Source organism: Bifidobacterium sp. M0399 (genome assembly GCF_016100595.1).
GTDB classification, from domain to species: domain Bacteria; phylum Actinomycetota; class Actinomycetes; order Actinomycetales; family Bifidobacteriaceae; genus Bombiscardovia; species Bombiscardovia polysaccharolytica.
Genome location: NZ_JACFSD010000003.1, coordinates 115343 through 173013 on the forward strand (window position 1 = coordinate 115343; position 57671 = coordinate 173013).

Genomic DNA, 57671 nt, shown 5'->3' on the forward strand with positions numbered 1-57671 from the left:
GCTTATCGGAGCTCTGGCTGCCTACGGGATGATTTTGCGCAAGTCGATATTCACTTCGGTCATCGGAGTGATCCTCATGATCGCCTTCGTCATTCCCACCCAGTCCACACTGATTCCCCTCTATCGGATGGAGTCCAGCGTGGGGCTGGTCAACACGCTCTTGGGCCTGATTGTCATGTACCTGGGCGGGGCGGTCTTCTGCTACTTCCTGATCGTGGGCTACATGCAGTCCCTGCCCTTTGATGTCATTGAGGCCGCCAGGATCGACGGGGCCGGACCCTTGAGGATCTTCTGGAGCATCGTCCTGCCGCTGATCAGACCCATACTGACTACGGTGGTGGTCTTCCAGACCATGTCGACCTGGAATGACTTCATGACGGCCAACGTCTTCATCAGCAGTTCCAACCTGCGCACCATCGTTCTGCAGGTTTACAACGCAGTCGGCCAGTTCACGACTGATTGGCCCAGCTTCATGACCATTACGGTCCTGGCCCTGATCCCGGTCTTCATCTTCTTCATCTTCTGTCAGAAGTGGATCGTCTCCGGACTGGTTGCCGGAGCGGTCAAGGGGTAAGGCGACCAGTCAGGAGGTCGTGGTCAATGGCGGCGGTCGGAGGTTCCGGCCGCCGCACTCATGAAGGATCGGAGTCACAGTTCATGGAGGAATTCGCAAGCGCACATCAAGGGTCGAAGGGGACAGGATTGGCAAGCAACCCCCTGCATCGCTACTGCGCGGACCCGGATCTGGTCATGATCGGGGACCGCTGGTACCTCTATTGCACCGAGGACGGGCTGCCTGATTGGTCCTCGCACGCTTTCTACGTCTATGAATCCAGGGACCTGTGCCACTGGACCCGCAGAAAAATCCTGGATCTGGAACAGATCCCCTGGTGGCATGGGGGACAGGGTGCCTGGGCGCCCTGCCTGCTGGTGCGCCGGGGACGCTGCATCCTGTATTTTGTGGCCGATGGACAGATCGGCCAAGCTGTCGCTCCCGGCCCGACCGGTCCCTTCCGAGCGGCCAGGGAGCCATTCATCGCCCGGGGGGACTACGACTGCCTGCCCATCGATCCCTCGATCTTCGTGGATGACGGCGATGTGCCCTATCTGCTGTGGGGCAATGGCCGTGCCTACATGGCGCGGCTGAGCCCTGATGGCCTGCGTCTGGAGAATGACTCAGTACGCTCCGCTGTGCCTGACAACTTCCGCGAAGCCATCACTGTCTGTCGGCGGGGAGACATCTACTATGCCTCCTGGTCGGAAAATGACACCAGGGATCCGAACTATCAGATCCGCTGGTCCAGCGCGCCATCGCTGGACGGCCCTTGGACCGCGCCCCAGGTCCTGATCAAGGCTGACCATGCCAAGGGGATTCTGGCCACGGGGCATCACTGCATTACCTGTGTGCCGGGCCGGGACGACTGGATCGTCGCCTATCACAGGTTCGCCAGGGACGGCCAGGGCGACGGCTGTCATCGCGAAATCGTCTTTGCCCCCTTGGATTTCGCTGATGACGGCGCCATGGTCCAGGTCCGCCCGCAGGTGGGATCCTACTGGTACCCGGCCCAGGACCTGGTTACTCCCTGACGATGGGGTGGCCACCGAAGGCGCTGCGCAGTGCGGAGACCACCTTCATGGTCATGGGGTCCTCGATCTTGGAGGACTGGCGGGCGTAGAGTGCCGAGGTGATGGCCGGTGTGGGCACCCCCAACTCCAGGGCGTCCGCAATCATCCATTTGGTTTCGCCAGTCTCGTCAGCCTTGCCGGCGATTTTGCTCAGGTGCGGGTCCTCTTTTAGCGCCTGGGCCAGCAAATCCAGCAGCCAGGACTGGATGACCGAGCCCTTTCGCCAGGACTCCACCACTTCGCCTGGCTCCTTGATCAGGTCGGAGGCCTCCAGGACTGCGTACCCTTCGGCCAGAGCCTGCATCATCCCGTATTCGATACCGTTGTGGACCATCTTGGCATAGTGGCCAGCGCCGGTTCCTCCCGCGTGGACCAGACCGTAGTCGCCCTCAGGTTTCAAGGTGTCCAGGATGGGCTGGATCCGGGCCACGTCTTGATCCGATCCTCCGACCATTAAGGCGTAGCCCTTCTCCTTGCCCCAGATGCCGTTGGAGGTGCCCACATCCACCAGGCCTATGCCCTTGGCGGCCAGGGCTTGGGCGTGCTCCTGGTCCTGGGTGAAGCGGGTGTTGCCCCCATCCACGACCAGGTCGCCGCGCTCCATCAGCTCGCCAAGCTGATCGAGAGTGGACTCAATGGGCTTGCCGGCCGGGACCATGACCCAAATCACTCGTGGGGCATCCAGCGCTTGAACCAGGGCTTGCAGGCTGTCCACATCCCTGCCCGAGTCCGGCGCGATGTCGTAGCCGACCACCTGGTGGCCACCGGTACGCAGACGGTCCGCCATGTTCTTGCCCATGCGTCCCAGGCCAATCATGCCGATCTTCATAGTGTCAGTTCCTCTCCCTTGACTGCAACAGTGTGAAGTTGACCGCGATGGTTGGTGGTCGGCCGCGGTCGGGCCGCTTTGCCGGTGCTACTGGCGGGCTGCCTGCCGGGCGCGCTCGGCCTGAACCTGGGCGGTGTGCGCTTTGACATCACACTGCAGACCCAGGGTGTCGATGACCTCTTCGGCCTCGATCTCGGGAGACATGCGCAGACCCACGTCGATGGTCAGGTGAACCTCGTCCGGTCCCAGGGGTTCCAAGTCATCGAATTGGGAGCGGAGCATCTGCGGCTTCATGAAATGCCCCTTCCGCTTGGAGAGCCGTTCCATGATGGAGTCGTAGTCCCCGCTCAGGTGGATGAAGACGACCCCAGGCATTCGCAACCGGTCACGATAGATCCGCTTCAGGGCGGAGCAGGTGACGGTTCCGGGCACTCCTCGCCGCATGTGGTCCTCGATCCAATCATGGATGCTGTCCAGCCAGGGCCAACGGTCCTGGTCGTTCAGGGGGATGCCGCGGGCCATCTTGTCGATGTTGGCCTGGGGGTGGAAGTCGTCGGCCTCGGCCATGTCCCAGCCCAGTTTGCTGCCCAGGTGCTCGTTCATGGTGGTCTTGCCGCAGCCGGCGACCCCCATGATGACCAGAACGGGTGTGCGGCCTTGGAAGTAGTCCGGAGGAACCGTGTTGTCCACTGCCGAAGGGACTTGGGGCTCCGGGTGATCTTCTGCGCTCAGCGCGTCGGAATTCTTCAACGATGTGTCGACCATGTGCAACCTTTCTGAAAAGTAATCTGACAATGACACTCAGGCGGTGATGGGCACAAAGATGCTGGCGATCATGACCAGGACCAGAACCACTACCGACAGCAGGCATTCCAGAACCGACCAGGTCTTCAGGGTCTCGCCAACGCTCAGGCCGAAGTACTCCTTGATCAGCCAGAAGCCTGCGTCGTTGAGGTGGGAGAGGAAGATGGAGCCGGCGCCGATGGCGATGACCAGAAGTGTAGTGGCCGTGGAGCCCGCATGCATCATGGTCATGGCGTTGCTGAGAATGCCGGCCGTGGTCAGGATGGAGACGGTGGCCGAGCCTGTGGCGATGCGTACGAAGACGGCGATGACCCAGCCCAGCAGGAAGATGGAGATGTTGGAGTTCTCCACAAAGGTGCCGATGATCTTGCCGATGCCGGTGGAGACCAGGACGCCCTTGAAGCCACCGCCTGCGCCCACAATCAGCAGGATGCCCGCTACAGCGGGAAGCGAGGCTCCCAGGGAGTCATTGACGGTCTTCCAGGAAATGCCCGAGGCGGCCTTGAGGACCAGCATGGAAACAATCAGTGCTATGGCCAGGGCCATGACCGGGTTGCCGATGAAGTTGATGGTCTGTGCCAGGCCGTCCGTGCGATCCTTGAACCCGGGAATGGCTATCTCGAAGATGGAGGTCAGCAGCATGAGGACTGCCGGCAGCAGGATGCAGCAGACCGAGAGGGCGAAGGATGGAAGCCGGGTCTCCTCCTTGCCGGCCTGCTCGCTCTTGGCCACAAAATCGGCCGGGGCTTCGATGGGGACCCAGCGGGAGGCCAGACGGGAAAAGGCCGGGCCCACGACGACCAGGGTAATCAGGGCGAAGGGGATGCCGAACATCATGGTCAGGCCTACGTTTCCGGTCTGCTTGAACTGGCTCAGGGCTGCCAGGGGGCCGGGGTGAGGAGGCACACAGGCGTGCATGATGGACAGGCCTGCCAGGGTGGGGATGGCCACCCGCATCAGGGGGAGCTTGGTGCGGCGGGCCACCAGAATGATGACCGGGACCAGAATGACCAGGCCGACTTCGAAGAACATGGGCAGGCCGATCAGGGCGCCGATCAGGGCCATGATCCAGGGGATGGTGGCGGGCTTGGACTTGGCGACCAGGGTGTTGACCACCTGGTCAGTGGCTCCGGTGTCCATGAGGACCTTGCCGATCATGGCTCCCAGACCGATCAAAATGCCCACGGAGCCCATGGTGGAGCCGAACTCGCCGGTAAAGCTGGTCAGGGTGGCCACGGGGCCGTAGCCAGAACCGATGCCGACCACCAGGGCGGCACCCAGCAGTGAGACAAAGGGATGAAGTTTGACGACAGTGACTAGGAAGATGAGCACCGCCAGGCTGAGCACCAGGCTGATGCCCAATTGGGTGGTGTTCAGGGAAACGGCCTGACTCGCCGCCAGGGTTAGGTACCCGTCGGCTGTCGGCTGCGACGCTAAAAGCATGGCTGCCTCTTCTCTGAGGATGCGAGCCGTTCAGCCTGAACAGCTTCCCGGCTCTTATTTTTGCATTACATAATATCGACAGTGTGATATTACGTATGCCTTAACAGACAGTATTTTACACGAATCTGTGACGGATTGGAAGACGGCATGCTAAGAGGCAGGATTGAGTCTCAAATTATTTACATATCACTCTGGTCCCATTGGGAATGAGCCAGGTTGCTAGAGTGGAATTCGTGAAAAACGCGAGGAAACCTGATGACGAAACGGCTGCAGAAGGCACCCTGCATGATCGGCTGCTGGATCAGTGGGGGGCGGCCATCGTAGATGGCACCATCGCTCCGGGAGACCGGCTGCCCGCCCCCGACCTGGATAGCCAGAGGCCTTCGCGCACGGTCACCCGCGAGGTCACCAGGGTTCTTGAGGCCATGGGTCTGGTCACTGTCAAACGCAAGGTCGGTGCCACAGTCAATCCTCGTCAACTCTGGAATATTTATGATCCACAGGTGATCGAGTGGAGACTGCGCGGACCTGACCGGGGACGGACCTTGCATGAGCTGTCTGAGCTCAGGGCATGCGTGGAGCCCATGGCTGCCCAGCTGGCGGCCGGCAACGCTGATCAGGATCAATGGGCGAAGCTGACGCGGGCCGCCATTGATATGGTGGCCAACGCTGACCGGGCCGACGGGCCGGACTATCTTCGGGCTGACGAAACGTTTCATCGAACCCTGCTTGAGGCATCGGGCAACGCTATGTTCGCGGCCTTGGGCGATGTGATTGCATCAGTGCTGTCTGGGCGGACCCGGCATGAGCTTATGCCCAGGAAGGCCGATGAGAAAGCGTTGCGGTTGCATGGCGACGTGGCTGCGCTGATACGTCGGGGCGATGCAGGGGGGGCCCGCCACGCCATGGATTGGATCGTTGACGAATCCGATCGGGCTGTCGAACAAATGACAAGAAAGGACTCCGAAGACTCCGCTCCTGCTGCGGATAAGGGATCTTCGGAGTCCTGAGATCTGTAGAGGCTCTTGGTGCAGAAGGCTCAGTTCAGTTTCGAGGCGGCATCAGCGTCCAGGAGCCAGAGGGTCTCTCGGGTGCCCCTGGCATAAGAGGAGGGGACATGGGGATTGTCTGTGGTTCCCAGGGCAGCAGCCACGGCCGAGGCCTTTTCGGCAGTTGAGGTGAAGAGCCATACCTTGGGGGTTCTGCGGATGAATGGCGTGGTCATGGTGACCCTGAGCGGGGGCAGCTTGGGGGAGTTGCTGATGCCCGTCACCAGCAGATCGTCGCCCTGCAGCCTGACCTCGGGGCGGTCGGGGAAGAGGGAGGCATAGTGGCCGTCGGGGCCTACACCGAAGACGGCCAGATCCATCCGGCCCTCAGGGCCCAGTTGGTCGATAATCTCCTGCTGATACGTGGCTGCCGCCTGGGTCAGAGCCCGTTCGTTCTCCTCTTGGTCGGCGGCCTCAACCTGAGCTGGGCTGCGAGTATCCACGGGCATGGAATGTACGTTGGCCTGCGGCAGCAGCCCCTGGTCGATCAGCGAGCCATACCAGGCCCGCAGTGCCTGTTCGTCGTTGCGGTCCGGGTCTTCCAGGCCCACGAACCGCTCATCGCTCCACCAGAGGTGGACCCGGCTCCAGTCCACGCTCTGGCTCAGGGGATCAGCACCCATCAGGGCATAGACATCCGCCGCATCTCGCCCGCCGGTCAGCGCCAGGTCGGCCCGGTCCTGACGGGCCAGAAGGTCTCCCAGCTCCAGCAGGATGCGGGCTGCTGTAGCTTGGTTGAGCAGCTCGGTTGTGGCATAGGTAACGATACGACGCTCGGTCATCTGATCCTCCTCGCATGCAGGTGATGCTTGCCTCAGCCTACACCCCTGTGTTTGCATATGAATTCAGTCGCTGCCGGGGCCTACTGGTGGTCGACCATTCCCCAGCCGGCGTGGATGACCTCCTGATAGACCTCGTCAGGATCCAAACGACCCAGTTCCTCGCTCATGCAGTCCACAGCGGTGCGCAGGGGCATGGAAATGGTCTGTGAAGCTTGTCCAGGTTGGTTGATTCGGGCCTGGTCGTCATTGTGGCGCTCCATGCTCATGATTCCGTCCGGGCGTTCGAAGTAGACGCCGGTGACGGCCTGGGCCTTCGGATCGCGCTCGACGGTGACCGGCACCTTAAGTTTCAGTGCCAACCAGGAGGCCAAGAGCTCCAATGGCAGGTAGTGGGCCTGGCCGGTCACCCTGACCGAACGGATGGGCAGGTGGGGCGGCTGCTGCACCATTGAGGTCAGCTGTGCCCGCCAGATGGTGATCCTGGTCCAGGACAGGTCCACGTCCTGAGCGCGCGAATGGGCCAGCAGCCCAGCGAAGGCAGCCTGACGATCGTCGGCCTCCATGGCATCAGTGATTCTACTTGCGGCCATGGTTCCGATGGAATCCTGCGAGGGATCCAGTGGCGGATTGGTAGGCCACCAAACCACCAGAGGGGCATCAGGCACCAGGAGGGGGATGACCAGAGCATCTGAATGGTTCAGCAGAGCCCCCACTGGTCGCAGGACCACTACCTCGCCGGCACCGGCATCCGAGCCGAAGCGGATCTCGGCATCCAGTGTGCGGTCGCCGTCATGGTCGGTGTTCTTGTAGGAGACGCAGTCTTCAGAGGACTGTGCTGCAGCGAACCTCTGATCCGCTTCCTGCTCGGCCTGATGGTCTTCGGCGTCGGTCACCATGGCGATAACCCGGCAGGGGTGTTCGCGGCTTGCGGCGTTTACGGTTTCCAGGGCCGTCTCCAGATGGGCCTGCTCGGTGACGATGACCAGGGTCAGCACCCGTCCCTGGGCCGCCTCTCCCCGCTCCACGTGGAGCTCGTCAATCTCCCGGGCGATGGCGGAGGTGGTGGTGTTGTTCAGTCTGACGATCATGGCATCCTCCAGTGGTATCCGTCGCGGGCCAGCATCAGATCTGCCTCCCGCGGACCCCAGGTGCCGGCGCGGTAGGGCTGGGGTTGGCCCTGTCCGGCCCAGAACTCCTCGATGGGGTCCAGAATCTTCCAGGACAGATTGACCTCCTCGGTGGTGGGGAAGAGGGGCGGGTCTCCCAGGAGCACGTCCAGGATCAGCCGCTCATAGGCCTCCGGGGAGGCCTCGGTGAAGGAACGTCCGTAGGAGAAGTCCATGTTGACGTCACGCACCTCCATGGCCGAGCCAGGGGTCTTGGCTCCGAAACGCAGGGTCACGCCCTCATCAGGCTGTACGCGGATGACCACGGCGTTGGCGCCCAGTTCCCGGGTAGCTGTGGCCTCGAAGGGCAGGTGGGGGGCACGCTTGAAGACGATGGCGATCTCGCTGACCCGCTTGCCCAGGCGCTTGCCTGTCCGCAGGTAGAAGGGGACGCCGGCCCAACGGCGGGTGTCCACATCCAGCCTGATGGCCGCGTAGGTTTCGGTGGTGGAGGAGGGATCGATCCCGTCCTCGTCCAGGTAGCCGACCACGTGCTGGGAGCCCTGCCAGCCGGCCGTGTACTGGCCTCGGGCGGTGTGGGCCGCCAGGTCCTTGGGAAGGTGGACAGCTGAGAGGATCTTGGTCTTTTCAGCTGTCAGATCTGAAGCCGAGAAGGAGACCGGCTCCTCCATGGCTGTCAGGGCCATCAGCTGCAGGAGGTGGTTCTGGATCACATCCCTGGCTGCTCCGATTCCGTCGTAGTAGCCGGCCCTGCCGCCGATGCCCATGTCCTCGGCCATGGTGATCTGCACATGGGAAACGTAGTTGGAGTTCCAGACCGGCTCGAACATCATGTTGGCAAAGCGCAAGGCCAGGATGTTCTGCACGGTCTCCTTGCCCAGATAGTGGTCGATGCGGAAGACCGAATCCGGCTCGAAGACCTCGGAGACCACTCGGTCCAGCTCCTTGGCCGAGGCCAGGTCGTGACCGAAGGGCTTCTCGATGATGACGCGGCGCCAGGCCCCTTGGGTGGAGTGGGAGAGCCCCGACTCGGCCAGCTGACGGGCCACCTGGGGGAAGGCCTTGGGCGGCACCGACATGTAGAAGGCATGGTTGCCACGGGTGCCACGGACCCGGTCCAGCTCAGAGACGGTGGCCGACAGGTGGCGGAAGGCCTCGGCATCGTCGAAGCTGCCTTTGACGAAGCGCATGCCCTGGCTCAGATGTCGCCAGGTGGATTCGTTGAAGGGGGTGCGGCAGTGGGCGCGGACGTTCTCCTCCGCAAAGGCGACGAATTGCTGGTCGCTCCAGTCGCGCCGTCCGAATCCGATCAGCCCGAAGCTGGCTGGCAACAGTCCCCGGTTGGCCAGGTCATAGACGGCCGGCAAGAGCTTTTTCTTGGCCAGATCGCCGGTGACGCCGAAAATGACCAATGAGCTGGGTCCTGCGATGCGCGGCATGCGCAGATCGCGCGGGTCCAGCAAGGGGTTGTGCCAGGGCGCCTGTCGGCCGCCGTCCTCGTCGGGGGGAGTGGGCTGGTCGGCGGAGCGCGCAAGTGGTGAAGTGTCCATAGTGCTCCTCGTGAAATACCGTGGCTCCCAGTGTACTGTCGGCAGCAGAAGGGCAGGGCTGATTATCCGCTGAAGTGTGCATAAGCGTCGCAAAGGTCACATTTGCGGCAAGGATCCCTAGAATGGTCGGTATGATTCCCAATGTTCCCATGGCTGAGGCCCTGCATCGTCAGTATGCGCCCTCCCAAGCCGCCTATGAACTGATACACACCCACTGCCAGATCATTGCCGCGCTCGCGGTGCGCATGACCGACCAGGTCAACGAGCGCCTGTCGCGTGGTGATGACCCTGACGGGGTCCTGCCCGAACGGCCGTTGGACCGTGACCTGGTCCGCATAGGCGCCCTGCTGCATGACATTGGTACCTACCGGATCCTCAAGGACGACGGTTCTCAGGGCCGGCCCCTGACCTTCCAGGGTGAGCGGTACATCGAGCACGGGCTGGAGGGCTATCGTCTGCTGCTGGACGCTGGCGTGGACGAGTCGGTGGCCCAGTTCGCCCGCAACCATACCGGGGTGGGGCTGACCCGTCGCCAGGTGGAGGAGGAGCATCTGAACCTGCCGCCGGACGACTACCTGCCGGTCAATCCTGAGCAGGAGGTGGTCATGTATGCGGACAAGTTCCACAGCAAGCACCAGCCGCCTATCTTCGTCTCCGAGCCTACTGCCGCCAAGCGCACGGCCAAATATGGTCCCGACAATCTGGCCCGTTGGAGGCAACTGGTGGCCCGATACGGGGTGCCGGATCTGCAGCCCCTGGCTAAGTACTACGGCATGACCATCGTCTGATCCGGTCGGGTCGACCCCCAGGAACTGCGGAAACGACCAGCGAATTCGCGCGCCATCCACGGGTCTGGTTGATAGGGGTCGACTGGATCGGTCCGGCAGTCCGCGACGGCTTTCAGAAAAGAGATCATGCCCTGTGGCCCGTAAGCGTAAGGGGCTGCGCACCAGACTGGGTTTCCCTCCAAAATCAGCGGCCGATCCGACCCGCGGAGGAAGGCCAGGTCCACGCTGATTGAAGCAGAAGATCGACCATTGGCTGCCTGGAGGGCGCAGTCCTCGGCGATTGTTCGGTGTTTGGGATCGAAAACTGCACCGTCAAAAATCGTGGTGATGACTCTGGAGTCCTCGCCCTCATGCAGGCAGTATCCGCTGGATGCTGCAATCCGTCCCTTGTTGATGATGACCCGCCACTCCTCTTGGATATCGGGCAGGTGGGTCTGGATGCGAATCAACGATTGCGCAGGGGCCGTCCGCAGCTTGCTCTGCAGATCTTCAAGGTTTCGCCGGGCTGCAGGCAGGCCCGATACACGACCGACGGCCAGCTGCGACCAGGGGCGCTGCCCCAAGCCCGATGGCAGTCGGCGCCAGGTCAGAATGGTTTCGGCCGTCACAGTCAGAATTCTGCGTCCGGTCAGAGACTGGTCCAGTCCATCCAGCCACATGGTCGGTGGGGCTGACAGGGCCCATGAGGGACGGCCGTGGGATACCAGCCAGGCGTTCTGGGCAATCAGCAGCCCTGGGGTGATCCATATGGCTTCCTTGACGCCGACATCCCGAATGGGTCCGAATCCATGGTGATGGTGCAGAATGATTCCCCGTTGCCGATGTGGGTCCTTGTTGCACAAATCGATTTGTTCGGCCATGACCCGGGGTATCCACTCCTCATGGGTGATGACCGAACAAATCAGTGCAGTGCCATCCGTCTTCGGTCCGGAAGGCTGAGGCTCAATCGACGATGAATCGGTCGTCGTAGGTGCCCTCGTCTACAGTGTCCGAACCGCCCGAGGTCAGGATGATCACGGTGCAGTCATGACGGCGGGAGACCCGCTTCAGGGTGGCCAGCAGGGTATCCCAATCGCCCGGCTCCAGCCCTTCGGTGGGTTCGTCGGCGATAAGCACATCGCACTCGCAGCACAGGGCTCGGGCCACGGAGGCCAGGCGGAAGTCCAGGTGGCCCAGATCAGCGGTCAGTTTGTCCTGCAGACGCTCCGGGAAGCCGACCTCGTCCAGCAGTTGACGGGCCAGATTGTCCTTGGGGCCCAGGAAGGTGCGGCCGCTGGCATCCATGGTGTAGACAAGATTCTGCACAGCGGTCAGGTCGTGCCTCAGGGCATCGGTGCCAAAGATGGCCCCAATTTGGTGGCCCCGATAGTCGGAGGCCAGCAACTGGCGCAGATCTGTGCCCCGGAAGAGCACACTGCCCTGGGTGGGGGCGCGCAGGCCAGTCATCAAGGCCATCATGGCGGCTCGTACGGAAGGGGAGGTGGTCTCCACCGAGTAGATGCGGCGACGCTGGAATTCCAGATCGACATCGTCCAGAATCTGTTCGGAGCGACCCTGGATCTTGCGCGTATAATCCACGTGCTTCAGGGAAAGCACCGGGTAGCCTCCAGGAACCAGCACCCGTTGGTCATCGGTATCCAACAGCGGGTCCTCTTCCTGATCGTCATCGAGATCTTCGGTATCTTCATGCTCAATGACCACTTTGAAGGCAGCCAGTGAGACATCTTCTTCTGAAGAATTATCCTCCTCGGTCTTTTTGTCCGTCTGAGTGGTTGCTTCTTCCTTGGATTCCGTTTCCGTCTCCGACCCTGTGCTGGGTTCGGACATGGGTTCGGCGTTGGTGCTCTCGTCGGCTGTTTGCTCAGCTTCGGCCCTTGTCTGAGCGGCTTGCTTCTGATCGGTCTGTTTCTGATCAGTAGTTGCCTGGGACTCTTCGTCTGGCTGCTGGTCCGATGTCTTTTCGCTCATGCCTCGTCCTCCAGGTCGTTGGTGTATAGCTGGGCGGTTCTGAAGGCCGCTACTCTGGCGGCTGCTGCCAGAGCGAGGACCAGGCAGACGGCCAGGCCAATCAGGATTATCTTCCAGATCAGGCCAGCATGAGGCATGCTGGCCAGGCTCCCCAGATGGAAGAGCGACCGCCCCAGCGGCCGACTGATCGCGGTGCCCAGCGCCAGGCCCAAGGCCAGTCCGGGCAGGGTGAGCAAGAGGGTCTCCAAGGCAAACTGCCAGCCCAGCCGGGCCTTGTGGACACCGATGGTGATGGCCATGCCGATTTCGTTGGTGCGGCCGTGCAGCATGAGGAATAGGCAACCCAGCAGAATCAGCCCGCCCAGCAGGCAGACCAGGATGATGACAGTTCGCGCCTGGTCGGCAGCCTGGTGGACCGGCTCCATCCGCCGCTGATAGTCCTTCAGGCTGGGAGAGTCTATGTCGTACTGCGAGGCCTTGAGCCCGTCCTTGCGGAGCTCCTTGATGAACTTTTGGTAGGTGCTCGGCGAATCCAGGACGAAGGCCACCAGCAGCTCATGGCCAGGGTCACCGGGTTTGCTGGCCGTATCCAACCCCAGCATGGCAAAGGTGGGATAGGCCGTGTAGATGGCCCGGTTGGCTGCCTGGTCGGCGGCCTTGCGGTAGTGATAGATGCCCGAGACGGTCAGCTTGACCTGCTGATCCTGCTGGCGGGGATCCTTGATGGTCAGGGTGTCGCCCACCTTGAGCTTGTTGGCCTGTGCCATCTGCTTGGAGATCAGCACGGTCTGGGTGCCGGAGGTATTCTGCGAGGCGTAGTCCAGCCCCTTGCCCTGGTCCAGCACGAAGGGACCATGAGGCAGGGTGGGCTCGGCCTGCTTGTCTGAGACGCCCACCAGGGAGTAAGTGCCTGACTGGGTCAGTCCCTCCGGGTTGATGTCGGCGGTCTCATGGAAGTAGGCCTTGTACTGCATGCCATCCATCTGCAGGCGCTGGGCGTACTTGGAATACTCGTTCCAGCCCAGGGGGGAGGCCTTGGTCCCCTTGCGCGGGCTGATGACGGCATCCACCTGTTGGGATTCGTAGTCTGTGGTACGTGCCTTGGTGTCAGCTTGGAGCACGGTGGCTGCTGCCGTGGCCAGCGCCGCCACGACCAGACAGGCCAGAACCATGACCAGGCTCCGCGCCGCATGCCGCCTGATGGTGAACCAGGCGTTCTTGAGAACGAACATGACACCCTTCCTGATAGCGTTCCAGGGATGACCGGGCGGCCCGCGATGGCGGGCCTTAAGTCCGGTCGCCGTCCTCCAGTCTAGCCAGGGACGTTCCCAAGCTAGCGGTGCGAACTTGGAGCTTGCTGAATGTCTCGATCGGCCTCTGGCTGCGCGGCGTGGGAGAAGTTGCGCACCTTCAGGGAGACGGCCAGAGCAGCCAGGATCAGCACCAGGGTGAATATCAATCCATAGTGGGTCCCCTTGGTGAAGGCCTGGGCTTTATCAACTCCGGCTGCCTGACCCTCGCCCATGGCCAGCAGGGAGGTGGTGATGGCTGTGGACACGGCTCCTACGATCTGCTGCATGGTGTTGATGATGGTGCTCCCGTCGCCGGACTGCGGGCCACTCAGAGAGTTGAGCGCGTAGGTCTGTGCTGGCGACATGGCCAAGGGGCAGCCGATCATGAGGATGATGTGGGCTGCCACCACCAGGGCCACAGGGGTGTGCGGGCCGGTGAACAGGAGGATGATCGTTCCCAACAGTGCGATAAGAAATCCGCAGCGGACGGGCATACGAGCCCCGAAGCCGTCGTAGAGCCGGCCGGCGAAGGCCGAGACCAGGGCGTTGATGGCCCCGCCGGGCAGCATGAGGATGCCGGTCATGGCCACGGGCAGGAGCAGCCCACGCTGCAGGAACTGAGGCAGCAGATACATGGAGGAGAGGATGACTGCGAAGTCCAACATGACCAGGGTGGCGCCGTAGCGGAAGGCCGGGATGGAGAAGATGCGCAGGTTGAGCACCGGGTGTTCCAGGCCCAACTGACGACGAATATAGAGGACCAGGGCTACTAGGGCCACGACCAGAATGGTCAGGGTGACCGGGGAGAGCCATCCGAACCGGCTGGCCAGGCTGACACCTGCCACCAGTCCGCCGAAGCCGACAATGGATTCCAGAATGGAGGCCAGATCGGGCCGCTGGTGGGTGATGGTGCCAACGTTCTTCAGGAAGCAGACGGCGAAGATCAGGGCCACAACCAGGAATGGGGTGAAGAACCAGAAGATCCAGTGCCAGGTCAGCTTGCCCAGGATGATCCCGGTCAGGGTCGGGCCGATGGCGGGGGCGAACATGATGACCAAGGCGCACATGCCCATGACCGTGCCCAGACGGGCAGGCGGGAAGATCAGCATGGCCACGGTGAACATGAGCGGCAGGATCAGGCCCGTGCCGATGCCCTGGATCAGCCGTCCAGCCAACAGGACAGGGAAGGTGGGTGCCATGGCCGAGATGATCGAGCCCGCCAGGAAGGCGACCAGACCGAAGATCACGGTCTGCCTGGTGGTGAACCACTTGGAGATCAGGCTGGAGAAGGGCAGGACGATGCCGATGACCAGCATGTACCCCGTCACCAGCCACTGCACGGTGGCAGCGGGGATTTGGAAGCTCTCCATCAGGTTGGGCAGGGCGATATTGAGCGAGGTTTCGCTCAGCATGCCCACGAAGGCCCCGATCATCAGCGCGGCGATGGCCGGCCAGGGGTGGGGGACGGCCGGTCGTGACCGGTGAACGGAGGCAGAGGTGGACGTGTTTTGCACGATAATGATCTCCTTCTTCAGACAAACAGCACGCCATCTTAGGGAGGCGGCAATTTTTTCGTAAGTCGGCATGTCTACTCGCTTCGCCGAAGGCGTGCCGCGTCGGGATGGAAAAGGTTATGCTCGGGAATGGTCGTCAGAGACCATAAGGAGGGTGCGTGTGGATTGGCATGCAACGGTCTACGGGTCAAGAGCCGCTGGCTCAGGAGGCCATGGCTTCTATGATCCGGGTGATGAGGAGGAGGGGCGGACCTTTGGTGATCCGGACACCATCTCTGACGCTGCTCTGCGTCGATTGGGCGGCAAGGCCTACTTCCGTGCCCATCAACTGCTGGATGACCGTCGCTTTACAGACTTGTGCCTGCGACACCTGGGGGCTTTGACCGTCCTCAAGGGACGTGTGCCTGCCACCTATCAGCCGGATGGCGACTGCATGGTTCAGGCTCGGCTGGACGAGCAGGCCCATCGGGTCATCGACTCCTCCTGCACCTGCCGGGCCTTTGGGCGCCAGGGTCCTGCATGCAAGCATGTAGTCGCCCTGATCATGGCCTATAACGAGTCCAGCCAGGCCTTTGCAGGATCGGATGACTGGACCGGTGACGAGGGTCGATCCCGGTCCGCCCGCTCGACCTCAGGACCCTTGGCAGCCTACATGCACCGGCAGGAGGGTCGGCGGCGGCAGGCCTTTCGTGACCGCCAGCTGAGCCTGCTCAAGCAGGAGAACGGACCGGTCGGCGGCCGTCACCTGCCCATCGGCTCGGTCGGACTGATCCCCGACCTGACCAGTGAGCGCGGCGGTTGGCTGGTCCGTCTGCATATCACCCTGTCCTCCCACGGGGTCGCCTACCTGGTCAAGGACCTGCCGGCCCTGCTGCGTGCCGTGGACCAGGGCGAATTCATGTCTTACGGACGGCGGCTGGCCTTCATCCATTCCCGTGACACCTTTGATGACCGGGCCCAGGCTTTGCTGACCATCCTGGAGAGAGCTGGCGCCATCCGCCGCAGCCTGGCCGAACAGGAGGGGGGCATGCGTCGCCGTCTTACACGCGCAGGATTGGCGGGGATCCGGCTCAGCGACGACGAGGTTGCGCAGATCCTCGACCTGTTTGTAGATTCCGGGCTCACCCTGGATTACACGCCTCCCGAGGATTCCTTCCTGCAGACCATGCCTGCCCCCGTGGTCGGCGGAGATCCGGACCCTGGCATCGCAGTCAGCAAGGAGGCGGACGGCTACCGGATCACTCATGCCCTGGCCGTGGAGCGCTTCATCGTAGGCCAGGCCCATTCCTTCGTTATCGTGCGCCCCTCTCAGCCTGGTTTAGGGCTGGATTCGGGACCAGTCATCCACCGTTGCAGCGCGCGTTTCATGCGTCATCGGGACCTGCTGGAAACCCTTTGCCGCCCTGGCGAGGATCGGGATCTGCATCTGGACGCCGACGACCTGGACCTGTTCGCCAGGACCGTCCTGCCTGACCTGGATCAGGGTGCCCAGGAAGGATCCGGGCTCTCCGCCACACTGCCTGAAGAGCTGGATGCCCGCCGACGGCCGCCCTGCAGGATCGAGCTTTACCTGGACAGGGATCAGCAGGGGGTCAGTTGTGACCTCAAAGCCCGCTATGGAGATCGTCTTGTGTCCGTCGGCGCTGATCCCGGCTCGGAGGATGAACCTGGCAGAGATCGGGAGAGCGAGTCTCTGGCCCGGCAGACGGTCCGCCGCTATTTCCCCCTGATGGATGGGGGATTGGCCCGCATCCCCGAGGAGAACGAGGAGGCCATCCACACCCTGCTGATACAGGGTCTGCCCGTGCTCAAGAGTCTGGGACGGGTTTTTTCCACCCCGGCCTTCGACGGACTGAGCGTCGTCTCTCATCCGCAGATTCGTGTGGGTGTGCGGGTGCGCTCTGGTCTGGTTGAGATCTCTCCCATCGCCGATGAGGTACGGCCCGAGGAGGCCGCCGCCATTCTGGCTGACCATCGCCGTCGTCGGCGCTTCCATCGTCTGCGCAATGGGGCTTTCGTCGAGTTGGCTGATCTGAATACCGATGCTGTGGACACCCTGGCCCAAGATCTGGGCATCGACCCGGCTGATCTGGCCAAGGGGCCGGTCCGTGTGCCTGAATTCCAGCTCGGCTACCTGGATGCGCTGGTACCCGAGCAGGACCGTGATTCCAGCTTCCGCGACTACCTGAAGGAGCGCAAGCCTGACCCTCAGGAGTTCAAGGTCCCCGACGGGCTGCGCGGGCAACTCAGACCCTATCAGGTAGAAGGGCTGCGTTGGCTATGCACCTTGAGCGACCGCGGATTCGGTGGCATCCTGGCCGATGAGATGGGCCTGGGCAAGACCATACAGATGTTGGCTTACCTGCTCTCCCGTAAGGATCAGGCCAGGGACCGAGGACCTTCGCTGATCGTCTGTCCGGCCTCCTTGGTCTACAACTGGGAGGCCGAGTGCCGTCGTTTTACACCGGATCTGCGGGTGGCGGTCCTGGCCGGGGGGCGTAGCCAGCGTCAGGCACTGCTGGATCGGGCCAGATCCTACGACCTGCTGATTACCTCTTACGACCTGCTTAGGCGGGACCTAGACCGGTATCGGAGCCTGCCCTGGTATGCCTTGGTCTTGGATGAGGCCCAGTACATCAAGAACCATGCCACCAAGGCAGCCCGGGCCGTACGCGCTCTGGACAGTCTGCATCGGTTCGCCCTGACCGGCACACCCATCGAGAACCGGCTGTCTGAGCTTTGGAGCATCTTCGACTTCCTGATGCCCGGGATGTTGGGCCCCTACTCCCGGTTCCGGGACCGCTTCGAAATGCCTATACTCAGCGGCGATCAGGATGCCCAGTCCCGGCTCCAGGCCTTGGTGGGACCCTTCATTCTGCGCCGGCTCAAGTCACAGGTGCTGACAGATCTGCCCGAGAAGATCGAAAACGTGATCAGCGTGCCCCTGCAAGGTCGTCAGCGCAAGCTCTATGCTGCTCTGGAGCAGGAGCTGAGGGCTACGCTCAACAAGGAAAGGGATCAGGAGTACGAAGTCGGCAAAATCCAGGTCCTGGCCCAGCTGACCAGGCTGCGGGAGGTCTGCTGCGATCCGCGTCTGGTCTATCAGGATCAAGGTCGTGACCGGCGGGGCGATTCAGCCAAACTGGATGCCATCGAGGATCTGGTGGTCTCCTGCCAGGATGCCGGACGCAAGATGCTGATCTTCTCCCAGTTCACCTCCTACCTGGACCTGATAGCCCAACGGCTGCGTCGGCTGGACGTGTCCTACGATCTGATCACCGGCGCCACATCCAAGAAGCGTCGGCTGGAGCTGGTGGAACAGTTCAATAGGGATGCCACGCCGGTTTTTCTGATCTCCCTGAAGGCCGGCAACACCGGGCTTAACCTGACCGGAGCCTGTGTGGTGGTTCATGCGGACCCTTGGTGGAACGCCGCTGCCCAGGAGCAGGCCAACGACCGCGCCCACCGGATCGGCCAGACCCAGGATGTCAACGTCTACCAGATCGTAGCCAAGGACACCATCGAGGAACGCATCCTCAACCTGCAGCACAGCAAGAGCGACCTGGCATCGCGCTTTGTCGATTCGGCCGCCTCTACCGGCGCCTCCAGCGTGGCCAGGCTGAGCAGAAAAGACCTTCTGGCCCTGCTGGGCTGATCCCGTACTGACATGAATCTACTCGAAACTAAGACTCAGCGATTTTGAATGTGCTGCCATCATTGATGGCGAGGTCCTCGGGCCACGGTTCCGGTTATTCTTGATGTGGTAGTCAAATCGAAAGACTATGTGTATGAGCAGATTGACGGTTGTGCCACTGCGGGCTTGTCGATTTGGCAACGGTCGATTATTCGGGTTATGGGAGCCTGGCCATTTTTCAGCTCCTTTGATTACGGGAAGCTAAAGGAGAGAGCATGATCAGCGGTGTGCAGATGTTCTGCTCGGAGTTCATGGGCACCGCCCTTATGATGGCCATCGCGGTCATGGTCGCCGCCAGCAGGTCGCTCCCCAAGACAGGGGCTTATCGATCCGACTGGATCAACGCATCGCTGGGCTGGGGTCTTGCTGTCTATGTGGGCGTATATGCGGGGTGGAGAACTGGCGGCCATCTGAATCCGGCAGTGACGCTGGCCAGGGTGGTCGGCCACTGGATTGATCCACAAGCGACCTTGAACGGTTTGGCCATGGGCAAGGGCGGCATTCCGGTCACCATGGCCAATGTGGCCATCTTCATTTTTGCCCAGTTCCTTGGGGCTTTCTTTGGCTCCTGCCTGGGCTACCTGGGCACTCGCAAGCATTTCGAACTTTCGACCGATACAGATACCAAACTCATGGTTTTTTGCACCAAGCCGGCCATACGTTCGAATTTCTGGAATCTTACATCGGAGGCCATTGGCACGGCCATACTGGTTTCCTGGGTTTTCCTCAATGGGGGGACTCCTACGCAGGTCGGGCCTCTGGGTGTGGCCCTGGTCATCACGGTTCTGGTTATGGCCTTGGGTGGGGTTTCTGGTGCGGCCATGAATCCTGCACGTGACTTTTCCGCACGATTGGCATACTGTCTTCTGCCCATGTCCGGCAAGAAGGACGCGGACTGGAGCTACGCATGGATACCCTTTGTTGGGCCGATCATTGGAGCCTGCATCGGTGTGCTGGCTCCTGCCTGGATGGGACTTCTGCCTTGATCGTCGGCATGGAAAAGCCCCTAGCCTTGTCAGGGGGTTATTACGACAGGACCGGGGGTCGAGTTAGTTAGACAGCTCGAACTCAGTAGCTGGCTGAGGTGGGCTCCTGGAAGCGGACTGTCAGTCCGCGGCCGTGGTGAAGGAACATCTCCGCACCGTGGCGGTCGACATCGCGATGGGTGAAGAGCATGCGGATGGCGAAGGCCGTCTGGGCATCATCGGGCAGGTCCAGAAAGGCCTTATGGGCATCCCAGCCATCAGCTGCGACAGCCTTATTGGGTACGTAGGCATATCCATAGCCGTCCTCGTCCACGTAGCCCAGGAAAGGCAGGTCCCATGCCTGGTGGTAGCTCAACTGATTCTTGTAATCCTCGACCTTCTGGAGGGCTTCGTCGCTGATGCCGTACTTGCGGGCAACCTCGTTGGCCTTGGCGGTCTTCGCTGCGGCATCTTTTCCGAACATGGAAGTATCAACAACAATGACTGTATCGTCTACCATGACTGACCTTTCTGTGTGACGGCCTGCACGTGTGACAATCAACGCCATGACCATGCAGGGCCATGACTTTTCGGGTGACCGTCCATCGTCGACAGCGACCCCTGGATGCAAGATTCCTTCCACTTGCAAGAATACCAAATTCCGCCTGCAAATAGGGGCAAGGAACCGTGAGGTTCGCCATAGGTGCCTGACATTGGCGAAGAGGAGGGAACTCTCAGTCCAGCTCGGTCTCCTGATCCCTGCGATGCCGAAGCAGATACATCAGCGCCAGGCCGAGAACGGCAGTGCCGACAGCCAGAGCTGCAGGAATGACTATGTCTGAGCCGGAGTCGGCTAGGGATGGGGAATTCGTAGAGGACTTCGCTTGGTCATCAGAAGATTGGCTTCCTGGCACTGGTTTTTGGCTATTTCTGGTTTGTTCCGGTTTGCTAGGTGCATGATCGGACTCGACCGGCTTGCTCGGTTCCACCGGCGGATTCGGCTTGTCATGCTCTCCGGAGTTGTTGGAGTTGTTGGAGTTGCCGGAGTCGCTGGGGTTGCCGGTGTTACCGGTGTTACCGGTGTTGTCGGGGTTGCTGGAGTCGCCGGGGTTGCTGGGGTTGCCGGTGTTGCTGGGGTTGCCGGTGTCGCCAGAGTCAGGGTTGCCAGGGTTGCCAGGGTTGCCAGGGTTGCCAGGGTTGCCAGGGTCGTCGGGCTTGGCCGGCTGGGTCTGGTAGGTGTTGGTGAAGACCGCCGTGTCTACCTTGATGCCCTTGCTGTCAGTCCACTGCGCCTTGGCGGTACGGTGTAACTGAGCTGAATAGGTTGTCAAAGTGATGGTCAGGATTGCAACGCTCTGATCATATGTCAGGCCAGGAATGGAGCCGGTTTCCTGGTGTATACGATACTTGTAGCTGCCATCGTGGGGCAGAGCATACACGTTGACGGGCACCTGGGTATCTTGGTTGTCGGTGTTTATGATGATTTGGCTGGGCAACGCTGCGGAGGGTGCGCCTTCCAGGGGCTCGACGGTTAATGTAAAGGAGTCTGTACTGAGCCAGTTCCTGCCTTGAATCCGTACTTTGACTCCGGCAGACACTTCATCGGTGTCCATTGTTCCCGTCAGGCCGCAGTTGTTGTAGTCCAGGGATTGGCTGGCCGCGTCAACCATATCCTCGGCCTTCTGGAAATCAATATCGTTGATGACGGCGCCTTTCATGGCTCCGTCTTCCAGTATGTCGCTTGCTGAGGAGTTTTCGCTCGGGCTGGCTCCGCTGGCCTTTTGGATTGTTGTAGTCAGGTGGGTCCAGTTCGTGTTCGGGGCGGGGTCGAAGCGCAGGTGGAATTTCCCTGCCGGTATATTGGTCAGTTCGTACTTGCCCTGGGAATCAGATGCTGTGCTCAGATCATCATTTGGGGTGACGACTGACTTGGCGGGCTTGTTGTCAGTATCGTTGAGCAGGGTCACTTTCACATCTTTAAGCAGAATATCTTCCGAAGAGCGGACACCGTCCCCATTGACGTCGTACCATACGATGCCACTGATGGAACGTTGAACAACCATGGCCTGGGCAGGCATTTGGTTCAGTGCATTGCCCCAGCGATTCCGATAGAGGTCGCCGGGGGAGTTGTTTCCGGGGTTTATATGGAAAGTGATGTCATAGCGGAATTGGTTGGGCTGCCCATCAATGATGAAGGCCCAGGCGACCACGTTTCCAGGCATTTTCACTTCGCCGCTTGTTGGGTCAAAGTCAGCCTTGCTCCAAGAGAGGTAATCCTGGGATTGTATGAAACTCGTGTCATTCACCCGCCATCGAGAATCTGTGGTGTAGCGGATGGTGATTCCGCTCAGACCAGCCCCCGCCGAAGCTTTTATGCTCATATCGGCAAAAGTAGGTTCCCCGTGGAAGTCGGGTTTGCCGCTTGCCTGTTTGTACGGCATGATGTCGATGGCATAGTGATGCTGCTTGCCACTGCCTGCGGTGCTGCTCAGCATGTTGGTGAAACCGATTGGTGCACCGGCTTCATTGGTATCCCGTACGGCCGAAGTGGAAAGGCTGGTGGTGTTGGTCCGCCAAGCGTGGATGGTGAAGGAGTCGGCAGTCTTCAAGTATGTGTTGGGCTGGGACATATTCTGTTTTGACTGAACTGTGGCCGAGGTCATCAGATTTTCGTCGGGACCGATGTCTTTGCTGGGGTCAGTCAGGTCGCCCAGGGAGGTGGAGAAGTGGATGATGCGGTTGTTGCCGTCCACAGGGATGTTGGTCAGTGTCCAGGACAGAGTGGTGATTCCGGTTTCGGAGTCCGTGCTCACTGATGGCTCACAGGCGGTTCCGCCCTCTATGTGGCCCATTTCAGGCGTGGCTTCCGTATATGTGCCGCCCAATCGGGCGCTGCCGGGAATGTAGTGGAGCTTTGCTGGTAGTTTGTCGGTGATGTAGAGTTCGGTTTTGGCGCCCTTGTTGGCCTGGGAAGCTGAAGTGCCGGTGTTGATGGTTAGCCGCCAGTCAACGAACCGTTGATCGCTGTCTATGTCAAAATAGTCTTTGGGTTTGGAATTGGTGCTTGTTTGTGCTACGGCGTTGGAGATGGTGTTGGTTTCGCCGGCTACATAGAGGCTGTCCCCGTGTTCATTGCCGCCGGTGTCCCCGCCCAGGTAACCGTTTATTTGATCATAGCGGGCCTTGGTATAGCCTCCGACGGGGGTGGTTAAGACAGGAGATTTTATTTTGGCCAGATCGTATGGGTTCTGCTTCTCGGCCCAGTTCTCCCATTCCTGATCGCTGGAGTTCTCGGGGCTCAGCCCGGCCATAGCTGCTAATTGGCTGCGGGTGAAGGTGCGCGACACTGATGTCAGCTGGGCCACCGAACCTACTTTGGCGTCGGGGAGGACGTTGATCACAAATCCGCCGAAGCCGAATCGGGAATTCTCTTCGGCAAACCTGGAGGGCGCGGCGGTGCGCCCGCCCAGCAGCATGCCTACAACCGTGCCATGCTTCTTTGCTTCCTCCTGTGTGCTGTAGAAGTTCAGATTCTCTATGTCGGCATTGGCTTGCTCAGTGTCGTTTTTCCAGTCCTTCCCGTCGGGTTTGGTGGCGTACATGACCAGGTCCAGCAACGGGTTTTTATCGCTCGTTGTATCGTTGTATTTGCCGTTCTGCCAGATGCCATTGCCCCAGGGAAGATCCAGGCTGTCGGAGTCCGGCAGCCCAACTACTTTTGGGTCGATTTTGACCAAGGACATTCCCAGCAGAGGCAGATCGGCCTTGCTGGTTTTGAAGTTGAAGCCGGCCGTTACCCGCACTTGGGTTCCTGAGACTGCTGAGTCGGTCCCCCGTAGATTGTCAGGAGCGTTCCACCACCCGCAGTCCACGCCGTTATCAAAAAAGTTGGAAGCCGTCATGCAACTGTACTGAATGATGTTGCTGATGCCTGCCTTTGATGTTTCGGAGCCTAGCGTGAAGATGACGTTGTGCCACATGTCATCGGACTGGTCGGGTTGGTTTGACGTGTCCGTGGGGCCAGAGGCAAGGGGTAAAGACTGGTTTGATAGCGATTTCGCACCCAGGTTGCCGTCATTGACCTTGCTCTGCAGGCTGAGACCGGTCTGTCCATAGTAGTTGGCCACGTCCTTGCCTCCGACAGTAGAGGGGTTGAAGACATATAGGTAGCCAGTGGAGATTTCGGCCACTTCCTGTCGCGTGCAGTCAGTCGAGGCCAGGGCAGGGGTGCAGTTGGTGCCTGGCGCATGGGTATGCCCCAGGTATGGGAAGGGGTCGTTGGTTTTATAATCCTTCAACGTCAGGTCCAGCCTAAGGCCCTGGTTGCTGCGCTGTTCAGCCACGGTGTATTGACCATTGCCTTGGACCCGGTCCTTCCCGGCATCGCCACCCGTGGATCGGGCATAGCCATAGTTGCTGAGAGTGGGTTTCCAGCCCTGATCGCCGGTGTTGCGCCCGCTGTTGTTGAAGTCGCCATCGATGGTGCCGATGTCCCAGAAGTAGGGTTGCAGATCCTCTATTTTCGGGTAGGCATCTCCGCTGGCGGTCTGCCACAAATTGCTCAGCGACAGGGAGAAGGTTATGGGGCCAGTGGGAACCTCCAGACCCTTGAGACCCTTGGTTCGATCGGGCCAACGCATGTCAACGGCCCAGTTGAACTTGCTGATGATCCCCTTGCGCTTGCCCAGCTCATGGTTGGGGTAATTGCTGGCGGCTGGGGTGTTGAAATCGAAGGTTTGGTTGCCGGAGCCTTCATTGGTTCCGCCAGTGATTCGCAGGTTCAGATTGAGCTTGGCCGATACGGTGATCTCATCGGACGTGGTTGAAGCAGGATCGGTCTTGGTGGTGGCATCCGGAGCGCCCCAGGCCTGGATCTCTGGGGCGAATTTGCTGCCATTGGGCATGCTTCGGACCCGGAGGACCAGAGTGACGCTGGAGGATCCCGGAATGACGGTAGACATATTCTGTGTGGCAGCGAGCAGCCTGTAAACGGTAAGCACCTGTGTGGGCTGACCGTTGATGATCTCTGTAGTTTGCTTTGGCTTGTATCCCTGCGTATTGTCCACCCAGCCCATCGAAGCCACATCAAAGGTGACCTGATCCTCGGGCTGGCTCAGTTTGAATTGGAAGCCTATTCGGCCCCGGCGGTAACTGGTTGTCTCGCTGCGGGTATTTACGGCGAAAGAGTAGGTGTAGGACATCTTATCGAAAGTGCGCACTATGGCATTGTCCGCATCGTGGTCGTCGCCTGGGTTGTTGTCGCTGTCGAAAGGGGCCGTGCCAGTGGAGCGGGAGGCCTGGGACAGTGTGGTGACCACGGCGTCGTCGGTGTCCAGCGTGTCCTTGATTACCGATTTGGCGGTCGGCCTTCTGCTGGGTTGTATGGGCGCGGCCTGGTTCGGGGAGGTTGACTTCGACTTCTGAGTGGTTTGGGCTGCTCCAGACGTGGCAGCGTCTAACTGTGGAGTCGAGGTTTGGGTCGACGTGGATGATGCCTGGTTTGTCACAGTCGTCTGTTGTGCTTGCGTCGTTGCGGATGTTGATGTGGAAGCGGTGGTCTGTGCACCAGCCGTCTGCCCACCATCGGCTATAGCCATGGTGGGTATCAACATGGCCATAGCCATCAGGCCGGCCAGGACTTTTCCACTCAAATTACCCTTTGCCACGTTTCTCCTTTTGAGCGCCGACGACCGCCAGGGGCGTCGGGCCGGGCATCCCCTTCAGATCATCCGGTCGACTGTCTACGATGGTTCTCGAGTCATTCGATATTAGTTTTGTAGAGCTAGTATACAAAGTCTTTGGCTATGATTCCGATTGATATGCGCCTCCGGAGAAAAGGGCCAACCATGGACAAAACAGGGAGGTTCGCATGAGTGAACGGGATCATCATGAGCTCTCGGTTGCCGATTTTCCGGGTCACGGAATGCGCGAGCGGCTGGCCGTTTATGGGTTCTTCATCATCATGGGTATTGGTACATCGGCCTGGATTTCTCGACTGCCAACCGTCAAGGCCAGTCTCGGTCTGCAGCCTTCGGGCTTGGCGCTAATGACCATCCTGGGCGGATGCGGCGCTCTGGTCGGCATGCTGGTCTCGGGAGTGTTGACTGATCAGCTGGGCGTGCGCCGGGCCATGCTGCTGGCAGCCTCGACCTGGTGCCTGGGCATGGTGATCGCGGCCCTGGCCGTCACTTTGCGATCAGTGCTGGGGGTGATCTTTGGGCTGCTCTTCAATTCGGCGGGGATCAGCCTCTGGGGAACGGTCAACACTGTTGAGGCCGGCGCAGTGGAGCGATTCTCCTCCCGGTCCATAATGCCGCGCTTCCATGCCTCATATAGTCTGGGCATGTTTCTTGCCTTGGGTCTGGGCTCGCTCCTGTCTCATCTGGGCGTGCCCATAGGCGCGCATCTGGCGGTCAATGCACTGATCAGCCTGGTCCTGGTGGCCGCTTGCGTTCTGCTCTGCCCGGCTCGGCCTCTAGGGGACTACAAGGGCAGCGCTGACGGCAAACGTTCGGATCGTCATGCCGATTCAGGACGATCATCCGCCTTCAGCAGGCAGTTAGCGGCCTGGGGTGATGCCTTGGTGCTCATCCTGGCCCTGATCAACGTGGCTCTGGAGGCCAGCGAGGGTGCTGTCAACGACTGGAGCGGGATCGGTCTGGTCGATTCCTTCGGTGTCCCCGAGTCTCAAGCCGGTCTTGCTCCCACGATTTTCGCTGCAGCCATGATCGTCTCAAGGTTGCTGGGGACGCATCTGATCGAGTGGCTGGGGAATATGCGCTCGCTGGTTCTGACCCTGCTGGTCTCGGCTCTGGGCATCCTGGTCTATGCTCTTTCGCCCTCTTTCGTGCTCAGCCTCGTGGGCACTGGAATTTGGGGTGTAGGAGCAGCTCTGGGTGTACCTATCGTCACCACTCTGGCAACCAAGGATCCAGCCATGGCGGCTCAGCGGGCTTCGGTCATCTCCACTGCCTACTACGGGGTCTCCTGGATCATTCCTCCGGCTATCGGTTTTTTGGCCGACCACACAGGCGTCAGGCCGGCCCTGCTCCCCTTGGCGCTCTTACTGGCGGCGGTCACCCTCCTAGTGCCCAGGGTGTCCAGGCTCACTCGGGAATGATGCTTTTCGGTTGGCAAACCCCGTCAACCGGTTGTTGGGCAAAGTACAGTCTTTGGAAGATACTCGGATTCAAACAGCCCTTCCTCAATATTGCCGTAAATATTGCCGTACACGTCAGCGAATTTTATGGCCACAGCAGTCAGTCGGCACCGGCCCTGAGGATCGGCCTTAGGACAGATGGATGCCCTTCCCCGCCAGGTTCTCCAAGCACTCCTGCAGGTAGGCTGAATCATGCTCAGGATAGATGGGGTCCGTCAATGGCGCTGCAGACAGGTCCTCGTAGGGCGGACAATGTCTGCCGCGGTAGAGCGGATCATACCAGGCAGGATCAGGATGGTAGCCGCGCTCGCGCATCGTTGCCATGACCAGCAGATGAAATTGAAAGAGCTTGTATGGGCAGTGGCGGAAGACATAGTCAACAGTGGCGTGCCGTCTACCCCAGCCCAGGCCCCGCAGCGCGGTGATCTCCCGATGCTGACCCAACAGCTGCTGTCTGGGAAGCAGTCGAATCAGATCCTGATGCCACAGTCGCATGACGCCCCCTCGTTGGGGCCATAAATGAACCCCTCCTTCAGCCTAGCCACTTGCCTTACTGTAAAGCGGACTGGCAGAAGAAGGGGTTCCGGCAATTCCTTGCCGGAATAGCTCACTGGGCGATGAATCCACCGTCCACAACGAATTCGGCACCCAGTGCGAACTTGGATTCGTCGCTGGCCAGATAGACGCAGATCTCGCCGATGTCCTGGGGCTCGCCGATGTGGCCCAGGGGGGTCAGCTTGCTCATCCTGTCCTCAAGGCTCTGGCTGATCAGAGGGGTCTTGATGAATCCGGGATGAACCGAGTTGATGCGAACACCATAGTTGTTGTTGGCGGAATCCAGGGCCGCGGACTTGGTCAGCAGCCTGGTGCCGCCCTTGCTGGCGTTGTAGGCTCCGGCTCCGCTCAGGCCTACGAAGCCCTCAATGGAGGAGATGTTAATAACGGATCCGCCACGGCCCTTCATGACCCGCATGCCGTGCTTGGTGCCAAGGAAGGTTCCGTTCAGATTGATGGCGATGACCTTTTTCCAGTCCTCGTAGCTTTCCTGGTCCATAGTGGCTCCGCTGCCGCCTATGCCGGCATTGTTTACCACGGTGGTCAGCTGACCCAACTCCTTTTCAACGGTGTCGATGGTGGAGACCCACTGGTCCTCATCCGTCACGTCCAAGGTGTGGAAGACGACCTGCCCGGGGTGCTTCTGCATGAAGCTGCGGGAAGCATCGCTTTCCTTGATATCGGTAAGGGCCACCTTGGCTCCCTCGCGGACGAAGCATTCGGCGATGCCTACGCCCATGCCACCGGTTCCTCCGGTGATGATGGCTACCTTACCTTGTATTCGATCAGTCATATCCACTCCTTTATAGAGATGTGCTGTCATATTCCATCCTATGGGATGGCATGCCCACGGTGGTGACCGATGTACCGATTATCTTGGTTCCGCTAGTTCTCCTAAGTTGTCTATGAGGGGCTAAAAGTTCTGCAGGGGTTACAGTAAATTCCCCGCAGAAACAGTGCGCCTGTTCTGCTGACTGGGTATGTTCGGATGTCGAGCAGATGGCGGTAGAGCTCGTGATCCATAGGTCGGTCAAGACGGAGATTGGTGATGGTGACGAGCATCCGGTCATTGCCGTCCGGCCTTGCTTTCTTCCCGGCATACGGTGGCCCTATAGTGGTGACGGGGCCCAGGTAGTAGAAGTTGCGGTCTGCCGTATCCTGTCAGCCCATGACGCAAGGTGGAATGTTGCGCAGGCTGCTGGTTGCAAGGTTCGGTCAGTTGGTTTGAGTAGCTGACTTGTGCGTGCCCTTCAGTGGGATAATGCCCAGGAACAAGGCTGCAACCATGATCAGGATGCTCAGACCGAACATGATGATGTAGCCGTGGGGCAGGTCGGCGATGGCTCCCCAGAAGAGAGCGGCGAAGGCCGAAGCCAGGGAGCCCACCATCTGAATGCGGGCGTAAATGTTGGTGTAGTCATGCGAGCCGAAGACTGCCGTAACCAGAATGGGCGTCTGCACTGTAGTGCATGCGTAGACCAGGCCGAAGGCGAAGGCTCCCAGCAGGAGAAGCGCAGGCAATCCAGGGAAGGCGACCATGAGGCAGACGCCGAGAACGCCGCCGCCGATGCCCAGGCAGAGCCCGCCCACGATGCTGCCGTCGTTGACCATGCCCAGGATGACCTTGCCGATGGCCTGGCCGGCCATGCAGGAGGAGGCGATCAGGCCTGTGTAGGCCGCCATGGATGGCAGGGATGCTGCATAGGAGGGCAGAAACTGGTAGATGGTCTGATTCATGGTGATCAGGCCGCAGAAGAGTGCCAGCGCCCAGAAGGCAGGGGAACGCAAGGCCTGGGAAGCGGTCATGCCAACAGTCGACGCGGCAGGCTCAGGGCTCTTTTTGTATTTACTTCCGGTGTTTGGGCTGTTGGAGGCAGCCTCGGCTGCAGCAGGCTCCTGGTCGGCGGCGCCATAGGGGAGCAAACCCATCTGCTCGGGCGTCCCGCGAATGACGAAGATGGTGAAAGGCAGGGTGACCACCAGAATCAGAATGGCAAAGACCAGGTATCCCCGCCGCCATCCGTCAGGGGCGGATCTGATGATCATGGTGCCTATCTGGTTGAAGATCACGCCGCCTATGCCGGTAAAGGCCATGCATAGGCCGATGAAGAACCCGACCCGTTTGCGGAACCAGGCGTTGATGAGCGTGGGCACTGACAGATAGAGGATAGGTGGCATGCCGATTCCCAGAACTACTCCGCATAGGTAGAACTGCCACATGGCGGATGATCGGGACATACCCAGGCAGCCCAGTCCGGCAAGGATTGTGCTTGCCGTCAGGACGATGCGCAGATCGTAGCGGTGCATCAGCCATCCGGCCACCGGCAGGAAGATGACCATGGTGATGCTGAATATGCTGAAGTACCCCGTAAATGCAGCCTTGGGAACATGGAAGTAGTTGCTGACAGGAGTGAAGAAGATACCGGCGCAACTGCATACCAGCGATACGGGGATGGCCGTGAAGACAATGCCCGACAGCACGATCAAGTACGGATAAACAGCCTGTTTTCGTGATGAGGGTTGTGTCGGTGTGGTCGACATGACTGCGACCTTCCTCTTATGGGATCGTGGCTAGCCAACTGATGCTTGGTTTGTATGCTCCCATCGATCTGTGGCTCGTCTGCTCTGAATGTCCACTATGGGAAATTTAAGGACTAATCATAGTTCAATATTTGACCCTCACCTATCGTTACAATGCAGATTAAGACGATGCAGATTAAGTAGTTTTGCGACACTGCCGTTTTACCTCTTGCAATGGGGCGATCGAGCCCACTTTTGGCTGGCAACCGCCTTTCCTCGTAGATTACTGCGCCGATTCTCCATATGCCCATGCTGATGCCGTCCTGGCTGATCTGTCCTTCACAAAAGGTCAGCCCTATACCAGGCATTTGGTCATGGTCGTCGATGTGTGCTTGATCGTAGTAAAGACTTGCACCTCCAGCGACTCGAGGTTGTACCATCAGGCCGACTGAACATCTAGGAAAGGCGGGACTATGACAGTTGCAGATAAGACAGTGCTGATCACCGGAGCTTCTTCTGGCATCGGAGAGGCTACGGCGAGACTGTTGGCGCAGCGAGGGGCCAAGGTGGTGCTGGGTGCTCGTCGCAAGGATCGGCTGGATACAATCGTCGACGACATTGTTCAGGCTGGTGGCCAGGCGGCTTCCATGGCTCTGGACGTTACTGATAGGCAGGCCAATGAGGACTTCGTGGCTTTCGCCAAGAAGCAGTTCGGTGAAGTGGACGTGGTATTCCTCAATGCCGGGCTCATGCCTAATTCTCCCTTGTCGGCTCTGCATGTGGACGAGTGGGATCGGACTATTGACGTTAACCTCAAAGGCGCACTGTACGGCATTGCTGCGGCCCTGCCGGAGTTCACCGGGCAGCGTCACGGGCAGTTCATCGCCACCTCTTCGGTGGCTGGTCTCAAAGCCTATCCGGGCGGAGCAGTTTACGGGGCAACCAAATGGGGCCTGCGTGATTTGATGGAAGTGCTCAGGATGGAGTCTGCCCAGGAGGGGACCCATATTCGCACCTCTACCATTTACCCGGCAGCTATTCGAACCGAGTTGCTGGACACCATCACAGACCAGCAGACCCTGGCTGATATGAACAAGACCTACGACACCTATCAGATCGATCCCGAACGGGTGGCTCAGGTGGTGGCCTTTGCCATTGATCAGCCTGAGGATACCAATGTATCGGAATTCACCGTGGGCCCCACCATTCAGCCCTGGTGAATTCCTCCGCCGCTGCCCTTAGTCGCCACTGGAGGAAAGAAGACGAATGCCGGCTTGTGCCATGGCCTTTCGAGCCTCGATGCCCTGATCCTCGCTGACCGGGACAGTCAGATCCTCGAAGACCGTGACCTGGTAACCCAGCTTTGCGGCATCCAAGGCCGTCTCCTTGACGCAGTGGGATTCGGCGATGCCGACTACATCCACCTGGTCGACTCCTGCTTGCGCCAGTGCGTCGGCCAAGGTGACTCCAGATGACTTGGCGGCAGCGAATTCCTCCCTGCTCTGGATTCGATCGGTGTTGTCTTCGATGCCTTCGAATCCGGAGTAGGCGGCGGAATATTGGCCCTTTTTGAAGTGATGGGTGATGCCCAGCTCCCGAATGCTGGGATGCAGCTCCGCCCCGGGTGATCCGGCCACGCCGTGCTTGGGCCAGGTATCCACAAAATCCGGGTGATCGGACCAATGAGACCCGGGTTCGATGTGCCAATCCTGGGTGGTGGCCATGTAGGCATAGTCCTTGGCGTGGTCGTGGACATAGTCGGCGATTTTGTCGGCTGTGGCGTTGCCTCCCTCGACTCCCAGCTCACCTCCTTCGCAGAAGGTCGGTTGAACATCCACGACGATCAAAGCCTTGGACATAGTGATCACTCCCTTGGTCGATGCTGACGGTAGGCAGAGGGAATACCGGTTGAAGCTCCTCGATCATTTCCTCTTACGCATCAGTCTAATTCTCGCAGATGCGTCGGTCCCTCCGCGTTAGTGCATGTGGACGAATATGGCGGCGAATCAGCACCTTGTGGACAAGATGATAAAGGAGGTAGCAAGGGTGATTAACCGTGGCTGTGTGAGGTGGATCCATACGGTCTTTTGGGGCATTTGCTTGGTATCATAAGCAGGATTGTACGTAGTTGTGGCCGGTGCTTTTAGGCCTGCCTCTTCCGTGCGATGACGGAGTGAGCATTGTTCCAAGGGAGGAGATGCGGTATGAGGATCAATGAGTTTGGGCAACCTATTGGGGATGCGATTTCGTTTGCCGGGGCCAGGGTGCCAGAGCCTGTCATGTTGACTGGCAAGACCGTTCTGGCAGTACCCTTGGACGAAAACCAAGGTGATGCCTTCTATGAGCGAATCTTCGGTCCAAAATGCGACGAATCCATCATGACATATACCACTCACGAGCTCTACCCTGACAGAGCAGCATTCGACTCAGGATTCGCATCCATGATTGAAAGCCGGGAGCCGCTATTCTTTGCTATCCTTCGCAAGCCATCCGCACCTGACTTTGGTGTCGGCCAGCCTGTGAGTGAGAAGGATGCAGATTTACGGGAGCATGTGAAGCTTCATGATTCGTCGGATCTGTTGGGCATGTATGCCTTGCACCGGATAAGGTCCGACATGGGAAGCGTCGAGATGGGCCACGTTATCTATACCAGGGAGTTGCAGAGAAGCAGGCAGGCTACCGAGGCCCAATATCTGATGGCTCGGCATGTCTTCGAGGACTTGGGCTATCGCCGATACGAGTGGAAGTGCGACAGCCTCAACGCGCCCTCCCGGGCGGCGGCGCTGAGGCTGGGATTCAAGGCTGAAGGCCGGTTCAGAAACGACATGGTCTACAAGGGCCGAACTCGGGATACGGATTGGTTTTCCATAACGGAAAGCGAATGGCCAACAGTGAAAGAGCGGTTGGAGACCTGGCTGGATGATGACAATTTCGATCAGGATGGCAGGCAGAAGCGCCGTCTGCAAGATTGCTGAACTATTGCTGTTGCACTGCTGCATCCTTGATAAAGCCGAAGTATGCATTCATGGCTCGGGCTGTTGGAGTGTCATTTCGACGCATCAGTGCAAGTGGAGTCCCTTCAAACAGCACCTTGCCGCCCGCGCTCCCGGCTCCTGGGCCCATATCAATCACCCAGTCGGCCTGACCGATAAAGCGCAGATTATGTTCTATGGCGACAACAGTCAGGTCTTTATCAGTGATGAGTTTGCGTAAGAGGGCAATCTGCTGCAAGATGTTGGATTCATGCAGGCCGCTGGTAGGTTCATCCAGAATCAGGGTCTCATGAATTCCTTCTTTGAGCAGCTTGGCCAGCTTGAGACGTTGCAGCTCACCGCCCGAGAGCGTATCGAGAGCCTGTCCAACGGATAGATAAGACAGCCCGACATCCTCCAAAGCTCTCATGGCTGGGCCCAGCACCTCATGATATCGGTGCGCGGCCTCGCTGGCAGTCAGTTTCAGCGCCTGGGCGATGCTGAGACCGCGGTATCTGGCAGACAGGGCCTGTACTGAATATCTGGTTCCATGGCAGCTTTCGCAGACAGTGCTGGCATCGCCCATGTAGGCAATATCAAGAGTGACAACTCCTTTGCCCTTGCAAACAGGGCAGGCTCCGGCAGCGTTGAATGAGAAGAGTGACGGGGACTCACCTGTGGCCTTGGCGAAGGCCTTGCGCAGTGGGTCGAAGACGCCCAAGTAGGTCAACAGGTTGGAGCGCCCACTGGCCTTGATCGGCTTCTGATCCAGGAGTATGGCATCATGCTGAGCCATGAAGCCTGCCTTGATCAGGGTGCTTTTGCCTGATCCGGCCACACCGGTCACCACTGTCAGCATATGCTTGGGTATCTTGGCGTGGGCTTCTCTGACGTTGTGGGCAGTGACCTTGTCTATCGCGTAGAAGCCATGCGATGGCGCCACTGGTTCGTTCACTACGCCTGGATCTGACAGAGCTCTGCCCGTGGCTGTGCCGCTTTCCAGCAGAGACTGATAGCTCCCTTCGAAGACGATCCGTCCTCCTTCCCTGCCTGCTCCTGGCCCCATGTCGACGATACGGTCTGCAATACCGATGAGCTCGGGGTCATGATCCACGATTACCACCGTATTGCCCTTGTCCCGTAAGCCCTTGAAGATTTTCTTGATCCCGGTCAGGTCATGGGGATGTAGCCCAACACTTGGTTCGTCAAAGATGTAGAGAACGTCATTTAAGGGGCTGTTCAGGCAATTGGCGATTTTCAGACGCTGTGCCTCTCCTCCGGAAAGCGTAGAGGTGCCACGCTGTAGACTCAGGTAGCCCAGACCAACTGTTATCAGGTTAGCTGTCTTGCGCTCTAGGTCCTGCAGAATGGTCTCGGTCTGATCGTCATGAATCTTCCCCAGCCAGTCCTGCAGGTCAGCAACGCTCATGGCTGAGCAGTCAGCTATGTTCAGTCCGTCGATCTTGGCCGAGCGCACCCTGGCGTTGACCCTGGCCCCTTGGCAGTCGGGGCACTGGGTGATTCGCGTAACCTGCTCCAGCTCATGCTGGTACTTGTCGCCGTTTTGGTTGATGAAGGTCTTGGTGATCCGGGGCACCAACCCCTCATACATGGCCGTCTTGTGCCAGTTGGGACTAGGGTGTGCCGGTTTCTGCTTCTTGCCATAGAGCAGAAGGTCAAGGTCGCCGCTCGTCCACTCCCGCAGGGGCAGATCGTTGTCAAAGTAACCTGAATCCGTATACCTGGTCAGTCTCCAGCCGCCCGGCTGGAAGGTGGGAAAGTCGATGGCTCCCTGGTTCAGTGAGAGATTCATGTTGAGCAGGCGATCCAGCATCAGAGTACGCACAGTTCCCAGACCCTGACAGGTCGGACACATCCCGGCAGGATTGTTGAAGGAATACGTCATGGAGTACCCGATGAAGGGCTGGGCCGTACGGGAGAACAACAGGCGCAGGGCGGTGTAGATATCAGTATAGGTGCCTACAGTCGAGCGGGCATTGCCTGAGAGCTGCTTCTGGGTTACGACAATGGAGAAGGGCAGGTTGTCGATGCGGGCGACTTCCGCAGGTTCATACTTGGGCAGGAGCTGTTGAATGTAGGAGCTGTAGCTGCGGTTGATCATGCGCTGTGATTCGGCTGCCAGCGTGGAAAATACGAGAGATGACTTTCCCGAACCCGACAGGCCGGTGACTATGGTGATAGCCCGCTTGGGTATGGACAGCGAGACCTGCCTGAGGTTGTGCGTGGAGGCCCGATCGATAAGGATGGATTCTGTTCTCATCTGGCGACTCGCTCCTGGCGCAGCTTGGCAATGAGTCTGTTGGCAAGAGCGGTGAATTCTTCCTGCTCGTCTTCGGACCAGACCTGTCGGGCATCCTCCTCGAGGGTCTTGTGCTTCTGATCGATGATGCTAAGCATGTCCCGACCAGCCTGGGTCAGACTGGTCTCCAGCTCGCGCCGGTCACGAGCATCAGGTGTCTGTCTGATGTATCCGAGATCGTGCAGCGTGCTCAGGTTCTTGGAGACCTTGGATCGGCTCATGCCGAGCCGCTGGCCGATCTGCGAGGGCATGAAGGATCCTGTACGCAGAACAGTGAGGATGTCGAACTGCTGCCAGGTGATGTTTCCCGGGTTGACTCTGTTGCGCTCCGCCACGAATTCGCACTGCAGATACATGAGAGCATCATAAAGGGAGGATGGCTTATTTGATTTCACAATAGAAACTGTATCATATTGGAAACTATATACTTCTCGAATTGTTTGAAAGTGCACTAGCTTCTGTCTTGTCTGGCTATCGAATCGACGAAGTTAGACACCCTCTAGGATGTCATTGCTTTATATTTGGCCTTGTTTCGCTGAAATATGGCGGGGCGCTTCATGGATCGCTTAAGCGTTTGGCTGTTTAATCCTCCGCTCTCACAGCCCGTAGCCATGCGGTGAAGCAGGTCGTTATGGATTTCAGGCTGGCAGAGCAGCCTCTGGACATGGTTGATGCCTTGGAAGAAAAGGACGGGGAGTGATGTGTCCAATATTTCCGGGCAGAGCAGAGCGTGCAGGGAGAGGGGGATAGTCCCCGTGGTTATGCAGCATCGGTGAGAAATATATGTTTGTGATGGTACTCGATAAATTCATGCGAGGGCCGGCTGATCGATGGCAATGTGATTCTCTGGTCTTCGAAAGCGTAGAGCCATTGATCATTGATCGGCGAATGCCTTACTTTGTCGTGGTTGACCATGATGCGGTAATCGTCGTCGATGGAAATGAGCCCTTGATCAAACGCCCGGTCGTGGAATGCATTGAGCAGCAGGCCGTTAGATGCGGCGGTCTTCTCGGTCGGGGTTGATGCTTTCCATGGTTTGATATGGCTAGCAATCAGCATCGAGGGTATCTGCATACCGGTGATGCAGCATGTGCACTGGTAGTTCAAGAGCAACGAATTGCGGAAATAAGACTGGTTGATCCGCTGAATCGTGGTCGTTGCGCGCTCGCCGCCTTTGGGATTGCGCTTGCCAAGCAGCAGTCTTGTTGCGGTTTCGAGCAGGGAATATCGGTCAGAAGCCAGGGGTGCTGGATGGAAGTGTTGTTTGTTCGCTTGCATGAGTGCGTGTCGGAGCAAATTGAGACATTCCGCCATGAAGGCATCGGGATTTTCCTCGTACCATTGCCAGACTTGGGAATCCAGCTTGCTGCCATGTTTCATGCCTGCCTTGCCTTGTGCGCTCCGATTGACGTCACGGGCTGCGATGTTCCAGATTTTCAAGGCGACTGAGGCGGGTGTGCGGTTCAGGAATGATGCCAGACGCTGCACGTCTAGTCCATTGTCATCACACTCTCTAGGCTCAAGCACGATGTACAGGGCAAACGCCATCATAGTTTCTTCGCGCGACCAGTTGCGACGGCGCGACGCGACATTGACGTTCATTGCCATACCTCCAGGATAATCGGCCGTGAAGCTTGCGGGATGTGTGTCTGAGGGAATTTTGAAACCTGTAAAGCTGAAGGTGAATTGCCGGCAAGGGGCGTAATGGTTGACTGTTTGCAGGCGTTTCAGTTGCTGTTTTATTCTGGCTATTATTGCTTTGTTCCTGAGCGCACTGTGGAAGGAGAGGGACGGATGACAAGGGAGTTGGAGCTCTCGCCACGGCACGGCAGCGAGTTGGTTTCTGTTCAGTATTCGTTGGAGCTTGCGAACGACAAAGGTATAGAGGCTGGAATTAGCGTTGCTAAAGCGACCGGAGATTTTGGTGATGGAATCTACGTGGAATCCATTGAAGAAGATGCTGCATCTGACCATGTGCAAGATGACGCGCGGCTTGATTACAAGATAGCTGCAGCTTGTGGAGTGGTTGCTGGTTTATGCGATTCGATTTTTGTTGGCAAGTTCTCTCTGGACAGGGCGAACGAGTGGGGTTCGGAGAAAGTCAATGAATTCGTGGTTTGGGTGGCAAAGCAGCATTCTGGTTTTAGAGGAGAGTCCCTGCGTGATGCCATTAATTTCTTAGAAGATGAATATCCTTTTGTCGGCGATAAGTACACAGCCGAATTTGGCGGCGGTTTGCAACATCATCTCAGGGACTTTTCTCACCACTTCTCCCTTGAAGGATTGGTGTTCTCGATACTCACTCAATTTACCGGAAAGGTATACGGCACCAATCAGTACGGAGATTTCATTGCAATCCCGGTGGAAGAACAATGGTTTAAGGAAGGACTGATCGGTGATAATTTCTGCGAAAGGCTGTTCTTAGGCACAGTGCGGTGGTTCTTGCACATGGCGTCTGACATGGCAGGGTCAAGTTCGAATCCCGGTCAGGGCACAGGGATACCTGGACCTTTGCTCTCTATTATTAAGGAATTGTCCGCCTTGCCCGTGTTTGAAAATGCCATGGATTCTGGCATGGGGGCACGCAAATTCATTTCCAAGATGTTCAATGGGACCTTATTTGCACAAGTGGATGATGAAGGTCGTAAAGTGCCTCGTAGGTTTAACCTGCGAACTGAAATTGGAATTGTGCATGAACTGGGGCGCCAGGCGCTTCCAGTGTTGCTGAATGAATGCTTGACGCGGGGCTGCTATTTTCTTCATCATCTTTATCTGGAGATGAAAGATAATGAGGTCCGCTCTTTGTCCGATTTGAAGCAGCTGGACATGGACCGAATTCTTCCATTCAATAATTCCAGAGTTGTTCGCATGGTATCCATTGCCTCGGCCACTTTTACTGCGGTGGATCTGGCGGATGCTGCTATTCGGGCTGCATTGGTCGGGGTTACGGAAGGCAGGGTACTTGCCGGCAAGGAGTTCTTGCTGAGAGTCAACTACGTAGGTGTGACTCGTCTGGTTTTCGCAATAGGTGTGGATGTCAAAACGGTATGGGAACGAAGAGCAAGTCACAGGCAGCGGCAGCAAAACGACAATTCGGCCGATCGGGCGACAACGGAAACGCTCTCGTTGAAGCCGGAGCATCTATCTGTTCTGTTCTCGATAGAGCGACTGGCGCTTTATGAGGACATAGATCGAAGTAAGGCAGTGGATCGAGGCGAAAAAGAAGAATGGTTTGGCAAATGGTCTGAAAACCTCCCTGCTGACTGCGTTCTTCTTAATCAGGGGCAAGTGAAAGAGAGAATTGAAGAACTTGATGCACGAGACGGAACTACATGGAAAGCCTTGGTTCTGATTGAACTTGCACGGTTTGTGCCGTATGACTCCTATCGCTCTGAAATGGAGTCAGAGAATCCTGACGGAAGTTCAGACTCCTCAATCAAGAAAACAAAATGTCCAAAATTCGATTCGAAAATTCTCGAAAAGTTATGGCGTGATGTAAGCGGCGCTTTGGATAAATCCCCGGTGCAGCAGACCGCTAAGGCGCTGAATAAGAATGTCGGTGTATTGGATGGTAGCCGAACCAGGAAGATTGTCGGTGCTGCGGGAACTGCCGCGGTTGCGGTTGCTACGGGAGGTGCAGCGTTTACATTAGCGCCAGTCATAGCGCCGTTGATTGCCGGATCGGCTGTTGCCGGCCTATCTGGTGCTGCTCTTACCAGTGCGAGCCTTGCAGCGGTTGGCGGTGGTGCATTGGCTGCAGGAGGTCTCGGTATGGCAGGTGGCACAGCCATAATCGCTGGTGGCGGCGCAGTCTTGGGTTTGGTTGGTGGTAGTGGGGTAACTGCTGTTACTTCGCTTCTCACTGATTCCAAAGGAGCGTTTGCCCTCGACGAGTGTTCGAAGCTCCTAACATTTTGCCAATCCGACTTTGCTCAAGCTGATATGAAGCCAGAGACGATTGAACGGATGCGACAAGGCTTGCTCGATCAGATTGAACGAATGGAAATTCAGCAGGAGATTCTCTCTAGGCGTTCTGAAAATAAGGAATTAGATAAGGCTGAGAAAAAAGAAACCAAGAAAGAGCTCTCCGGTCTTAAGAAGAGTTTGGGTTACATGCGTAACTGCGAAAAGGAATTGGTGAAGCTGATCAATCAAAAAAGTCACTCGTAAAAGATTACGGTAGCCGCCAAAGACGATGTCGGATTGGTCTGATTAAGTACAGCGCTGGAGCCGGAATCATGACGAGATGTGTATGCATCGGATTCTGCAGATTGTCCTCTTGGGGAATGCAGGGAATGTCCCTGATTAAAGTCTTGTTCTGCTTTTTAGTATTCCAAGTTACTGATTGCATTGGAAATGTTAAAGGGGGGTCCAGTTCTCTCTGCTGCCAGACTGTTTGTTTAAGGGTAGTTTTAACTGAATTCAGTTATCCTTTACCGGAATTCAGTGAAAAAGTATATAATTCAGTTAAGGCCAATAGCTCAGAACAGGTGGTGGACGACGGATGGCGTGTGAGTACGGCAAGGAGACTTTGTCCAAGGAATTCAAAAGTGATCTCAAGGGCTTGCCGGACTCCGAATTGGTAGAAGCAGTTGTTGCCTTGGCCAATACGGATGGCGGATGCTTATACTTGGGCGTTGAGGATGATGGCACGCCTACCGGTGCGCAGCAAAAGCATCAGGATCCGGTTGGAATGGCTGCGATGATAGCCAATAAGACTGTGCCACCGATATCGGTTCGTGCACAATTGGTTGGCAATGACATCGCGGTTGTTCAGGTCGAGGTGCCCAAGGCGCAGAGCGTGGTATCAACAAAGTCGGGTAAGATTCTCCGTCGCATGATGAAAGTGGATGGCACGCCTGAAAGTGTACCCATGTATCCGTATGAGTTTGCAACTCGTCTTTCTGATCTGGGAAAGCTCGACTATTCAGCTCAGCCGGTGAGGGGATCAACTCGGGAAGATTTTGATCCGTTGGAGCGTGATCGTCTGCGCAGGATCATCGCCTCTTATCAATCTGGTGACCAGAACCTTCTTGAGCTTTCGGATGAGGATATGGAAAAATCGCTGCGCCTTGTCGTATCGGTCGATGGGGATTTGACGCCAACCTTGGCTGGCTTGCTGCTCATTGGCAACGAAGATGCATTGCAGCAGTTCGTTCCGACGAATGAAGCGGCTTTCCAAGTTCTTAACGGCACTGACATCAAGGTGAACCAGACGTACCATGGCCCTTTGCTCAAGACCATAGAGCAAATATCCGCGTCGTTTAAGCCGTGGAATCCGGGGACGGAGCTGAATGTGGGCCTGTTTTCTTCGATGGTCCCCGAGTTTGACGAAAGGGCTTTTCGAGAGGCTTTGGTTAATGCATTCGGTCATAGGGACTATTCGGTTCTCGGGCGTGTGCGCGTATTGGTAGACGATGCTGGCTTGACCATCGCCAATCCCGGTGGGTTTGTGGAGGGTATCAATGTTCATAACCTGCTTACAGCTGAGCCACATGGGCGTAACCCATGTCTGATGGATGCATTGAAGAGATCTGGCCTCGCCGAACGCACTGGGCGTGGGATCGACCGCATTTTCGAAGGTGCCCTGAACTATGGCCGTCCTCTGCCTGATTATTCGAGATCCAACGGGCGTGGGGTATCAGTGCTGTTGCCGCGCAGTGCGCCCGACAAGGCGTTTGTGGAGCTGCTGGCCGAGGAGCGTGAGCGTAGTGGCAAATCCATGTCTCTCGATGGGTTGCTTATTCTGGACAAGCTCAAGAGAGAGAGGCGCTGCAGCTTTGACGTGTTGTCGAAATCGATGGACATGAGCGACCAGCGTCTACGCACGGTTTTGGGGCAACTGACTGAATCCGGTCTTATCGAAAGCGCCGGCACTGGGGCTCGCCGAACATATATGTTGGGTGCAAAGGTGTATCGGCGTAGCGGCAAGGTAGTGGAATACGTTCGCCAATCGGACATCGATAGAGTTCGGTACTCCGAATTAATCATCAAGCTGATCCATGAACAAAAAACGGTGAGTAGAAACGACGTAATGGAACTGCTGCACCTAAGCGCGAATCAGGCGTATTACCAGTTGCGGAAGCTCGTTGATGAGGGGCGTATCAGAAAAGTTGGTAGTGGAAAACGTAAAGCACGGTACGAGGCGGTGTAGTGGATAAATCAATTGGGATATCCCTAATCGAGTCTACCTGAATTCAGTTATTTTTAACTGAATTCTGTAAAACCAGTGTCCGTTTTACGCTGTTTCTCAACATACACGGTCGCATACTCGCGAAATGTGATCTTGCTTCCGGTATTGGTCTTACCCGGAACCTTCGGCGGAGTCCACGCATTCAAGTTGATAGGGTACATGCCTTATTGAATCATGTCTTGGCCTGACTCTCTTTCTCTTCATCGAAGTTCTTGTGGATGCGGACAGTGTTTGTACTTTGCGAAGTGCGTGCCATGGTAATCAACCCCAGCTGCCGCAGACGGATGAACAACGTCGTTTTTGGACTGAATGCTTGAGCGCTAAGACGATACCGCTTAACTTACTCCAGATAACGGGTCAAAAAGAAAGAAGACGGAGCAGGGACAATCTTTGAAGTGTCGCCAAAAATGTTGCAATCCCGCCCTTCTAAGTAACAAAAAGGGATTTTTGGAAAACCAAAAATCCCTGCTGGCGGAGGATACGAGATTCGAACTCGTGAGGGCGTGAACCCAACACGCTTTCCAAGCGTGCGCCATAGACCACTAGGCGAATCCTCCAAGGCTGCAGTGAACGGGGCCTTAGCCTACGTGACCCTGATCAAGGCAACTAGGAAATAGTAACACAGGGCAAGGATTGCAGGCCAGTCCAGACGTGTCGCCGACAGTCCTCGCCCTGTTTCTGTTTTCTGTGTTACTTGATCTGGTCCATGGAAAGGCCAAGGGCCTCGGCCACACGCTGCCCGTATTCAGGGTCGGCCTGGTAGAACTGCCTGGTCTCGAGGACCTGGATCTCCTGGTCATCGACAGAGCCCAGAGTGTTCTTGATGGTCTGGATCAGGCGGTCCTTCTCTTCCGGGCTCATCAGCCTGTAGAGACGGCCGGCTGCGGAGTAATAGTCCTTGTCGTAGGGACGGGAGTACTCGGTTTGCCCTTGGACAGCATCGCCATGCATGCAGGCATCGTTGTCTTCCACGGGGCCACCCTTGCTGTTGGGCTCGTAGTTGACTGATCCATCCTGGCCTTGGGACATGAACCCATCGCGCTCGTAGTTGTGGACCTCGTTGACTGGCCGGTTGATGGGCAGCTGTTCGTAGTTGGCGCCCAGACGATAACGCTCGGCGTCCTTGTATCCGAACAGGCGGCCCTGCAGTAGCTTGTCGGGCGAGGGCTCGATGCCGGGGACGAAGTTGGCGGGGGAGAAGGCCGCTTCCTCCACATCATCAAAGTAGTTGGTCGGGTTGGTGTCCAGCACGAACTCGCCTATCTCAATGCGCGGATAGTCCTTCTTGGAGACCACCTTGGTCACGTCGAAGATATCGTCCTTGTAATCCAGGCCCTCCTGATAGGGCAGGATCTGCACGCAGACCTTCCACTTGGGGTAGTCGCCCCGGTCGATGGCATCGTAGAGATCGTGCAGCAGGAAGTCCGTGTCCTCGGAAGCGACCTTGGCGGCGGTCTCATCGGTCATGTTTTTTACGCCCTGCTCGCTCAGGAAGTGGTACTTGACCCAGAACTGCTCGCCCTTGGCATTGACCCACTTGAAGGTGTGGCTTCCGTAGCCGTTCATGTTCCGGTAGCTGGCCGGGTTGCCCCTGTCGCCCATCAGATAAGTTACCTGGTGAACCGACTCGGGGGAGTGGGACCAGAAGTCCCACTGCATCTCCTGGCTGCGCAGATGCGTGGCCGGGTCCCGCTTCTGCGAGTGGATGAAGTCGGGGAATTTCAGGGGGTCGTTGACGAAGAATACGGGGGTGTTGTTGCCCACCACGTCGTAGTTGCCCTCCTGCGTGTAGAAGCGCAGGGCGAAGCCGCGCACGTCGCGCAGGGTGTCGGGATAGCCGGATTCGCCGGCCACCTGGGAGAAGCGCAGCAGGATGGGCGTGGTCTTGCCTGCTCCGTTGAATAGGTCGGCCTTGGTGTAGGCGCTCATGTCCTTGGTCAAGGTGAAGGTTCCCTTGGCTCCGGCCCCCTTGGCGTGGACTACGCGCTCTGGGATGCGCTCGCGGTTGAAGTGGGCCAGCTTTTCGAGGAGCTGGTAGTCCTGCATGAGGATGGGTCCGCGGGTGCCCGCCGTCTGACTATGGTTGTTGTCTGCCCAAGGCTGCCCTTCGTTGGTAGTGAGTTTGTCGTTCATGTTTGCTCGATTCCTGTGCCATCTATGATTTTGCGATCGACGGTCACACGCGGGCCAGGTCTGTGACCCCGCTTTTGGCCGGCCGTCCGGTCGCTTATAGCAAGACCCTTGATAAAATCCTGCTATCATCCACCGTATCTGGCAGGCAATGGACTTGGTGGATATGCGCGCTGAGCGAGAGTCAGATATCTCACTAATCAAACGAGGCGTTTATGACGTCTCGGACAGCATTGCAAAAAAGCCGCCGACATTGCCTTATTCATTCGGCAAATGGCGGCGGCTCTCATCAGAGCATTGATGCTCAGAGCATCTGTATCAGTTCGCCCACATCCTGGATGACCAGCTGGAGGTTGAGCCCGGTCAGGACAGCCACGACAATCCAGGCCAGGAAGGCCATCCATCGGGGGTTGGCGTATTTGCCCATGATCTTCTTGGAGGAGGTGAACCAGACCAGGGGGATCATGGATATGGGCAGGGCCACGCACAGGAAGACCTGGGAGTAGACCAGCAGGCTATCCAGGGCGGACTCCTTGCCGCCGAAGGCGATGGTGCAGATCAGCACGGGAATGATGGAGATCACACGGGTGACCAGCCTGCGCAGCCAGAGAGGGATCCTCATGCGGATGAAGCCCTCCATGACGATCTGCCCGGTCAGGGTGCCGGTAATGGTCGAATTCTGACCGGAGGCCAGCAGGGCTACGGCGAAGAGGGTTGAGAGCAGTCCTGAGGCGACCGGCCCGGCGATGGTCTTGTCGCCAAGGGCGTTGTAGAGGGCGGTGAAAGTGTCCAGCCCTTCACCGTGTCCGAAGAACATGGCCGCACCCAGCACCAGCAGCAGGCAGTTGACCACGAAGGCGGCAGACAGCTGGATGTTGGAATCCCAGGTGGCGAAGCGAACAGCGTTGGCAACCTGACGGTCGTCGCTTCGGTCGAAGTCGCGGGTCTGAACGATGGATGAATGCAGGTAGAGGTTGTGCGGCATGACCGTGGCACCCACAATGCCCAGAGCCATGGTCAGCTGTCCGTTGCCCAGGATGGCTTTGTCGGGGATGAAGCCGCGGAAGACCGCAGGCATGTCAGGCTTGGCCAGGAAGACCTCGTAGAGGAACACCGCCATGATGACCAGGATCAGGGTGGCCACGATGGCCTCGATGCGGCGGAAGCCGATTTTCGTAAGCAGCAGGAGGATGAGCACATCCAGGACGGTCAGCGTCACGCCCAGGACCAGCGGAATGCCGAAGAGCAGCTTCAGGGCAATGGCCCCGCCGATCACCTCGGCGATGTCAGTGGCCATCACGGCCAGCTCCGTGCAGATCCAGAGGACGAAGCTCAGCCGACGGCTGGTGTGCTGGCGTGTGGCCTGGGCCAGGTCCAGACCAGTCACGATCCCCAGCTTGGCAGACATGTATTGCAGCATCATGGCGATCAGGCTGGAGATGAGGATGACGCTCATGAGCAGGTAGCCGTATTGGGCGCCGCCGCCGATGGAGGTGATCCAGTTGCCAGGATCCATGTAGCCGACTGCCACCAGGGCGCCTGGGCCTGAGAAGGCGGCCAGATTCTTCCAGAAGGAGGAGGTCGAGTTGGGCACGGAGACTGTGGCGTTGATCTCCTCCAGGGAGCGCCCATTGGCCGTCTCGATGATGGGGTGGGATTGGCGCTGCCGACTGGACGGCGGAGTCCTGACTTCGGATCCGGCTGGACTGGCGGACCCTGAGGAGGGTCTGGTCTGACTGTTCGGCATGACACCTTCCTTGATTTTGGTTGCTCAAAGGTCTGGAAGAAAACTTCGACCCTTCGAAGTCTAATGGTGCCACATGAAAATTGCGAGACCTTGACGAGGACATGTCTGTGACATTGTCTACATGCCAGATTCTGCTGATGCTTGACTAAAAATTGGGGGAGGGGCTAAGGAATTGTGCTATAGACTGTGCACATGGACGTCATTCAGCTTTCCACCAATGTCCAAGACTATCTCAAAGTCATTTGGGATCTGGAGGAGTGGGACGATGGCCCAGTCCACCCCACGGATATCGCTGAACGGACCGGCATGAAGCAATCGACCATTTCTGGCGCCCTCTCGCGAATGGTTAATGCCGGCTTGGTAGAGCATAAGCCTTATGGGCGGGTTGGTCTCACTTCGGCAGGTAGGCGCTCGGCCGTTACCATGGTTCGTCGCCACCGTCTTCTGGAGACTTTCCTGGTGGAAGTCCTGGGCTATAGCTGGGATGAAGTGCATGAGGAGGCTGATGCCCTTGAGCATGCCGTCTCCGAGAAGATGGTTGACAGGATTGATCGTTATCTGGGCCATCCATCCCAGGATCCGCATGGGGATGCCATACCGACCGAATCCGGCAGCATGCCCGATGTCCCACTAACGAAGTCTCTGTCTCAGGTGGAAGATGGGCAAACCGTACGGGTATGGCGAGTAAGCGATCAGGATCCAGCATTGCTCAGGTACTTGAGCAAGCACAGGGTACGCCCAGGGACCTTGCTGAAATTAGTTTCGCCTGGGGACGCATCACAGGGGGCGCAAATCCGCGTTCAGAAGATATCGGCCGGGCAAAGTAGTCCCAATAGGGATGAGAATGAATCGAAGGGGATTGCTGAGCCTTTGGAATTGGATGATGCACAGGCTTCAAGAATCCAGGTAGTTGTTCAATAGATTTTATGCACTGCAGATGTCACGGCAGCAACGATGGTTGTGCTGTCCATCAGGGAACACGTCCATCATCTCCGACTATGAGTTCATGGATTATTCCACCATGCAATGTTTTTCTGTTGGGAGTCACGGTGTTGGGGGTCATGGCATCCCCTGCATCTGCGGGAAGATCCAGCTAAATTCCCGAAAACGTCCAGACTCTGTCCGGCAGCAAATGAATGGACGTATCGCTTATCGTCTTCAAGCAAGGTTCCGGACCAATACATACGCCTTTTCTTAGGTTGAGGTGTCCGCTCGGCAGGCCTTGGAGCTTTCAGTGACGCTGGAAAGTCTGGTATCTGGTATGTTTCGAAACCAATTCCGCGATCATTGGACGAACTCGGCTTTACCTCCTAAGCTGGTACCAGTGTGGTTGGTGGGTTCATTGTTGCATGACGATTGAAGGGGAGCCGTAACAGTGCTTTGGTCTGTGATTAAAAATATTTTGGTTATTGCTGCCTCTGCTGCAATGGCTGGCCCTATGGGATTTCAGCCCAGCGCACCTGGATCCACGGCTGCTGAATGGAATACACAGTCAGCAACGCAGGAAAAGGTGGCGGAGGAAGGGCCTGCGAGCCCCTCGACAATAGGCGATCAGGACCAGTCGCAGAGTGCATCTATGCCGGACAACCCCAATCAACCACTACCAGAGAAAATCAGCAACGCCATCCCTAAGGATTCGACCGTAGTTGCGAATGATCTGGCTTTGACGCCAGACCAGCAGCTTAAGCAATTGGACTCAGGCAAGAAAGTCACCGATCCGAAAATCGTTGGGACATCAACCCATCAGGCAGATCCTTTGGCTAAGACCAATGGAGAATCATTCATCCCTGTTCATGTGGATAAAGTCAGGAAAGCCATAAAAGATTCCAAGACGGATTCCGATCAACAGACCAAGGGCAACCAAGGTGAAGAGGCGAGACCGGCAACAGCTGATTCCTCCGTACGGTCGCGTACATTCTTTGCCTCCTTGCAAAATAATGAATACGGTGCTCACTGGGGCTCGTATCAAGGTTCACAGGCATTTTTTGAGGCTGATGGTACTCTCTTCGCGGAACAGGCCAAGGGGGTCATCGATGTTTCTGTGTGGCAGAACACTATAAATTGGGAGGCTGTAAAGAACTCCGGAGTCGACGGCGCCATCATTCGCCTAGGCTACGGTTGGGGCAATGGCCTGGATAAACAAGCCAAGAGAAACATCAGCGAATGCAAGCGTTTGGGAATACCTTTCGGGGTCTATATCTACTCATACGCCTATGACGCCAATACGGCCGCTGCCGAGGGCGACAATGCGGTTGCCTTGTTGAGGCAGGCCGGGGTCAGTCCTTATGATCTCAGCTATCCCGTTCATTATGACTTGGAAAATTGGACTTGGGCGGGTCACAGTCATCCCACCAATCCTGGAATCTATGATCAAATAGTCAATACCTGGTGGGGCAAGTTGTCATCTGCCGGATACAACAGGCTTTCCTTGTACTCATACACCAACTATCTTTATTCTGCCTTGAATTCTGATAACCTCCATTCCAAGACGCATTGGGTGGCTAGCTATGGTCCGCGTACTGGTTTTCATTTCAGAACTGCTGATAAGGGTTGGCAATACAGTAACAGCGGTTCAATCAGCGGCATCAACGGGCACGTGGATTTGAACGCCTTTAGCAACACACGCAGTCAGCCTGACTTTAATGGAACCGACCCCAATTCATTCGCTTCCAAAGTAACGGACGTGCCTGAAGGGCGTTACTATATCGCCAGCCTGTTTGACAATCGCTATGTCGACGTAACAGGAGCCAGTCCCGACAATGGCGTGCCTCTGGATATCTGGCCCTACAACGGGCAGGATAACCAGCAGTTCTATATCAAGCCGGCCGGTGGCGGTAATTACACCATTGCGACTGGCTACAGCAAAGTGGTGGATGCATCAGGACCTTCGGCTGATAACGGGACACCATTGATTCAGTTTTCGGCAAATGGCGGTCGCAACCAGCAGTGGACCCTGTATAGGTGCATCGATGGTTCGTACTACATCGCTTCTGTGTATGCCGGAAGCCGGAACAAGGTTTGGGACATCACTGCCTCGAATGGCACCCCGGGATCCAGGCTGGAATTATGGGCGGCTAATCAAGGCGAGAACCAAAGATTCAAGCTGGTGAGCGTTAATGGAAGCGGCAACGGCAACCCTTCAGCATCAGGTCAGTTGGTGAGCGCTGATGGTGGGAAGTACTGGTATGAGAACGGAGAGAAAGCCCGTTCCAAGGAGATATATGATTCTTCTGCCGGACTCTGGTACTGGGCAGGTGACGACGGTCAGCTGGCCAAGGGTTGGAAGACGCTGCCTGATGGGCGAAGGGTGTATTACGATCCCCGTACCTTGGGAATGGCCCATGGCGAAAGGCTCATTGATGGGGCCTGGTATTACTTTGCCTATGACGGCAATATGGTCAGAAGCCGGGATCTCTACCTCACTTCCAACGGCGGAAAATATGTAAGATACGCCGCCGATGGAAAAATGGTCAAGGGCGAAAGCAGCAAGGCCGGCAAATGGTATTTCTTCGACCCCGTTACCGGTGCCATGGCTAAGGGGTGGAAGCATGTGTCGTCCAACGGCGGCAAGTGGGTCTACTACGATCCGTCCAATGGCCAGATGCTCCATGGAGAGGCCTATATCAATGAAAATTGGTACTACTTCAACGATTGGAGCGGCGCCACCACTTATGGATGGAAGCACTTGGCATCCAACGGCGGGAAGTGGGTATATTACGATCCGGTCATGGGGTGGATGCTGAAGGGGTGGCACCAGGTCGATGGCTCCATGCGCCACTTCGATGAGACGACCGGGGCGGTGCTCAATTGATTCGTAGTTTGTCTTTCTAGCAATCCTTTGCCGGTATCCTGCAAACTTGGTTGAGCATTGGTTTAAAGTTGGAAACCATGAACACTGCTGGGCAATTGAAATCGGACCTGCCTAAAAGCCGGACAGCCGAATCTGATCAGGGTTGCGGTAGGGGCGCTCCGCAACTCGCCTTGGTGATTCCCTGCTACAACGAGCAGGATGTTCTGCCCATCACCTTGCCCGTCCTGAATACCAAGCTCTCAGACTTGGAAAAGCGTGGGTTCATCACAGAGAATAGCTACATTCTTCTCGTGGACGACGGATCTCAGGATTCCACATGGTCGATTGTCGAGTCGAGTCATTCCCAGTACCCTACGAGGGTGCATGGCCTTAAGTTTTCTCATAATAGGGGACACCAGAACGCCCTGTATGCGGGGCTTATGGAGGTTCTGAATCGTGGATGCGACGCGGCCATTTCAATGGATGCGGACCTGCAGGATGACCCCGATGCCATTGATGCAATGGTAAAGGAGTATGCCAAAGGAAGCGACATCGTCTACGGAGTCAGGGACAACAGGGATACCGACACTGTTTTCAAGCGATCGACAGCGGATCTGTTTTATAAGATGATGTCATGGCTGGGAACCGACACAATACCGAACCATGCTGATTACCGGCTTATGAGCCGTACGGCCTTGGAGGCTCTTTCTCACTACACTGAAGTCAATTTGTTTTTACGGGGCATCGTTCCTTCTCTTGGTTTCCCCCATAGCAAGGTGTATTACAAGCGCGGTTCAAGAGCAGCAGGCGAGTCCAAGTATCCTTTGAAGAAGATGATGTCATTCGCAGTGGAAGGCATTACGTCTTTTTCGATCACCCCGCTCAGGGCCATCACCGGCATCGGTCTCATTTCGGTTGCGGTAGGCATAGTGATCCTTATATATGTGCTGGTCTCCTTCTTCTGTGGTCGTGCAGTGGCCGGCTGGGGGTCCGTGATGTGTTCGATCTGGATCCTTGGAGGGCTGATCCTGTCAGGCATTGGAGTGGTGGGCGAGTATGTTGGCCGAATCTATTTGGAAGTGAAGCATCGACCCCGCTATATCGTCGAAGAACGCATCTGATATGTGTCAAACCGCATTGCAACCGGGAAAGTCTCAACAGGATAATTCAAAAGAGGTATTGAACGTGAAATCTGCCCCCTCTCGGCATGCGCTGGTGCCTATCGAATCGCTGAAGCGTCACGCTGGCATTGCTCTATTGGCCTTCATCCTCAACGGTGTTGCCTTTGCTCCCCTGATTGCCCGTCGACATTACTCGGTGGATTCCTATCATCTGATTGACGACCAGAATGCTCTTTGGTATTTGCAGAATGGCCGATACTCATGGTGGCGTTTGACGCTGATGGCGGACAGCCTCGGTCTGAACCTGGTTTTGCGGCAGCGACTGTTCATGGCAATCTGCATTGTCGGATTCTCCATCTCTTTGGTTATTCTCACGGCCTCTTTTGCCAGGCTGGGTGGAATATCATCCTTTGCTGGGCAGTGCTGTCTGTGTCTGACCTTGTCGGTGGTATGGATCAACGTATTCGTACTTGAATTCCTCTTGTTCCCTGAAAGCGCTGTGTCTGCAGCCGTCGGTTCCGTATTCGTCAGCTTGGCCGTCAGCCTCATCCTTGGCAGACGGAATGCTTGGCTGTCGACTGCATCGTTGATTTGTCTGTTGATTGCCCTGGGGTGCTACCAAAGCTTGGTAGGCGTGTTTTTAGCGCTCGCCTTGCTGGGCGGCTGCCTGACTTCTTTACGGGAAGGGCATGAGCCTTTTACACGGGTGATGCTTCGTTGGGCCAAGGTGCTGGGCATGGCTGCATTCGGCTCTGTTTTTAATGTCATCTGCGTAAGATATTTGATACATATTAAGTACATAGTCGATCCTGGCCGTGGAGCCGGGCTTTCTTTGCCAAATATTGTCTCCAACTTCAAGCAGGTGTTGAGATACCAGCTGCCTCTGCTCAATAATGCCGATGGACTCATGCCCAAATTCAGCGTTACCCTGATAATGCTCTTTCTGATTGCCCTGCTGGTGCTGTCTTTCCGTACCAGGCACAATCTGCCCTATGGACAATTGGCTTGCGCCGCCCTGGTCGCCTATCTGGCAGTCTTTGCTCCTCACTATATCGAGAAGAATATCCTCTTGACACCGCGCAGCAATATGGCTTTTTGGGCTTGGGTTGCGTCAATAACCACGGTTTTTGCGGTCTCCCTGCTTGCATCCCGGCATCAGCCGCTCATGGTCAGAACCTCGACCGAGTCCATGCCGGAACCAGAGCGAAAGGCCGAAGTCACGATTGAGGGGACCGAGGCCTTCCCGGGCTCTGACAACGGTGCTCTGTATGCTGCAAGGCTTATCGCCGTCTCTGGCGTCTTCCTGCTCTTTTCAAGCGTATGCATGGCGGACATAGCTTATGATGCCTATGTCAGTAATACCCAGGACCAGGCCTATGCCCTGAGTGTCGCGCAGAAGATCAAAGAACATGAGGCTTCCACCGGGCAACGTGTAACAGCTATCGCCATAGTTCCGGATGCAAGAGTGCATGTCAAATACGACAGTGTGCGTTATCAGAGGTACGAACTGAACCGGCGCATCATGAATACCCCTTACTCAAATTATCAGATGATCAATTATCTGAGTCATTCGAACCTCAGCAAAATCGAGATGCCTCGGTCGGACTATCGCCGCTACTTTGCCGGTCGGGACTGGAACCAGCTTGATTTGGATCAGCAGCTGGTATTCTCTGGCGACAAGGCCTATCTGGCCTTGTACTAGCGGCTTGCTGTCTGTTCAGATACGCGAACTGGTTTCGAGCCAGGATGATGTGTTTGCGCTCCTCGGCTGCCATGATGTCCAGGATGATACCGGCCACGATGAGCAAAAGGCCGGCGATGACGAGCATCACGGATCCGATAAGCGTGGGGAAGCGTAGAACCACGCCGGTTTTCCAATAGTCAATCATGACGCTCAGAGTCAACAGCAGCCCGACCATGGATATCAACAGTCCGGAAATGCCAAAGAATGGCAATGGCCTGTACTCGCGTATCATGCGGAAGATGGTTGACATGACTTTAATCCCGTCACCGAAGGTATCCAGTTTGCTCACCGATCCATTCGGACGGTCGCGGTACTGGATGGGGATTTCGCAGATGCGCAGGTTGTTGTCCAGGCTATGAATGGTCATTTCGGTTTCTACCTCGAAGCCCGAGGAGGTTACGGGGCAGGTTTTGGCAAAGGCAAAGGATACGGCTCTGAAACCCGTCATGACATCCGTCAGATGGGCTCCGAAAAGCAGGTTGATTGAAGATCTGACCAGTCGATTGCCAAGGCCATGCAAGGGCCGTTTATTTTCTTGGAAATAGGTGGAGCTGAGGCGATCACCTGAGGCCATGTCATATCCCTGGAGGATTTTGGAGACAAGCTCCGGCGCCGCTTCGGCCGGGTAGGTGTCGTCCCCGTCAACCAGCACATAGACATCCGCATCAACCTCCTCGAACATGGCTCTGATGACATTGCCCTTGCCCTGCCGAGGTTCCTGGCAGACGATGGCGTTTCGTTGCCTTGCTATGGAAGCCGTTGCATCCGTGGAATTATTGTCGAAGACATATAGGTCGGCCGTTGGCAAAGCCCGACGGAAATCGTCGATCACCTTGCCTATAGTCATCTCCTCGTTGTAACAGGGAATAAGTACGGCCACATGTGCTTCCTTGTTCTTCCTTATCTCTTCCACAAGGCACAAGCTTACCAATCAACGCAACAATGAATCAGGGTCGTATTCTGCGGCTTCCTGGTGGTGTTGCAAGGTAGGCGGGAGGTTAAGCTTGCATTATTGACGTATCCATCAGTATGCAAAGGGAATCATGGTCGGACTTCGCAGGACTGGTTCGAATCGAATCAGGCCGATCGCACATGGCAAGAACCGTGACGTGTTGCTGCAAGGCAGAGCAATGGAAGGGTGCGTTTTTCCTTTGCTGCTGGGAGTGCTTTTCTCTCTGTCTTCCGATGCAGGAACCTATGGTGCCATTCAATGGGGTCAGGCGCATCTGTATCTGAATATCGTGCTCTATGGAATGCTCTTCTGGGTCTTGTTCGCTACCATGTTCCGATTCTGCTTTCCCGATAGGATCGGTTCTTTTTCGGATGACCAAACCGGAAAGCAAAAAAACAGCCTGATACGACGGCTGTATTTCAATCATATTGAATCGCCCAAAGGCGTGCTCTGCGATGGCATACGGATACTCATCTGCTGGCTTCCGTACCTGATACTTCTATACCCGGGTTCGCTTTTTTGGGACACCGGTGATCAGCTGGCCCAATACTACGGGATTGCGGCTTTCAGCCAGGCCCCGGGCGTCATATCTGACCGGCATCCCTTTTTTGATACTTTTCTTTACGGTTGGTTTTCCGACCTTGGCCGGTTCCTGACGGGCAGTCCGAATTTCGGTTTTTCCTTGTATGTCATAATTCAGGTCATACTATTTGCGCTCTGCATCGCCTGGCTGCTGGCCTATATGTCCACAAGGGCGATGGGGGAAAGAATCATCGCCCTTTGCACGGCCTTCTTCTGCCTTTTCCCTCTGGTTCCCATGATGGCTATGATGATTTGCAAGGATACGACCCATGCCTTGTTTTTCCTGCCTTGGGCCATCCTGTTTGTAAAGCTGGTCGATGGTCGGCTGGAACCCTTGAAGAACCCCCGTTTTCTCAGCGCCTTTATTGTTCTGACCCTCCTAAGCTCGCTGACGAAGAAGATGGGCCTTTACATCATTGTGGTGAGTCTGCTCCTGCTGGTTCTCGGCCATTTCCGAAGGAAAATGAAGGTTCTGGCCGCTTGCTTGGCGGCATCGGCATGGCTGGTTGTCAACATGCTGATACCTGCATGTCTTTTTCCTGTGCTGCATGTGGTGCCGGGTGAGAAGGTCGCAGCAATTGTCATGCCTGTACAGGTGCTGTCAAGGACGGCTCATGATCATCCAACAGCAATCGCCGATTCCCAGAAAAAAGCAGTAGATGAGATGATGCCTTTTGGCTGGGAGGGAATGGCCGCAAAGTACATACCTTATATATCTGATCCGGTCACCGGCTATGGGGCGAACGGTCCAAAAGGGTCCCTGCCCGGTTTCGCGCGTTTGTGGGTGAACTTAGGACTTCATCATCCCTTGTCGTATTTGAACGGCTTCTTCTGCTTGGAGGGTGGATGGACGAGTTTTGTCGGCCCGCAATCCACCAAGGCCCAGAAACCCCCGTATAAGCAAGATCCCATGGTGATGCGCGTGTACACATGGACAATGACGAATCCTGATACATACTGGCGGCTGCAAAAGGATCCGCACCCCAGTTGGCGTCAACGGCTGGCCGATGAAACATTCCAGATGTTGACAACCATACCGGTGCTGAATGTCTGCTTCTATGTGGCTATTTGGTCATCGGTCATACCCTTCTTCATTCTGTATGCCGCTTGGCGAAGGCGTGGCAGGCAGCGCTTGATGGTATCGGCCATGCGGCTGGCGCCCTATTTCGTTTCAGTGCTGAGCCTGTTCGCATACCCCATATCGTTTTCCGTCCCGGGACGGATGGATCCCACAAGGTATGTGTTTCATGCAGTGCTTACGGCTCCCCTGGCCCTGGGGGCTCTGTATTCAGCCAATAAAAAGATGTCTGAAGAGGGGGATTTTGCCGCCAACCCAGCTTATAAAGGCAGCAATCAAAACAATAGCGGCCACCAGCACAAGATTGATGAGCATGGGCGCCTTGTAGAATAAATGGAAATGCAGGATCAGATCACGAATCACCAATATCAACATCAGATGCAGGTAATAGATGCCAAGCGTATTGGAGCCGATAGCCGTGACGATTGCATTCAGGCCTGACGGGACTTTCCTGACCTGTATGAATAACTGGAATAGAGCGATGGCCAAGATCAAGGTTAAAACGTTCTGATAACCGGACTCTATATCGAAAGATATGCCCTTTGTTCGGGCTTGGAACCGTTGCAGGGTGAAAAGCAAACCCCAGGCCAATAGGGCCACGAGAGCAAGGCAGATGTTTTTCGCCCTCGCGCTTGAGAAGTGGCGAGACAGCCAGGCTGCTATATCGTGCCCGTAGCCTCCGGCAACGAAATAGACCAGGGCGTAACCATAGTCTCCCAGCATGTTGTATTGGCTGATCGAAGCGAGCACTTGCGGAACCTGATGCCCGCTGTAGCTCGACAGTATGTCTTTGGCATTGTCTCCTAGCGTTACAGCGAATATCAGAGCACCAAGCACAATCGTGACATAGGCCAGATATCGTTTCCCGTTCGGGTCATCGTAGACAGTCTTCAGTATGGGGAAAACAATGTAAATGGCCAGCAGCGCATTGATGAACCAGAAGTAGCCCAGAGGAACCACGTCGTAAGAGCCGCCCAGAAGATACTGGGGAACGGATTTCCAATCTATGCGTTTGCGCATCAGGGCACTGAGTATCGGCAAGCTAATGATCTTCCATGCCAGCAGGATGAATACCATCCTAAGGATTTTATGAAGATGCTTGTCCGCCGAAAATCGCGAGTTCATCAGAAGATACCCATTGACAGCAAAGAACAAGGGCACTCCGACCACTGAGAACGTTGATGCGAGGTTGTTCAGGGCGGTGTCGCTGACAAAACCGGTGTAAAAAATGTAATGTACAAAAATAACAAGAAATATTGCCAGTGATTTTGCCAGATCCAGGCCAGCGATCCGATCCTTATGGACTCTTTGTCTCACTGCATGTTCAGGAGGAGCAGCTCTTCGCAGGTTATACATCTGCAGCCTCTTTCGTGTGAAAACCCCAGAGCTAATCACGTGTGTGATCATGCGCAATCGCCGACGAGAACTGGATCCGACATCTATTCCATACTCGATTCTGAAATGTCAGCATAAGCCGCAACCAACCACCTCAACCTGTGTATTGACTTTACTCCCCTTGAAACTGTGACCCACATGGTCATTGGGTGATGTTTACCTATTCTCGTCATGATCAGGCTTTGCATAAAAACAATCGGTGCGATTTCCAAGTCATTCCTCCAGGGCTCTGCTGCCGAGCTGTTGGAGAACTGATGAGCGTTGTTGCCTACCGGTAAGGAATATGAGCCCAGCCTGGTACAACTAGACTTTATAGCATGCTGACTGCAAGGAATCCAAGTTCTTAGCAATCCAGACGTGTTTATCTTTATAAGGCTTGCCGAAGGTGAGGTGGAGTTTATGTCTACGGGCCTGTCTTTGAGGGAGAAGCGCAACAGGCTGAGGCGTCTTGGTACCCGATGCGGTCGGGCTCTGGTGCCTGGTCGTCCACGAATCATTGCCTCTATGACCTCGTACCCTGCCCGCATCGAGACTGTCCACCTGGCTATAAAATCCCTGCTTGCCCAGAAGACCCTGCCCGATTTGATTATTCTTTGGCTCTGCCGATCTGATTTTCCAGGTGGAGAGCGTGATCTGCCTTCCAGCTTGAAAGACCTGCTTTGGATGGATGTCCAGGTGCGTTGGGTCGATGATGATTTGAAGCCGCACAAGAAATATTATTGGGCCCTGCGCGAATTTCCGAACGATTTGGTTGTCACAGTTGATGATGATTTAATCTACAGGAATACCATGATTGGGGATCTTCTGGCGGCTCACCGACGCTATCCGCAAACCATAGTGGCTTCCCGCACCCATCTCATCACATTTAACAGAGACGGCAGTCGTAAAAAATACGAAGATTGGATTTATGAGGCGCCGCATTATCATCCCCGCCTGGTGGGTGTGCCATCCATGCGTCTATTTGCCACTACCGGCGCCGGCACGCTCTTCCCTCCACACTTGATGCCCGACTCTACCTTCGACAAGAACTTGATCATGTCTCTATGCCCCACCACGGATGACGTGTGGTTGAAAATTATGCAAGTAAGAGCCAACCGACCTATTCCGGTAGTGGCTTCCACAGATGATCAACTTCTGCAATATGTGCCCGGCACTCAAGAAGAGGCACTCTGCCACGTCAATACTGAGAGCGGAGGTAACGATCAGGTTTTCCAACGAATACTCGGCTATCTAAACGCACATGGATGCCGGCTGGATTTCGACAATGCGGTTCGAGACGATGAATTGAATAAGTTGTTGTAATTCGGTTTCGACTGGATAATGTATGCACGTCTATCAAATACATAGTTCAATCAAATAGAGCAGTGCACTTTAGACGCAGAAGTTTAATACACAGTTCTATATGGCAACGGTCAGTAATACTATATAATATAGTTCTAGGAAGGAGCGGGGCCACAAAATCCAATCGGTTAATCAACAGAGCTATAGATTCTGATTAAGGCAATGATGAGTCAGATTCTATGACACTCGAGATTGCCAACTACTCATGTAGGAGTATAGTGTTGTTGACGAAGGGGCCGGTTGGGTTCTTTCACGATAATAGAAACTGATATGTAGTACAACTTATACGATGAAGGAGAGTAAGTTGTCAAAAGTTAAAACATCCCTACCGTTGAAGCTGGGAGCCGGCCTAATCTGCGGTGCAACACTGATTGCATGCGTAGGTGCTTTGACTGTGCCTGCACGAGCTGCTACGGAATCGAAGTGCGGAGATGACAACACACTCAAAGTGTGCGTACCAAATGGTGCTCTTCGTGACGCTATCAAACAAAGTGTAGATACAATTAACAGCGCAGCTGGCGTAGCTGGTTCAACAACAGATGATACTTTAGTAAAGGACGTAAAGGACAAGGCCCTAAGGCTAACTGTCAATGATCAGGTAAATTCAGATCCAGCTTTTGACTTAGCAGGTCTGAGCACTT

38 protein-coding genes, 1 tRNA gene and 3 pseudogenes (2 of these 42 running past the window's edge) are annotated in these 57671 nt (G+C 56.8%); 18 read left to right on the forward strand and 24 right to left on the reverse strand.

The genetic code is table 11. The annotated features are described in order from the left end of the window. Both H3V09_RS07390 and H3V09_RS07395 read left to right on the forward strand, forming a co-directional pair. Nucleotides 1-574 carry the 3' portion of a carbohydrate ABC transporter permease gene (locus tag H3V09_RS07390; RefSeq protein WP_198191568.1) on the forward strand. The gene continues 284 nt to the left of window position 1, outside the view, so 574 of the gene's 858 nt are visible here — the last part of the coding sequence; its start codon lies beyond the left edge, outside the window; it ends in the stop codon at nucleotides 572-574. 83 nt (nucleotides 575-657) lie between these two features. Further along, entirely contained in the window at nucleotides 658-1587 is a 930-nt protein-coding gene (locus tag H3V09_RS07395; protein WP_198191567.1) for a family 43 glycosylhydrolase, read from the forward strand. On the opposite strand, the pseudogene gnd reads toward H3V09_RS07395, so the two are convergent. The 3 genes and pseudogenes from gnd to H3V09_RS07410 all read right to left on the reverse strand — a co-directional run. Beyond that, nucleotides 1577-2488: pseudogene (gene gnd, locus H3V09_RS07400) on the reverse strand (phosphogluconate dehydrogenase (NAD(+)-dependent, decarboxylating)); the annotation flags it as partial. The gene H3V09_RS07395 and the pseudogene gnd sit on opposite strands and share 11 nt — an antisense overlap. Nucleotides 2489-2542: 54 nt before the next feature. Further along, nucleotides 2543-3220 carry a gluconokinase gene (locus tag H3V09_RS07405; protein WP_082097679.1) on the reverse strand — a complete coding sequence of 226 codons (678 nt, stop codon included), beginning with the start codon at nucleotides 3218-3220 and terminating at the stop codon, nucleotides 2543-2545. A gap of 36 nt (nucleotides 3221-3256) precedes the next feature. After that, a complete protein-coding gene (locus H3V09_RS07410; RefSeq protein WP_144178202.1) occupies nucleotides 3257-4702 on the reverse strand; it encodes a GntP family permease in 1446 nt (481 codons plus the stop codon). Between the two features lie 233 nt (nucleotides 4703-4935). Here H3V09_RS07410 and H3V09_RS09030 point away from each other — a divergent pair, with 233 nt between their 5' ends. Further along, nucleotides 4936-5712 carry a FadR/GntR family transcriptional regulator gene (locus H3V09_RS09030; RefSeq protein WP_198191565.1) on the forward strand — a complete coding sequence of 259 codons (777 nt, stop codon included), beginning with the start codon at nucleotides 4936-4938 and terminating at the stop codon, nucleotides 5710-5712. Nucleotides 5713-5741: 29 nt separating this feature from the next. On the opposite strand, the gene pgl is transcribed toward H3V09_RS09030, so the two are convergent. The 3 genes from pgl to zwf all read right to left on the reverse strand — a co-directional run bounded on the left by pgl (nucleotide 5742) and on the right by zwf (nucleotide 9099). Further along, the gene (gene pgl, locus H3V09_RS07420; protein ID WP_198191564.1) at nucleotides 5742-6533 is read right to left on the reverse strand and encodes a 6-phosphogluconolactonase; all 792 of its coding nucleotides are present in this window, start codon (nucleotides 6531-6533) and stop codon (nucleotides 5742-5744) included. Nucleotides 6534-6613: 80 nt separating this feature from the next. Beyond that, complete coding sequence (locus H3V09_RS07425) at nucleotides 6614-7621, reverse strand: glucose-6-phosphate dehydrogenase assembly protein OpcA (RefSeq protein WP_198191563.1); 1008 nt, start codon at nucleotides 7619-7621, stop codon at nucleotides 6614-6616. After that, the gene (zwf, locus tag H3V09_RS07430) at nucleotides 7618-9099 is read right to left on the reverse strand and encodes a glucose-6-phosphate dehydrogenase (RefSeq protein WP_232339538.1); all 1482 of its coding nucleotides are present in this window, start codon (nucleotides 9097-9099) and stop codon (nucleotides 7618-7620) included. The genes H3V09_RS07425 and zwf overlap by 4 nt, the downstream gene beginning before the upstream one ends. Before the next feature lie 233 nt (nucleotides 9100-9332). On the opposite strand from zwf, the gene H3V09_RS07435 reads away from it, so the two are divergent. Continuing rightward, nucleotides 9333-9998, forward strand: coding sequence for an HD domain-containing protein (locus H3V09_RS07435; protein WP_198191562.1), 666 nt, complete (start codon nucleotides 9333-9335; stop codon nucleotides 9996-9998). Here the strand turns inward: H3V09_RS07435 and H3V09_RS07440 are convergent. From H3V09_RS07440 to H3V09_RS07455, 4 genes are all read right to left on the reverse strand, one after another. Then, complete coding sequence (locus H3V09_RS07440; RefSeq protein WP_198191561.1) at nucleotides 9977-10858, reverse strand: hypothetical protein; 882 nt, start codon at nucleotides 10856-10858, stop codon at nucleotides 9977-9979. The two genes, H3V09_RS07435 and H3V09_RS07440, sit on opposite strands and share 22 nt — an antisense overlap. 82 nt (nucleotides 10859-10940) lie before the next feature. Further along, nucleotides 10941-11966, reverse strand: coding sequence for an ATP-binding cassette domain-containing protein (locus H3V09_RS07445; protein WP_198191560.1), 1026 nt, complete (start codon nucleotides 11964-11966; stop codon nucleotides 10941-10943). Then, entirely contained in the window at nucleotides 11963-13198 is a 1236-nt protein-coding gene (locus H3V09_RS07450) for an FtsX-like permease family protein (protein WP_198191559.1), read from the reverse strand. The genes H3V09_RS07445 and H3V09_RS07450 overlap by 4 nt, the downstream gene beginning before the upstream one ends. A gap of 101 nt (nucleotides 13199-13299) precedes the next feature. Beyond that, nucleotides 13300-14772 carry a DHA2 family efflux MFS transporter permease subunit gene (locus H3V09_RS07455; RefSeq protein ID WP_198191558.1) on the reverse strand — a complete coding sequence of 491 codons (1473 nt, stop codon included), beginning with the start codon at nucleotides 14770-14772 and terminating at the stop codon, nucleotides 13300-13302. A 160-nt stretch (nucleotides 14773-14932) separates the two neighbouring features. Here H3V09_RS07455 and H3V09_RS07460 point away from each other — a divergent pair, with 160 nt between their 5' ends. Together H3V09_RS07460 and H3V09_RS07465 are read left to right on the forward strand one after the other, a co-directional pair. Then, nucleotides 14933-18427: an SNF2-related protein gene (locus H3V09_RS07460; RefSeq protein ID WP_198191557.1), complete on the forward strand. Its 3495-nt coding sequence runs from the start codon at nucleotides 14933-14935 to the stop codon at nucleotides 18425-18427. 254 nt (nucleotides 18428-18681) lie between these two features. Beyond that, the gene (locus H3V09_RS07465; protein ID WP_046322340.1) at nucleotides 18682-19452 is read left to right on the forward strand and encodes an MIP/aquaporin family protein; all 771 of its coding nucleotides are present in this window, start codon (nucleotides 18682-18684) and stop codon (nucleotides 19450-19452) included. Between the two features lie 82 nt (nucleotides 19453-19534). On the opposite strand, the gene H3V09_RS07470 is transcribed toward H3V09_RS07465, so the two are convergent. Together H3V09_RS07470 and H3V09_RS09115 are read right to left on the reverse strand one after the other, a co-directional pair. Next, a complete protein-coding gene (locus H3V09_RS07470; protein WP_198191556.1) occupies nucleotides 19535-19951 on the reverse strand; it encodes a glycerophosphodiester phosphodiesterase in 417 nt (138 codons plus the stop codon). Nucleotides 19952-20165: 214 nt separating this feature from the next. Further along, the gene (locus H3V09_RS09115) at nucleotides 20166-25097 is read right to left on the reverse strand and encodes an SdrD B-like domain-containing protein (protein WP_198191555.1); all 4932 of its coding nucleotides are present in this window, start codon (nucleotides 25095-25097) and stop codon (nucleotides 20166-20168) included. Between the two features lie 203 nt (nucleotides 25098-25300). Between H3V09_RS09115 and H3V09_RS07480 the strand changes: the two genes are divergently transcribed. Then, nucleotides 25301-26551 carry an MFS transporter gene (locus H3V09_RS07480; protein WP_198191554.1) on the forward strand — a complete coding sequence of 417 codons (1251 nt, stop codon included), beginning with the start codon at nucleotides 25301-25303 and terminating at the stop codon, nucleotides 26549-26551. A 168-nt stretch (nucleotides 26552-26719) separates the two neighbouring features. Here H3V09_RS07480 and H3V09_RS07485 read toward each other — a convergent pair whose 3' ends face one another. The 3 genes from H3V09_RS07485 to H3V09_RS07495 all read right to left on the reverse strand — a co-directional run bounded on the left by H3V09_RS07485 (nucleotide 26720) and on the right by H3V09_RS07495 (nucleotide 29686). Next, entirely contained in the window at nucleotides 26720-27085 is a 366-nt protein-coding gene (locus tag H3V09_RS07485) for a TIGR02328 family protein (protein WP_198191553.1), read from the reverse strand. A gap of 112 nt (nucleotides 27086-27197) precedes the next feature. Then, nucleotides 27198-27938, reverse strand: coding sequence for an SDR family oxidoreductase (locus H3V09_RS07490; protein WP_198191552.1), 741 nt, complete (start codon nucleotides 27936-27938; stop codon nucleotides 27198-27200). 422 nt (nucleotides 27939-28360) lie between these two features. Next, entirely contained in the window at nucleotides 28361-29686 is a 1326-nt protein-coding gene (locus H3V09_RS07495; RefSeq protein WP_198191551.1) for an MFS transporter, read from the reverse strand. Between the two features lie 452 nt (nucleotides 29687-30138). On the opposite strand from H3V09_RS07495, the gene H3V09_RS07500 reads away from it, so the two are divergent. Next, nucleotides 30139-30885 carry an SDR family oxidoreductase gene (locus tag H3V09_RS07500; protein ID WP_198191550.1) on the forward strand — a complete coding sequence of 249 codons (747 nt, stop codon included), beginning with the start codon at nucleotides 30139-30141 and terminating at the stop codon, nucleotides 30883-30885. 18 nt (nucleotides 30886-30903) lie between these two features. On the opposite strand, the gene H3V09_RS07505 is transcribed toward H3V09_RS07500, so the two are convergent. After that, the gene (locus tag H3V09_RS07505) at nucleotides 30904-31524 is read right to left on the reverse strand and encodes an isochorismatase family protein (RefSeq protein ID WP_046322354.1); all 621 of its coding nucleotides are present in this window, start codon (nucleotides 31522-31524) and stop codon (nucleotides 30904-30906) included. A 345-nt stretch (nucleotides 31525-31869) separates the two neighbouring features. Here H3V09_RS07505 and H3V09_RS07510 point away from each other — a divergent pair, with 345 nt between their 5' ends. After that, complete coding sequence (locus tag H3V09_RS07510; RefSeq protein ID WP_198191549.1) at nucleotides 31870-32640, forward strand: GNAT family N-acetyltransferase; 771 nt, start codon at nucleotides 31870-31872, stop codon at nucleotides 32638-32640. Between the two features lies 1 nt (nucleotide 32641). Here H3V09_RS07510 and H3V09_RS07515 read toward each other — a convergent pair whose 3' ends face one another. The 3 genes from H3V09_RS07515 to H3V09_RS07525 form a co-directional block, all read right to left on the reverse strand. Continuing rightward, nucleotides 32642-34918: an ATP-binding cassette domain-containing protein gene (locus H3V09_RS07515; protein ID WP_198191548.1), complete on the reverse strand. Its 2277-nt coding sequence runs from the start codon at nucleotides 34916-34918 to the stop codon at nucleotides 32642-32644. Further along, nucleotides 34915-35313 (reverse strand): MarR family winged helix-turn-helix transcriptional regulator, encoded by a 399-nt coding sequence (locus tag H3V09_RS07520; protein ID WP_232339511.1) that lies wholly within the window; start codon nucleotides 35311-35313, stop codon nucleotides 34915-34917. Before H3V09_RS07520 ends, H3V09_RS07515 begins: the two co-directional genes overlap by 4 nt. Nucleotides 35314-35716: 403 nt before the next feature. Next, nucleotides 35717-36565 carry an HNH endonuclease gene (locus H3V09_RS07525; RefSeq protein WP_232339510.1) on the reverse strand — a complete coding sequence of 283 codons (849 nt, stop codon included), beginning with the start codon at nucleotides 36563-36565 and terminating at the stop codon, nucleotides 35717-35719. A 96-nt stretch (nucleotides 36566-36661) separates the two neighbouring features. Between H3V09_RS07525 and H3V09_RS07530 the strand changes: the two genes are divergently transcribed. Next, nucleotides 36662-39127, forward strand: a complete 2466-nt coding sequence (locus tag H3V09_RS07530) for a hypothetical protein (RefSeq protein ID WP_198191546.1) — start codon at nucleotides 36662-36664, stop codon at nucleotides 39125-39127. Between the two features lie 361 nt (nucleotides 39128-39488). Continuing rightward, nucleotides 39489-41111 carry an ATP-binding protein gene (locus H3V09_RS07535; protein ID WP_415873511.1) on the forward strand — a complete coding sequence of 541 codons (1623 nt, stop codon included), beginning with the start codon at nucleotides 39489-39491 and terminating at the stop codon, nucleotides 41109-41111. 508 nt (nucleotides 41112-41619) lie between these two features. On the opposite strand, the gene H3V09_RS07540 is transcribed toward H3V09_RS07535, so the two are convergent. The 3 genes from H3V09_RS07540 to H3V09_RS07550 all read right to left on the reverse strand — a co-directional run bounded on the left by H3V09_RS07540 (nucleotide 41620) and on the right by H3V09_RS07550 (nucleotide 45027). Further along, nucleotides 41620-41707 (reverse strand) — tRNA-Ser (locus tag H3V09_RS07540). Nucleotides 41708-41840: 133 nt separating this feature from the next. Then, nucleotides 41841-43283, reverse strand: a complete 1443-nt coding sequence (locus tag H3V09_RS07545; RefSeq protein ID WP_198191544.1) for a catalase — start codon at nucleotides 43281-43283, stop codon at nucleotides 41841-41843. Nucleotides 43284-43584: 301 nt separating this feature from the next. Continuing rightward, the gene (locus tag H3V09_RS07550; protein ID WP_220702266.1) at nucleotides 43585-45027 is read right to left on the reverse strand and encodes an Nramp family divalent metal transporter; all 1443 of its coding nucleotides are present in this window, start codon (nucleotides 45025-45027) and stop codon (nucleotides 43585-43587) included. Nucleotides 45028-45219: 192 nt separating this feature from the next. Between H3V09_RS07550 and H3V09_RS07555 the strand changes: the two genes are divergently transcribed. The 4 genes and pseudogenes from H3V09_RS07555 to H3V09_RS09040 all read left to right on the forward strand — a co-directional run. Then, nucleotides 45220-45948 carry a metal-dependent transcriptional regulator gene (locus tag H3V09_RS07555; protein ID WP_198191543.1) on the forward strand — a complete coding sequence of 243 codons (729 nt, stop codon included), beginning with the start codon at nucleotides 45220-45222 and terminating at the stop codon, nucleotides 45946-45948. 454 nt (nucleotides 45949-46402) lie between these two features. Further along, nucleotides 46403-48838, forward strand: a complete 2436-nt coding sequence (locus tag H3V09_RS07560; protein WP_198191542.1) for an RICIN domain-containing protein — start codon at nucleotides 46403-46405, stop codon at nucleotides 48836-48838. A gap of 77 nt (nucleotides 48839-48915) precedes the next feature. Next, nucleotides 48916-49938: a glycosyltransferase family 2 protein gene (locus H3V09_RS07565; RefSeq protein ID WP_198191541.1), complete on the forward strand. Its 1023-nt coding sequence runs from the start codon at nucleotides 48916-48918 to the stop codon at nucleotides 49936-49938. Nucleotide 49939: 1 nt separating this feature from the next. Further along, a pseudogene (locus H3V09_RS09040) lies at nucleotides 49940-51022 on the forward strand (glucosyltransferase domain-containing protein); the annotation flags it as partial. Between the two features lie 493 nt (nucleotides 51023-51515). On the opposite strand, the gene H3V09_RS07570 reads toward H3V09_RS09040, so the two are convergent. Further along, nucleotides 51516-52562 carry a glycosyltransferase family 2 protein gene (locus H3V09_RS07570; RefSeq protein ID WP_332460998.1) on the reverse strand — a complete coding sequence of 349 codons (1047 nt, stop codon included), beginning with the start codon at nucleotides 52560-52562 and terminating at the stop codon, nucleotides 51516-51518. A 400-nt stretch (nucleotides 52563-52962) separates the two neighbouring features. Between H3V09_RS07570 and H3V09_RS09045 the strand changes: the two are divergent. Then, a pseudogene (locus H3V09_RS09045) lies at nucleotides 52963-54348 on the forward strand (DUF6020 family protein); the annotation flags it as partial. Nucleotides 54349-54504: 156 nt separating this feature from the next. On the opposite strand, the gene H3V09_RS07575 reads toward H3V09_RS09045, so the two are convergent. After that, nucleotides 54505-55650, reverse strand: a complete 1146-nt coding sequence (locus tag H3V09_RS07575; RefSeq protein WP_198191540.1) for an acyltransferase — start codon at nucleotides 55648-55650, stop codon at nucleotides 54505-54507. Between the two features lie 543 nt (nucleotides 55651-56193). Here H3V09_RS07575 and H3V09_RS07580 point away from each other — a divergent pair. Then, nucleotides 56194-56991 (forward strand): glycosyltransferase family 2 protein, encoded by a 798-nt coding sequence (locus H3V09_RS07580; protein WP_198191539.1) that lies wholly within the window; start codon nucleotides 56194-56196, stop codon nucleotides 56989-56991. Between the two features lie 433 nt (nucleotides 56992-57424). Further along, on the forward strand, nucleotides 57425-57671 hold the start of the coding sequence (locus H3V09_RS07585) for a cell wall-binding repeat-containing protein (RefSeq protein WP_198199048.1). It continues 1670 nt past the right edge of the window; 247 of the gene's 1917 nt are visible here — the first part of the coding sequence; its start codon is at nucleotides 57425-57427; its stop codon lies off the right edge, out of view.

What these genes read in the sequence shown, in the direction of transcription:
- H3V09_RS07395 (WP_198191567.1), top strand. Translation starts at nt 658, where the DNA reads ATGGAGGAATTCGCAAGCGCACATCAAGGGTCGAAGGGGACAGGATTG.
- H3V09_RS07405 (WP_082097679.1), bottom strand. Translation starts at nt 3,220, where the DNA reads ATGGTCGACACATCGTTGAAGAATTCCGACGCGCTGAGCGCAGAAGAT.
- H3V09_RS07410 (WP_144178202.1), bottom strand. Translation starts at nt 4,702, where the DNA reads ATGCTTTTAGCGTCGCAGCCGACAGCCGACGGGTACCTAACCCTGGCG.
- pgl (WP_198191564.1), bottom strand. Translation starts at nt 6,533, where the DNA reads ATGACCGAGCGTCGTATCGTTACCTATGCCACAACCGAGCTGCTCAAC.
- H3V09_RS07425 (WP_198191563.1), bottom strand. Translation starts at nt 7,621, where the DNA reads ATGATCGTCAGACTGAACAACACCACCACCTCCGCCATCGCCCGGGAG.
- zwf (WP_232339538.1), bottom strand. Translation starts at nt 9,099, where the DNA reads ATGCCGCGCATCGCAGGACCCAGCTCATTGGTCATTTTCGGCGTCACC.
- H3V09_RS07435 (WP_198191562.1), top strand. Translation starts at nt 9,333, where the DNA reads ATGGTCGGTATGATTCCCAATGTTCCCATGGCTGAGGCCCTGCATCGT.
- H3V09_RS07440 (WP_198191561.1), bottom strand. Translation starts at nt 10,858, where the DNA reads ATGGCCGAACAAATCGATTTGTGCAACAAGGACCCACATCGGCAACGG.
- H3V09_RS07445 (WP_198191560.1), bottom strand. Translation starts at nt 11,966, where the DNA reads ATGAGCGAAAAGACATCGGACCAGCAGCCAGACGAAGAGTCCCAGGCA.
- H3V09_RS07450 (WP_198191559.1), bottom strand. Translation starts at nt 13,198, where the DNA reads ATGTTCGTTCTCAAGAACGCCTGGTTCACCATCAGGCGGCATGCGGCG.
- H3V09_RS07465 (WP_046322340.1), top strand. Translation starts at nt 18,682, where the DNA reads ATGATCAGCGGTGTGCAGATGTTCTGCTCGGAGTTCATGGGCACCGCC.
- H3V09_RS07470 (WP_198191556.1), bottom strand. Translation starts at nt 19,951, where the DNA reads ATGGTAGACGATACAGTCATTGTTGTTGATACTTCCATGTTCGGAAAA.
- H3V09_RS07480 (WP_198191554.1), top strand. Translation starts at nt 25,301, where the DNA reads ATGAGTGAACGGGATCATCATGAGCTCTCGGTTGCCGATTTTCCGGGT.
- H3V09_RS07485 (WP_198191553.1), bottom strand. Translation starts at nt 27,085, where the DNA reads ATGCGACTGTGGCATCAGGATCTGATTCGACTGCTTCCCAGACAGCAG.
- H3V09_RS07490 (WP_198191552.1), bottom strand. Translation starts at nt 27,938, where the DNA reads ATGACTGATCGAATACAAGGTAAGGTAGCCATCATCACCGGAGGAACC.
- H3V09_RS07495 (WP_198191551.1), bottom strand. Translation starts at nt 29,686, where the DNA reads ATGTCGACCACACCGACACAACCCTCATCACGAAAACAGGCTGTTTAT.
- H3V09_RS07500 (WP_198191550.1), top strand. Translation starts at nt 30,139, where the DNA reads ATGACAGTTGCAGATAAGACAGTGCTGATCACCGGAGCTTCTTCTGGC.
- H3V09_RS07505 (WP_046322354.1), bottom strand. Translation starts at nt 31,524, where the DNA reads ATGTCCAAGGCTTTGATCGTCGTGGATGTTCAACCGACCTTCTGCGAA.
- H3V09_RS07510 (WP_198191549.1), top strand. Translation starts at nt 31,870, where the DNA reads ATGAGGATCAATGAGTTTGGGCAACCTATTGGGGATGCGATTTCGTTT.
- H3V09_RS07515 (WP_198191548.1), bottom strand. Translation starts at nt 34,918, where the DNA reads ATGAGAACAGAATCCATCCTTATCGATCGGGCCTCCACGCACAACCTC.
- H3V09_RS07520 (WP_232339511.1), bottom strand. Translation starts at nt 35,313, where the DNA reads ATGTATCTGCAGTGCGAATTCGTGGCGGAGCGCAACAGAGTCAACCCG.
- H3V09_RS07525 (WP_232339510.1), bottom strand. Translation starts at nt 36,565, where the DNA reads ATGGCAATGAACGTCAATGTCGCGTCGCGCCGTCGCAACTGGTCGCGC.
- H3V09_RS07530 (WP_198191546.1), top strand. Translation starts at nt 36,662, where the DNA reads ATGGTTGACTGTTTGCAGGCGTTTCAGTTGCTGTTTTATTCTGGCTAT.
- H3V09_RS07545 (WP_198191544.1), bottom strand. Translation starts at nt 43,283, where the DNA reads ATGAACGACAAACTCACTACCAACGAAGGGCAGCCTTGGGCAGACAAC.
- H3V09_RS07550 (WP_220702266.1), bottom strand. Translation starts at nt 45,027, where the DNA reads ATGCCGAACAGTCAGACCAGACCCTCCTCAGGGTCCGCCAGTCCAGCC.
- H3V09_RS07555 (WP_198191543.1), top strand. Translation starts at nt 45,220, where the DNA reads ATGGACGTCATTCAGCTTTCCACCAATGTCCAAGACTATCTCAAAGTC.
- H3V09_RS07565 (WP_198191541.1), top strand. Translation starts at nt 48,916, where the DNA reads ATGAACACTGCTGGGCAATTGAAATCGGACCTGCCTAAAAGCCGGACA.
- H3V09_RS07575 (WP_198191540.1), bottom strand. Translation starts at nt 55,650, where the DNA reads ATGTATAACCTGCGAAGAGCTGCTCCTCCTGAACATGCAGTGAGACAA.
- H3V09_RS07580 (WP_198191539.1), top strand. Translation starts at nt 56,194, where the DNA reads ATGACCTCGTACCCTGCCCGCATCGAGACTGTCCACCTGGCTATAAAA.